This window comes from Pontibacter virosus (assembly GCF_003096355.1).
In the GTDB taxonomy this organism is placed as follows: Bacteria; Bacteroidota; Bacteroidia; order Cytophagales; family Hymenobacteraceae; genus Pontibacter; species Pontibacter virosus.
This window is the reverse complement of sequence record NZ_QEKI01000005.1, coordinates 282,919-340,589: the sequence shown is the minus strand read 5'-3', so window position 1 is coordinate 340,589 and position 57,671 is coordinate 282,919. Positions and strand designations below refer to the sequence as shown.

The window sequence follows — 57,671 nt, the reverse complement described above, 5'->3', positions numbered from 1 at the left end:
AACGCTGATCCGCACAGCGGTGCTTAATAACATCCCGATTGCTCTAAATAAAGCTTCGGCTAATCTGATCGTGCTGGAGCGGGAGGATTAGGGAAAGAACCCTTTTGATATAGTGCCAATAACCGTATGTTCACGCTTGTGAGGTAGTTGACATAAATAAACATAATAAATATTGAAAAAGCTTCTGATTGTATTTCTCAGCTTTATTGGGAGCTTAGTGTTTTTCATCCTGTTTGGTTTTATAGTTGGTTTCCCGACATTTCAAGATAATTATGTTGAAGCGGAATCAAACAAATCAGATATAACAATCCTCAAGTCTCAGACATTGGATGGTAAAGTATCCTTGATTCCAGAAGTTCTTAATCGGTTGATTTTAGAAATTAAGTTTCAACAAAGTAGTAGTGAAAACTACATTGTAAAGGATTTGGATGTTGAATGTGACTGCACCTCGAACAAAAGCAACATTGACAGAATCTTCTATATAAGGGTGTCTAAGTATGACCCTGAAGTAGATGAATTCTTTTCAGATGAAACAAGAATTGAAGAAAGCTATACTGAGCTCCCATTAAACTCAAAGTATAGGGATTTAAGCTATACCATTTCACCTCAGTTCGCGCTGAACGGCTGTGATGAATTTGACTTAACCATTAAAGCGTCACTAGTAGATACTCTAAGCAATGAAGCTCTTCAGATTGATAAAACATCTTTAGTTAAGAAAAATAGCGACTTTAAATGGGAGCGCTTCAGAGCCCATTAATAAAGAGCGAGAAAAATTACAAATGTCAACCAAATCTATAAGGTAGCTTCGCCATCTTATAGCAAAGCCGTTAAGAATCATTTTAAAGCTACCAGAAGTGAACATAGAAGAACTGAAACGAAGACTTAATGCAAGCGGGCTTGGAAAGTATTTTGATAGCTTGCAACCAGCGTTGAGAAACACTATCAGACTTTATCAAACAGAAGCTGACGATAGTGATATAGGGATAGGACAAACTAAAATTGGTGGTAAACCTGACTTGCCAAAGGGAATTACCTGGGTAACAGAAACTAACACGATTGAGACAACAGAAAAAAAGTTTTTGATTTTCAGCAGCAAAAAGCAAGAGACAATCACAAAACCACTTTCCTTTATCGCTCAAATAAATCTTACAGAGGTTTCGAAGTTTGATAAAGACGGTTTATTGCCAAAGTCAGGAATGCTGTACTTCTTCTATTCAGCAGAACAAGAAGCCTGGGGTTTTGACTATAAAGACAAAAATAAATTCAAGGTAATTTACTGGAATGGCGATTTGTTTGAATTACGGAGAAATGATTTCCCTAGCGATTTGCCAGCATACTCCTGTTTTAAACCTTGCTCAGTAGAAATCAAATCTGAAATCAGTTTGCCTTCTTACGGCCACGAAGTATATGGTGATTTTGAGGAGGAAGAGGACGACAAATTTTGGGAAGAAGTGTATGATGACGGAAACTTAAATAAACTTTTAGGCTACTCTGACAACATTCAAAATGATATGGAATTAGAGTGCGAACTTGTAACAAACGGGCTTTATTGTGGTGACCCTTCCGGTTACAACGATCCAAGAGCAAAGGAACTGGAACCGAACGCAAAAAACTGGCGACTTCTTTTACAAATTGATAGCAACGAAGAAAATGGAATGATGTGGGGAGATGTAGGAAGGCTTTACTTTTGGATAAAGAAGGACGACTTACTGAATCAGAACTTCGATAAGTCTTGGTTTAGCTTACAATGCTGTTAGACTGAAAACAAGCTCCAAACAAGTATTTACTAACCCTCCCTGTGAACATCTCCTACCGATCAGACCTGACCCCAGACACACAGCTAATAATCGACCTGTACAACAGTTCAGGTATAAACCGCCCGACTGCAGACCGCGAGCGCATTGCCAGGATGTATGCCAATTCTAATTTGATCGTGTCAGCTTGGGATGGAGAGCAGTTGGTAGGTATAGCCCGCTCACTCACCGACTTCTGTTATGCCTGCTACCTGTCAGACCTTGCCGTTCGGAAGGAATATCAGAAAGATGGAATCGGGAGGAAACTGATCGCGCTGACAAAAGAGACAATAGGCGACCAGACCATGCTACTATTGCTCTCGGCTCCGGCAGCCATGGACTATTACCCGAAAGTTGGATTTGATAAAGTGGAAAATGGCTTTATGATCAAACGAAGCAGGTAGCAGCCTTCCTATTTCCCGCTCTCCCGTAACCGCAACAGCACAATCCAGTAAAAGAGGGCGTATACCTGAACTGCAGGAACTCGCGCCTTATGGAAAACATCTTCTTTGATAGTTGGGAAAGCATCATCAGAACTTTCTCCGTCACGATCATGGGGTATATTGCCATGATCTTTTTGTTGAGAGCCTCTGGCAAACGGACGCTCTCCAAAATGAATGCCTTTGACTTTATCGTAACAATAGCCTTAGGCTCTGTGTTGGCTTCGCTTTCGCTCAATAAAAGCGTGGCGCTGGCCGACGGTGTCACCTCATTTTTCGTACTGATCTTCCTGCAGTACCTCATCACCTGGCTTTCGGTGCGCATCAAGCAAGTCAAGCAGATTATAACCAGTCAGCCTACGCTACTGCTCTACAAGGGTGAACTCCTGAAAGATGCGCTTAAAAGGGAACGTGTTACGATCGAGGAAATCAATTCTGCCGCACGCAACGGAGGCCAGGAAGACCTGTCGGGAATTGATGCGATGATTCTGGAATCGACTGGTGAGATAACGGTTATACCTTCGCTAAGATCCAACACCCCTAACACACTGAAAGATGCCGGCAATTTCCCGGGGTAAGGCCGACACCTGACAACACTTCCATATCCTGCTGAGCCCAGGTATAAGTAACCTGTGCTTTTTATCAAGCCGAGCCCAAAATTCACTATGTTTTCCTAACTTGCCTTTTCAACAGGTTCTTATTCACCCTTGCTTAACCCTACGCATACTCGATGAACATTATCCGTAACCTGAAGATCAGGGATAAACTCCTCCTCCTGCTGGCACTGCTCCTTTTTCCGCTTGTTTATTTTGTGGCTACCACCGTGCAGCGCGAGCTCGAAGACCACGAGAAGCTGCAAAATGAGGTGGTGCAGTTAAACGAGTCCGAAAAGATATCCGATCTGGTTCATTCCTTCCAGCGGGAAAGGGCCCGTATCCTGGCAGCCTCTGCCGGCGACTCTGCTTTTATGCTCGATGCGCGTGCCCAACGTGGACTGACGGATGCAGCCGGTTTGGAGTTAACTAATTTCCTGAGCGAGAACAACCGCAACTTCCCTGCCATTAGCATGCTGCAGGACCTAAAAAAATACCGTAGCGACCTCGATAAGGGCAAACTTGACCCGGAGGACTTCCGACGCTATTCTTCAGATTTTATTTTCAGCATGCTCAACCGCATGGACGCCAGCGCCATTGGCATCAACAATGCCGAAATAAGCAAGCAGCTGATCAGCTTCAAGAGTTTATCGGAGGCAAAAATACACCTGGCCCGTATGCGCAGCCTGCTTATGAAATCCTTGCAGGAAGGGATCTTTTCGTACCAGGACTATGCGCAGCTGATGGCACAGTATGCCGCACATACCGCCGCTCTGGGGGATTTTTACCGCTATGGCGAAAAAGATGCCGTGAACGTGGTGCAGCAGATCGTGGTGTCGGACGAGTACAAACGCGGCGACGCCATATTGAAGACGTTTCAGGAGAATGCCGAGACTGACTTGAACAGATTTCAGCCTCTCAAGGTCTATACCCTTTTCACTAACAACATTGAGGCCCTGCGTACGGCCGAGGTGGCCCTGATAGACCAGATCAGAGTAGGAGTAGAAGCCGAGAGCAAGAGCAAAGAACGCTACCTGCAGATACTGTTTGCCAGCCTGGCGGCAATCCTGCTGTTGGTTGGCTTCCTGTCGTACTACATCATCAGCCTGATCTCCAGCTCACTTGCCAAACTCAAAAACGCTGCCGACCGCATTCGGCTGGGTGCTACCGACGTGCTGATCGACATTGACAGCACCGACGAAATTGGCAGTGTGGCGGCCTCGTTTAGAGGTGTGGTCAAGAAAACGGTGATGCTCTCGGAAGTGACCAAAGCCATAGGCGAGGGCCGCTACGACATGGATGTGGAGCCACAAAGCGAAGCAGATACGCTCAGCCTGTCCATTCGCACCATGAAGGACAACCTGCATACCTACACCACCGAGAATGCCAACCGCAACTGGGTGCTCACGGGCGTGGCCGAACTCAGCAACTTAATCGGGGGCGAGTCCACACTCGACAACGTATCCAAACACGCCCTCTCCTACCTCTGCAATTACACCGACTCTGAGGCGGGTGTGCTATACCTGCACAACAGCAAGGGAAAACTGGAGCCTGCGGCCAGCTATGGTTTGCAAAAGAACAAAGCGCAACTGCCTGTGTTTGAAGTCGGAACCGGCACCGTGGGCCAGACCGTGCAGGAACGCAAGGTAAAGGTGCTGGAAGGCGTACAGGAAGAATACCTGCGCATCCGCACCGGCCTTTCCGATATCGAACCCGCCACGGTCATCATCATGCCGCTCTACTTTGGCAACACCATCGTTGGGGCGCTGGAACTGGCTTCCCGCACGCCTTATACCGAGGTACAGCGTCGCCTGCTCGACTCCGCCTCCGAGCGTATTTCGGTGCTCATCCATACCCTGAAGGCGCACCTGCAAACCCAGGAGCTGCTTTACGAAACTCAAAACCAGGCTGAGGAACTTGAAACCCAGCAGGAGGAACTGCGCCAGCTCAATGCCGAGCTGAAAGCCTCGGAAGAAGAACTGCGCGTGAACCAGGAAGAGTTGCAGGAAAAGAACGCCGAGCTCGAAGAAAAAGCACAACTGCTGGAAGAGCAGTACGAGGCACTGGGCGCCAAGAACAAGGCCCTGGAGGATGCCCGCGAAGCGATTGAACTGAAGATACAGCAGGTCGAAACCGTGAGCAAGTATAAGAGCGACTTCCTGGCCAACATGAGCCACGAGCTGCGCACCCCGCTCAACAGTATCCTGATCCTGTCGCGCCTGCTGGCCGACAACGCAGAGAACACGCTGTCTACCAAGCAGATCGACCACGCCCACATCATCCACAAGTCTGGCAATGACCTGCTCCGGCTAATAAACGAGATACTGGACCTGTCCAAGATCGAGTCAGGTATGGTGAAGTTGGAAACAGAGGAGCTGAAGCTGTCCGACATTTCGATGAGGCCGATGTTCAGGGAACTGGCTGCCAAAAAGCAGATAAACTTCAAAGAGCGCCACCTGCCAGGCGCCTTCGACAGTATCGTGACCGACCGCTTCCGCCTGGAGCAGATCCTGAAGAACTTTATCGGCAATGCCATCAAGTTTACCGACGAGGGCGGTGAAGTAGAGTTCAAGGTATACCCGGTTACCGAGCGCCCTGCCTTCAAATCAGAACTGCTGCGCGAGTCACAGGATGTGGTGGCCTTTGCCGTGCGCGACACAGGTATAGGTATAGCTCAGGACAAGCAGGAAGTAGTGTTCGAAGCCTTCCAGCAAGCCGACACCTCCACCACCCGCAAATACGGCGGCACGGGTTTGGGTCTGACGATCAGCAAGGAACTTGCTAGCCTGCTGGGCGGCGAACTGATGCTGGAAAGTGAGCCGGGCAAGGGCAGTACCTTCACGTTATACCTGCCGCGCGTGCCGTTCGGTAAAGCAAATGGTGCCGCTATACCTGAGAAGCGTCAGGCATCTGCCTATACCCCATCTATTGCCCAGCCTGCTGCAATGGCTGGTCCATCGTCGGCGCAACAAAAGAGCCAGAGCATGGGGCAGGTTTTCCTGAACATGGAGCGCGAAGACAAAAAGGACATTTGTGTACTCATCGTGGAAGACGACAAAGGCTTCAGCGACATCCTGGCTGACTTCGCCAAGGCCAAAAACTTCCGGGTGCACCAGGCCTTCACGGGTCGCGACGGCCTGCGCATGGCCATGGAGCACAAGCCCGATGCCATGCTGCTCGACATCCAACTGCCAGACATGACGGGTTGGGATGTGCTCAAAAAAGTGCGTGAAGACAAAAACCTGCGCAACATCAACGTGCATGTGATGTCGGCCTATGACAAGGAGGTAATTGGAGAGCACGCTGAAAACGAAGAATACCTGCCGAAACCAGTAACGCTTGAAATGCTGAACAAAGCCTTTGGGTCTATCGTGAACAAGTCAGGAGTCAGCATTGAGAACATCCTGATCGTGGAGGACAACGAGATCGAGAACAAGGCTGTGGCCGAGCTGCTGCTGGCCCATGGGCTCAAGTCAACCTCTGCCTACTCCGCCGAAGAAGCCGAGAAGGTGCTGGCGAAACAAAAGGTAGACTGCATCATCCTCGACCTGAACCTGCCGGGCATGAAAGGCTACGACTGGATGAAGCGAATCAAGTCGCAGACCAAACTCGGTGACATCCCGATCATCATTTACTCTGGCAAAGACCTGAGTGAGGACGAAGAGACCAAACTGAAAGAGTTTGCCAACACGATCATCATCAAAAACGAGTACTCATACCTGCGCCTGCTCGACGAGGTGCAGCTCTTCCTGCACAAAGTCAACCAGAAGCTGCCGCCGGGCAATGAGTTGAAGATGAAGCTGCACGTGCCGGAGGAAGTGCTGCGCGGCAAGAAGATACTGGTGGTGGACGACGACGTGCGCAACATCTACTCGCTGAGCAGTCTGCTGGAGCTCCACGGCATGCAGGTAGTCGCAGCCTATGACGGCAAAGAGGCCCTGGAAAAACTTGACACGGAGACAGGTATAGATATGGTGCTGATGGACGTAATGATGCCGGAAATGGACGGTATAGAAGCGACAAAACGAATCCGGGCGGATTTACGTTTTAAGCAACTGCCGATTATTTCACTCACCGCCAAGGCTATGAAAGAAGACAGAGAAAAATGCATAGAAGCCGGTGCTTCTGACTATATACCTAAACCAGTAGATACCGATAAATTACTGACCCTGATGCGGGTTTGGTTGTATGAAGCCTGAGCAGAATGAATTGTTTGAGCTGGAGGTAGAGGCGCTCATCAGGGAAATTCACACAGCTTACGGTTACGATTTCAGTGGCTACGCCCGGGCCTCGGTGTACCGCCGCATCAAGCGGTTTCTGGGCCAAAAGCACCTGCAGAGCATCGAAGACCTGCGCAAGTTCCTGTTCACGGACAGTTTCTTCTTCGAGAATTTTCTGCAGGAGATCACCGTGAATGTGACGGAGATGTTCCGTGACCCGACTTTTTACAAGTCGCTGCGCGAGAATGTGCTGCCGATCCTGTCCACCTACCCTTTCATCAAGGTATGGGACGCGGGCTGCTCTACCGGCGAGGAGCTCATTTCGCTGGCGATTTTGCTGGAGGAAGAAGGGTTGCTGGGCCGTACCAAGATCTACGCCACCGACATCAACCAGAAGGTATTGCGGCAGGCGAAAGACGGCATCTTCTCTGCTACGCACATGACGGCCTATACCGCGGCGTACTATGCAGCAGGCGGCAAGCGCGATTTTGCAGAATACTATACCAGCAACTACGGCAGTGTGAAGTTCAACGCATCGCTTGTCAGGAACGTGGTGTTTTACCCGCATAACCTGGCTACCGACAGCTCTTTCAACGAGTTTCACCTGATCGTGTGCCGCAACGTGCTTATATACTTTAACCGCACGCTGCAGGAGCGGGTATACCAACTGTTCGACGAGAGCCTGGTGGACCTTGGCTACCTGGCGCTTGGCAAAAAAGAGACACTGGCCATGTCAGGTATCAGCAGCAAGTATAGCTTTGTAGACAAAAACAACCGCATATACCGCAAAAACTCCTGATGGACGACACATCCCGACTGATCGTTATAGGTGGCTCCTGGGGCGGCATACAGGCGTCGATGAAAATACTGCAAGGCCTTCCTGCCGACTACAGTATTCCCATCGTGCTGGTGCTGCACCGTTTGCGCAACCAGGAGGGCAGTCTGCAGGAACTCTTCGACAAAAAACTGGTGCTGAAGGCGGAGGAAGTGGATGATAAAGCGCCGCTGGAGTCTGGCCATGTGTACATTGCGCCGGCCAACTACCACGTGCTGCTCGAAAAAGACCATACCTTCTCACTCGATGACTCTGAGCTGGAGAACTACTCCCGCCCTTCCATCGATGTGACTTTTTCCAGCGCAGCCGATGTTTTCGGGAAAAATACGGTGGGTATATTACTTAGTGGCGCCAGCAAGGATGGAAGTTCGGGATTAAAGTATATATTTGACAAACGGGGTACCGCCATTGTGCAGCACCCCGGCGAAGCGGAAATTTCTACCATGCCGCTGGCAGCCATCCAGAGCACACCCGGCTGTAGTATCCTAAATGTTGAGCGCATACAAGCTTATTTGCTAACCTTACATGGACACTGACCACGATATCTTACCAATTACGACCTTGCCTACACCTACCCACCCGGTAAAGATTTTGCTCGTGGACGACAGGGAAGAAAACCTTGTCAGCCTGGCGAGCCTGCTATCGGAAGATGGCGACAACACCGAGTACCTGTTTGCTAATTCAGGCGAGGAAGCCCTGAAAATAGCTCTGCAGGATGAGATTGCCCTGATTTTGCTGGATGTGCAGATGCCCGGCATGAATGGTTATGAGGTAGCCCGCTACCTGCGCGACATTTCCAAAACACGGGATATTCCGATCATTTTCGTAACAGCCATTCACCAGCAGGATGTGCATGTGATGGAGGGATTTGAGGCCGGTGCCGTGGACTTTCTCTTCAAACCCCTGCACCCTGCCATCACCAAAGCCAAAGTGGCAGCCTTTGTGCGTTTTTACCTGCAAAAGAAAGAAATAGAACGTGCCCACAAACGCACGCAGGAGATCAACCGCGAGCTGGAAGAACGGGTGAATGCCCGCACCGCCGAACTCACCCGTGTGAACAAAGACCTGGACAATTTTGTCTATACCGCCTCCCACGATCTGAAAGCCCCTATCAACAACATTGAGGGACTGGCAGTTGCGCTAAGAGAGGTGCTCAATACCCCTGAGCCGGATCACGGTGAACTCAACATCATCATGAACATGATACAGGATGCCATCAGCCGGTTCAAACACACACTGATGGACCTGACGGAAGTTGCCAAGCTACAGCACCAGGATGAAACGCCTATCGAAAGCGTACGCTTTGCGGAGTTGATCGATGATGTGACACTCAACATTCAGGACCTGATTCTCAAATACGACGCTACGATCGACACAGACTTTTCTGAGGTGCCGGCAATGGTTTTCTCACGTAAAAACCTGCGCAGCATCGTTTACAACCTTGTGTCGAATGCCATCAAGTATAGCTCGCCTGAGCGTCAGCCGCTGATTGAGGTGAGCACTTACCGCGAAGGTGCCTATACCGTGTTCCGGGTAAAAGACAACGGGCTTGGCCTGAAATCAGAAGACCGGGAAAAAGTATTTGCCATGTTCAAGCGCCTGCATGCGCACGTAGAGGGCACTGGCGTGGGCCTGGCCATCGTGAAGCGGATCGTGGAGAACAGCGATGGTAGAATCGAATGCGACAGCGAACAAGGCAAAGGCTCAGAATTCAGGGTTTACCTTAGGAGTTGAGGAGTTTGGGAGTTAGAGAGTTTAGGAGTTAGAAGATTTTAAAATCAAACAAAAAGGGCGCAGAAGATGCGCCCTTTTTGTTTGGGGTGGCAAAACCCGAAATGAGTGCTGTCGTTAAAGAACAGAAATTTATACCTGTCGCCTGTAGGCATAGTCCGACAAGTGCAGGTATAGCAAATCAAACCTGCATGGCAAAAGAAGTGACCAACTGGTCGGGCAGCCTGTGTTTCACCCCAAAGCAGTTGCTCCACCCTAAAAGCGATAAGGAAATAGCCAAAGTCGTAGCGAAATCGGCCAAAGAAGGACGCAACGTGCGCGTAACTGGTGCCCAGCACTCCTCCTCTCCCCTGATTGAAACAGAGGACACGCTCATCTCACTAGACAAAATGCAGGGATTGGTGTCGCACGATAAGGAAGCCAATGAAGCCACCATCTATGCCGGCATGAAGGTGCACAAAGCCGGGCAGGAACTTTACAAAGTAGGGCTGGCCATGCACAACACCGGTGATGTGGATGTGCAGAACGTATCGGGTGCTATTGGTACGGGCACTCACGGCACTGGCAAAAAACTGCAGAACCTTTCTACTATGCTCATAGGGGCACGGTTAATTACCGCCTCCGGAGATATCATCGACAAGCACATCGAAGATGACCCGGAGTTCATCCGGGCACTGCGCACTTCGATGGGCATGCTGGGGATCTTTTCCCAGATCAGACTTAAATTGCAGCCAGCTTTTAAACTGCATCGCCGTGAATGGTGTACGCACATAGAGCAGTGCATGGAACATCTGGACGAACTGATAGAAAACAACCGCAATTTTGACTTTTACTGGTACCCCCGCTCCGATCTGGCCAAGCTCCGCACCCTGAATGAACCTGACCAGGACATCGACGACATACCCTATGCCACCTGCGTTGAAGATGAACAAGGATGGAGCCATGAGGTGCTGCCCCGTGAGCGGACACTCAAGTTTGACGAAATGGAATATGCCCTGCCCGCCGAAAACGGACCAGCCTGTTTTGAGGCCGTGCGAAAGCGTGTGAAGGAGAAACACCGCAAAGAAGTGGCTTGGCGTGTACTCTATCGCACCATCGCTCCAGACGACGCCTACCTGAGTCCCTATCACGAAGGTGACTCCGTTACGATCTCGCTGCACCACAACGCAGGCCTTCCCTTTTGGGATTACTTTAAAGACATTGAGCCCATTTTCAGAGAGTATGGTGGCCGTCCGCACTGGGGGAAAAAACACACGCTCACAGCCAAAGAACTGCAGCCGCTATACCCTGACTGGGATAAATTTCAGAAAATTCGGAAAGAGATGGACCCCTATGGCGTATTCCTGACACCCTACATGCGTCGCCTCATGGGCATTGAATAAGCTAAGAGAACTTAATAACATGAAACCACAAAAAATAGGCAGCAAGCTATGGGTGATACCCGGTGGCCACATCCCTTTTGGCACCAATGGCAAAGAGCCTGAGTTTACCAGCCACGACCGCCTAAGCATCCTAAACACATCCGGCAAGGAAGCTGACATCGAACTAACCATTTATTACCAGGACCGCCCCCCACATGGCCCCTACCCGATCTGTGTGGAAGCGCAGCGCATGAAAGAGGTTCGCTTCAATGACCTGATCGACCCGCTGGCTATACCTTTGGACACACCTTACTCTTGTGTGCTGCAATCTAACGTGCCGGTGGTCGTGCAGTTTAGTCGACAGGATACCCGCCAAACTGCTAATGCCGTTACCACCATGATGGCGTGGCCTGTCGCTTAATCAAATTAATAACTTATGGACAACCTCTCCGCAGCACTCACGATCCTTTCGGCCATGATCACCCCGGCCATTCTGATCATGGCGAGTGGCTCCCTTATTCTGACTACCTCCCAGCGCTTGAGCCGTAGCATGGAACGAGTGCGCAAACTGGCAGACCAGTACAGCGCCCTCACAAACAAAGAAACGATTTCTGAATCAGACTCAGCTGAGAAAAGCTTTCTGCTGGAGTTACTGATGCGGGCCACCCGCCGCTGCCGCCTGCTGCAACGCGCCATGACGAGCCTTTACCTGACCCTCGGCGTCTTCGTCGCCACCAGCATCGCTATCGCCCTGTTCGACGTGCTTAACTTACCCTACGCCTGGGCCATTACACTGCTTAGCCTGCTAGGAGCCGGCCTATTGTTCTATGCCAGTCTGCTTCTGATAGTGGAGTCAAGGATCGCCCTGCAGGCAGTAGATCGGGAAATGGATTGGGTGATGCGGGTGAGCAAATAGGCATAAAAAAAGTCCCTCCCAGATTTTACCTGAAAGGGACTTTAAAAAATATACTTGAATTTAGGTTACGCCTTCGTAGGTATACGCTTCAGGGTATCCAGCAGAAAATCCCAGTACTTCTGCACCGAGCTTATCTGCACTTTTTCGTCGGGTGAGTGAGCGCCGCGGATGTTTGGTCCGAACGAGATCATTTCCATCTCCGGATAGTTTGCCCCGATGATGCCGCACTCCAAACCCGCATGGCAGGCGTTCACGTGGGCTTCCCCGTTATATTTCTCTTTATACAGGTCGCTCATCAACTGCACGATACCCGCACCCGGACGAGGCATCCAGCCCGGATACATGCCGCTCAGTGATACGGAAGCGCCAGCCAGCTCAAGTGCGCATTTAATTCCAGCAGCCAGATCCATTTTCTCGCTGTCCACAGAGCTACGAGTGAGGCACTGTACCGTTAACTTACCGTCCTGCACCAGGACACGGGCTACGTTGTTCGAGGTCTGTACCAGATGTTCGATATCCGGGCTCATGCGGTATACCCCGTTGTGGCAGGCATAAAGCGCCCGCAACAGTTTCGACTGGTAGTCTGCTGGCAACACTTGCGCCGGAGCCTCTACCTGCTCTACCGTTACCGCCAGGTTAGGATCTGTGGTAGCATGCTCAGTTTTGAGGATTGCCGTCAGTTCCTCCACAAACTTATCGAAAGCAGCTGCCTCCCCTGCAGGTATAGCGACCACCGCCACCGACTCACGTGGAATGGCATTGCGGAGGCTACCGCCGTCGATGGAGCCGATGCGCAGGCCAACTTTTTCAGAAGCTTGATGCAGCAAACGGTTCATCAGTTTGTTGGCATTGCCGCGACCCAGGTAGATGTCCATACCGGAGTGGCCACCGGTCAGGCCTTTGATACTGACCTTGTAGCCTTTCATGTCGCCGTTTATACTTTCCGGCTGGTAGGTTCCGCTTGCGTTAATATCCACACCGCCTGCGCAACCGATGGTCAATTCAGTGTCGTCTTCGGTGTCGAGATTGAGCATGATGTCAGCTTCCAGTACCCCTCCTTTCAGGCCGAGCGCGCCAGTCATACCTGTTTCTTCGTCTACTGTGAAGAGCGCCTCAATGGCTGGGTGCTCGATGTCGTTAGCGGCCAGCAAGGTCATGATGGAAGCAACTCCAAGGCCGTTATCGGCTCCCAAAGTCGTGCCGCGGGCTTTCACCCAGTCGCCGTCCACATACATGTCGATGCCCTGTTTGTCGAAATCAAAATCAGTATCCGCGTTTTTCTGGTGCACCATGTCCACGTGGCTCTGGATGAGTACCGTCTTGCGGTCTTCCATACCCGGGGTGGCGGGTTTCTTGATGATGACGTTGCCAATTTCATCCTGAATGGTTTCAAGGCCAAGCTTCTGACCGAATTCCATCATAAAGGCGATCACGCGCTCTTCTTTTTTGGATGGACGCGGCACGGCGTTCAGGTCTGCAAAATTATTCCAAAGGGCTTTCGGTTCGAGTGCTCTTACTTCAGTGCTCATGTATGGTTTATTATGTCTGGTGTTTATTATGTCTGGTGTTTAGTTACTTATTATCAGCTGCCAGCGGCAATGTGACGCTAAGGTAATAAGATTATAGGAAAGGGTTTTAGTATAGTTTGGGCTTTTGCGAGTATCAGGAACCAAAACTTTAGCACTTATACATGTGAGATGGTAATGCCAGAAAATCCCCTATCGGAATGGGCAGAGGCTCTCTATTTTAACCAAAATCCTTTCAGGATGACAAAGAAAACAGTAGCCATAAGTCGCCCCTTCAAAGTCTAAGATCCCGAACTTGACTCGGGAAGGGGAGGTATAATCATTCATAAAGTTCTGCCTTCCCATCTCCCAAAATCCCTGATCCAAAAAATTTCCAAACCTTTGCGTCTTTTCATTTCCTTCCCCGTCATCCTGATGAATTTGAAATTTAAACATCTAAACAATTCATCTTATGGAACCGATTTATCAATTCGCAACCCCACAGTCAGTTGAAAACCAGAAAGCGAAGCAAGACAGCCAAACCTCACAAGAACAGCAGGCTGCTACGCAGCAGACCTGCACAAAAGATGCATGCAAGCAACATAAGAAAACCCCTGCCCTACGCGCCTTAGCCCTGACCTTACTCTGCAGCCTGGCTTTGCAAACAGCGGCACTTGCCCAAACGGCTATGGTTTTTAAGGGCGGCAAAGAAGCAGCAAAGGAAAATAAGTCAGTCGTGGCCATCCGTTCTTTGGACGACATTACCTTCCCCGAGGCTGACTTCAAGCGAGGTGCCTACCTGAAGCTGCGCACGGTATACGTGGATGTGCCGGTAAGCAAATTCAAGTTGAAGCCTTTCCCGGCCAACAGCTCCGCCGAAACCCGCTCCGAACTCGACTTTTTGCTGCACCTGCAAAAGACCCGCAACGCCGAAGCCGTTAACCGTACCGAAACCATGGCGAACGTATACTTCGACCCGTTCACCACAAACCCCGCTGATGCAGACTATACCCGAAACCTTAGCAGCCTCTTCTACATTGGGCGTGATCTAGGTCCGTGGTTCAACCCAGAGAAGCTGCCTATCACTTCACGGGTGCTCCAGAACGTGATCCAGGACGCTACGTATTACATTTTCTCCCTTAAAGCCGATTTTAACCGCCCGCGTCCATACCAGCTGGATAGCCGCCTGGATAACCTCGAAGCACCGGGCCACGCCTCCTACCCAAGCGGAGACGCTTCCACTTCTTATGTGCATGCTTTTATCCTGAGCTACATTTTTCCGGAGTACAAAGACCACTTTGCGGGTATTGCCAGCGACATGGCCTTTTCCAGGGAGACACGCGGCGTGCACTATCCCAGCGACTCAGAAGCCGGAAAAGAGTTTGCCCGCCAGTTTATGGACGAGTTGATGGAGAGCCGAAAATTCCGCACGGACCTGGAGGCCATGAAAGCGGAAATCATACAGGTAAGAGCCGCTAACCAGCTCTCAAAGAAGTAAAAAGGAGCAGGCTGGCAGGCGCATAAAAAATTAATGCCGGCGGTAGCGGGAAAGTATAAAACCTATCGTACTATTGCAGCCTGAAATTTTTAGGATAATGGAATCTTGGTTAGGATACGCACTTGTTGCCATGCTCACAGGGGGCGTGGCAATGGTGTTTGCGAAGATGGGTATGAATAACAATGCCAACGAACACCTGGCCTTGGTTATACGAACGGGGGTGCTGTTTATGATGGTACTCGGGCACGCGCTTTACGCAGGCGGTCTCAAAACGGCCCGCCACATCGACAACAAAACGCTGACCTGGTTCATACTGGCCGGCGCCTGCACCGCCGTTTACTGGATACTCTATTTTAAGGCCATTAAAACAGCCGATGTATCAGTGGTGGCCACCATTGACCGGGCAGGCATTCTGGTAACGGTGGGCCTCTCCTACTTTCTGTTGAACGAACCGCTCACACCCCGCCTGCTGCTCGGTATGGGCGTAATTTTATGTGGCACCCTGATTCTGATCTGGAAATAAGCAATGATACAGCTTGTACCGATGCAACCGGAGCATGCCCACGAGGTGCTCCGCATCTACGGCGAAGGCCTGAAGACAGGCTACTCCACCTTCAACACCGAAGTGCCCACCTGGGAGGAATGGGATCGCAACCACTTGCCGCATACCCGAATAGTTGCCATCGAAAAGGATGAAGTGCTGGGATGGGTGGCGCTATTACCTGTCTCCTCTCGAGCTTGTTACCGCGGTGTGGCTGAATTTAGTATTTACATCGCCACCCGCCACAGGGGTAGAGGTATAGCCGACCAACTGATGCAGGCTATGATTGTCGAGAGCGAGGCCAATGGCATCTGGACCCTGCAATCCTCCACCTTTTCCGAAAATAGTACCAGCCTACGCATGCAAGAACGGCACGGATTCCGGCAAATCGGTTACCGCGATCGCATTGCCCAGTTGCACGGGGTATGGCGCAATACCATACTGCTGGAGCGACGCAGCGATAAGTTCTGAAACAACAAAGGCCCTGTATGTACAGGGCCTTTGTTGTGATGCGGCCAGGTATAGCCTTTCAGCGAAGTATTATACCTACAGGAACGATAACCTAAAATACAGGCTAAATCGTGCGCATGGTGAGGGCTTTGTAGTCCCATACGGTGATGTCGTGGCCGTATTGGGTTTGATCAATGTAGGGCCCGCGGCAGATCTTTTCTTTGGGCGTTTCCACGTCGTATTGCTCTTTGGCCCGCAGCAGCAGTTCGTCCATTAGCCAACGGGGTATGATGTCGCGGTCGGAAGGGTATACGAAATGGAAACTCATGAACTGGGCCAGCACAAGTTGCCAGTGCTGTTCGGTATAGGACCACAGGCGGTTCCAATCGAGCTTTGGGCCGCAGCGAAGGATGAGGTGGTTAATGTCTGAACCGTCGTAACGTTCCCGGTTCTGCACATACAGTTTGCACCAGATGAGCTCTTCGGGCGGCATAAACTTCACTTTCACCCCATACAGTTCGCCTTCGGTAGCATACTCAAACCAACGGTCATCCACCGGGCACAGGCTGGCCGGGTTATTATAGATCAGGTCCATGAGGTGGTCCTGCTTTTTGGCTTTGGCCAGCCAGCGGGCATCGGTCATCTCGGTATCGTAACCGCTGTCGGCAAAGGTCTTGAGGATGCGGGGACACTCTCCCACTTTGCAAAAGATATCCAGGTCTTTGGTCGCTCTGTTGATACCGGTGTACATATCCAGGGCCAGTCCGCCGCCAACCAGAAACTTTGCTTCGCTTTTCACCAGCAGGCTCAGCGCCTCTTTGTAAAAGTCTTCCGCCTCCAGCTTTTTAGGGTTTTTCTGCTCATTTTTGGCCACCGTCCGAATCGCTTTTTCGGCAGGTTTCGCCTTTGCTATTTTTGTATTATTAAGTTGCTTGCTCATGTGTTCAATTCAGGCTCTAGAATCTTTGAAATGTTCAGTTGGAGACAGCATGGCCTGAAGACTGCCTCTATCGGAAACAGTCTAAATTGTACTACTCCTAAATCTAAAACTGAGGTAAGTGGTGTACTGATGAAGGGACAAATTGGTTGTAGCACTCACTAAATAAACATTCGGACAAGAAGAGAGGAAGCAATAAGTCTAAGAATTAGCAAAATAGTCTAATGAAGCACGGAGCCTGTTAATAAAAATCCAATGCTGAACTGAACTTGTTACCGGCCTTCACATAGAATGGGAAGTTAGCAGTGGCGACGTTCCCCTGGCCGTCATACACATAGGCGTACAGCCGGTAAGCGCCATCGCGCTGGGGAGCTTTTAGGGTAACGCTGTTACCATCAGCCTGCTGGATCGCGCCAGGTATAATATCTGGCTTTTGCTCTTTGATGGCGTTGCCGTCCTCGCTCACGGTTTCGGGCAGCAGTTCCCATTTCACCTGCAGGCTGTCGCCATCCGGATCGGAGGCGAACACAGCTGCTGTGGATAGTTCACCGGGCTGCAGGTATACCTGGTCAGATGGGAAGATATCTTTGAGGGACAGGTAGGCAATGTGCGGCGCCCGGTTAAAGTCGCGCTTCCCACTCCAGATCTCCCGCATCACCTGCGCCATTTCGGTTTCTTCGCCAGTCTCGGTCATGATACTGAACCAGGTCGGGGTCGTCTCGTACTTGTAGCCCCAGATAAAAGCGTAGGCGCCCAGGCAGCGGTCAGGGTCGGCCAGCACGGTGTTTTCGTACCTTTCACGGGCAAAGGCGGCTTTCTCTGAACTGGTCTGCTCAATGGGCGCGTACCACCAGGTGGTGTAGGTTTCCCAATAACCCCGGCCCCCGAACTCGGCTATAACATAAGGTCCATCCCAGTTCGTATCGCGTAATTCGGCAGGCAAGTCGTGCAGAGCTCCAAATGAGTTGATGGACAGGATGTCGATGGCCGGGCAGCGGCGGTTGATCAGGTTCACGACCTGCTTCGGCACGTTCATCACCGTCGTCGTGGTCGGGTGATTGGGATCGATTTCATGAATCATTTCGGCCACGCCGTTCACGGCATCCCATACCTTCACATTGGACCCTTCCGCATACAACTCGTTGCCCACCACCCACATTAGCAGGGCCGGATGGTCTTTGTACTTGAGCACTTCCGCACGCAGGCGCTCTTTCTGAGCGGCCACGTCGTCTTTGTCGTAATAGTTGAAGCCCTCCCGCTCACGCTCCATCCAGAGCCCCAGCATCACGGTCAGGCCTTGTTTATGCGCTTCGTCGAGTATGCGCGGGGTATCCTCATCTGTGTGCCATATCCGGATGGAGTTGCCGCCATAGGCCGCCACCTTGTCGAAATGCTCATAGCCTGCGGCTCCCCTTATGAAGTATGGTTCGCCGTTGCGGTACAAAGTATATTTGTCGCCTTCTTTAACTACCTCTACTGTGCGGCCCATTTTTGTATAGCGCTGAGGATCAGACGCTCTATTAGAACATGAGCTAATCAGAAGTAAGCAAAACAATAAAATTGTACTCTTACTGATAAAATAGAACATATGGTGGGTAAACATATAATCAGGTATAGCGGGTATGCGTGATCAAATTGCGGGTGAAGCAACAGAACTTTTGAGGCTAATACGAGTATAAACTTCAGATGTTATTGTACCAGATTACCCTAAATCATACAAAACAGCGCTTTGATGGCAATTAGACCATCCTACATACAATACACGTTCCTAATCTCTGATGTATAACATTCCTGCCAGTAATCCGAAAGTTCAGCATGCTTCTATTCCCGGCGTAACTCCCAGGCAGAAGGATGTCCTGACTATTCGATTGATGATCGTGATGGGCCTCATCACGATGGTGCTGTTCCTCTACTGGTTCATCGACAAAGACCATATCGGCTACCTGCCGCTCTACATCATGCTCACGACAGCACTGGGCTTCAAACTCCTCCGCACCCTGCATGAGTGGTACCACTACTTCGATGTGAGCGTTCCCGTTAAGCCCAAGCTGCGCACCAAATTTAAAGTAGATGTGCTCACTACCTTCTGTCCCGGTGAGCCTTACGACATGATCATCAACACGCTGGAGGCCATTCAGCGCATCCGCTACCCGCATACCACTTACCTTTGCGACGAAGCTGATGATCCATTTCTGCGGAAGGAATGCGCCCGTCTGGGTGTTATTCACGTTACCCGTACCCAGAAGATCAATGCCAAAGCCGGCAACATCAACAACGCCCTGAAGCAGGCCACCGGCGACATCTGCCTGGTGCTGGACCCTGATCATGTGCCTGTACCGGAATTTCTGGATGAGGTGCTACCATATTTTGAAGATCCGGAGATAGGCTATGTACAGTGCGTGCAGGCCTATTACAACCAAAAGGAAAGCCTGGTAGCCTATGGCGCCGCTGAGCAGACCTACAACTTCTATGGACCGATGATGATGGGCATGAATGCCCACGGCACGGCCCAGGCCATCGGCGCCAACTGTACCTTCCGCCGCAGCGCCCTCGACAGCATTGGTGGCCATGCCGCTGGACTGGCTGAAGACATGCACACTGCCATGCAACTGCACGCCAAGGGATGGAAATCGGTCTACGTTCCCAAAATCCTGAACCGTGGCCTGGTACCGGGTACACTTTCGGCTTACTACAAACAGCAGGTAAAGTGGAGCCGCGGCACCTTTGAGCTGCTCTTTTCGGTATATCCAAGGTTGTTCAAGCACTTCACCTGGCGGCAGCGCATCCACTACGGTACGCTTCCGCTTTACTACCTCTTCGGGGTGTTCAACCTGATCGATTTTCTGATTCCCTCGCTGGCGCTCATCATGGCCGAGTTTCCGTGGTATGTGTCGCTGGGTGAGTTTTTGATCATGTTCACGCCTTTCTTCCTGATCTCCATCGCCATCCGGCAGTATGCGCAGCGCTGGTACCACGAGAAAAACGAAAAAGGCTTCCACCTGTTTGGGGGCATTCTGCGCACCGGCACCTGGTGGATTTTCCTGCTGGGACTCATCTACTCAATTTTCCGCGTGAAGGTACCCTACATACCAACGCCCAAGGACGACAAACCGAAAAACAATTGGCTCCTGAGCCTGCCCAACATCCTGATGATTGGGCTGATGCTTGGCGCCATTGCCTACAGCCAGCACCTGTACGGGCACCTCTACACCAACCCCTATGTGCAGATGATGGCCATGTTCTCGCTTGTGAACATCGGTATACTGGGTGCGGTGGTGGTAATCGGGCAGGAGAAATTCATCCAGTGGGTGCGCCACAATGTGTTGCATGCCAACGCCCTGCAGCCTGTGTTGCAACCGCTCCGGCTGGCCATCTGGCGCACGCGCCACAGCTTCTACGACGGCATCCGGTACGTAGCGATTGTCATCACGATGGTGTCGGTGGCTGTATCGACCAGTTTCCTGCTGTTTGGCTACAAACCTTATAACACCTCTCAGCGGCAGGATAAGCCACTGGTGCAAAAGCCGGTTAAATCAGGCGCTCGCACCCATACGATCCTTCCTGCCAACCTGATGACCACTCCTCAGTAAGTCCGACCACAAATTGCCCAACAGTTGACGTTCGCTCCCGTTTATAAGTAAAGTGTACCGATGTAAAACGCTAAAACTTATAACTATGAACAGACACGAATCAGACCGAGATTACGACCGCCGCGAAGGAGGCTTCCATACCCACCGCTCGGAGCGCTACCGCCATCCGGAGCAGGATAGCGACTATCGTTTCGACGATTACGGCTCCGCCGCGCACGGCGGCTATGGCAACGAGAGCTACCAGGGTACCTGGGGCAACCAGGGCAATGAGCGGGGCGGATCGCGCAACTACTCTAATACCAACATCACTGACAGCAACACCTATAGCACTTCCCGCAACTACGGCAATATGGGCAGCTACGGAGGTGCCCAGGGCTTTGGTGACATCCGTGGTGGCCATCACGATTCTAGCCACCCATTTGATAGCGGCATGGGCTCCCAAGGCAGCTACGGCAGTGAAGGCAGAGGATCGATAGGCAATCGCGGCTACCGCGAGGAAGGCCGGGACTATAGCCGCCACAACCGGTATGGCTCCGACCGTGAGGACTTGTACGGCAACGAGGTTTCGCGCCGCTTTGAGGGACGTGGCGGACAGGAACGCTACGATTTTGAGCGCGACGACTACTACAGCTCTAACTACGGCGACGACCAGGGCAATTACATGGGCGGCGGCTACAACCGCGAATCCCGCAGCAAGTATGGCGAAGGTGACTATGGCTCGAGCGGCTACCTGCAGTCAGGCAGCCAAGGCAGCAGAAACTCCGGTAGCCAGGGACGTCCACGGGAATTTAACACAGCACGAAACCGTTGGGCGACCGACTGGTAAACAGGTATAGTCTGTTAGAAACAGCAAAGGCGCAGCTTATCGTTGCGCCTTTGCTGTTTTTGCAGGCTCAGTAGGCTGTATACACAGTTTCAGGATGTCTTTCCTGGTGCCGTAAAAGATGTTGCAATCCACAGGTCCTTTTATACCATCGATCACACCGCGGTCGGTGTGCTGCCAGAATGAAAGCAAGGCCCGATCGGTACGCTGCATTTTCAGCTCCTTCACGTTGTAATGCGCAATCCAGAGGGTATACTCGTCAAAGAAGCCCTCCAGGTATTCCTTGTAAAAGCTGTACCCGGTATAGATGATCGGCTTGACGCCATAGGCACGCTCCACATGCACGAGCCACTCCTTGATATCGCCCCGAAAATGGTTGAGCGGTTGCTTGCCTCGTACCTCCACATCCAGCACAGGGGGTAAATCGCCCGGCTGCAGCACCACCGTCTGGATGAAGTTACGAGCTTGCTCCTCCGGCGACACATTGGGCCGATAAAAATGGTAGGCCCCCCGGATGATGCCCACTTCCTGCGTTCCCTCCCAGTTGCGCACATAGTGACTATCTTTCAGCTTTACGCCCTCCGTGGCTTTGATAAAGGCAAAGGACACGTCGTTGTCGCGCACCTTTTCCCAGTTGATTTTGCGCTGGTATTTGGACACGTCTATACCCAGTATGGTATTGCCGAGCGGACTATGCCCCTCGGGCCAGATGGGCTGCTCCTTTTCCCTGAAGAACTCTACGTAAAGCACCAGCAAACCGATGGCCGCCACCACACCCACGCCGATCCAGAAAGGCAGTTTGGACTGCTTCTTCTTCCCTTTTTTCCGCTTAGGCGCAGCACGGGGCACCCGGGGGGCCGGCGCGGCCTTTTTGGGCGTCTTGATGGGCTTTAGCGGTGCGGGTGTTTTAACTGTACTCATGGTTTGCTGTGGGGAAAGCAAAGATATGCCTTTCGGGCAAATGGAAGGTATAGGTCTTTTAAAAAAGATTAGCGGCAAAGGAGGCTATACCTGAGAGCGCCATCAGGGGTTATCTGGACCACTATCCTGCCTGCTAGTAGCAAAACAGATCCAGCCAATACCGTAAAATGTAATCTACAAGAGCGTAAGGGTATGAAAAACAGCAAAGAGAGACTTTACCGGGATGTGGAACGGCTGACAGGTATAGCGCCGGCACGAAACTACCAGAGTATGGAGGCACTGGAAGAGGCGATCCGGTATATAAAAGGCGAATTGGAGAAGCTGAATTGTGAAGTGCAGGAGCAGCCTTTCAAAGTCGACAACCGGACTTACAAAAATGTGGTAGCCCTATTTAAAGGCCAAAACAGTGCCGAGCGGCTGGTGGTGGGAGCGCACAATGATGTATGCGGAGATCAGCCCGGCGCCGATGACAACGCCAGCGGTGTGGCCGGCCTGCTCGAGACTGCCCGCCTCCTGCACGAGCACAAGCCACTGCTACAACATGATGTCGAACTGGTCGCCTATTGTCTGGAGGAGCCGCCCTACTTTGCCAGTGAGGACATGGGCAGTGCCGTGCACGCCCGAAAACTGCACGAACAGAAAGTAAAGGTGCGGGCCATGATCTGCTACGAAATGATCGGTTATTTTTCGGATGAGCCCCACTCACAGAAGTTTCCGGATCCGGAACTGGCCAGGCACTACCCGCATACGGGCAATTTTATTGTCGTGGTCGGGAAAACTGGCCAGGAAGCCTATACCCAGCATGTGCGTGATCTCATGCGCCAACATACGGCTATTGATGTGCAGTCGGTAAACCTGCCGGCTGGCTTCGGACTGGTGGGCCTCTCCGACCACCGCAACTATTGGAAATACGACATCAACGCCATCATGATCAACGACTCTTCTTTCCTGCGTAACCCGCACTACCACCAGACCAGCGACACCATCGACACACTAGACTTTGAGAAAATGGCGGCTGTGGTGCATGGGGTATACTGTGCGCTCATCAGACTATAAAAAAGCCGGTGCTTCGCAGGGGGCCAACCAACTGCGAAGCAACGGCTTTTAACTAAGTTTATACCTAAGGCTACTTAGAGTTGCCCCATACCTGACAAATGCTCCAGTCGCTTGCCATCCAAAGTAGTGTAGCTCCCCATCACATCGGCCGTCAGGCAGGAGTGGACAGGCAGAACCCCCATCAGATCGCCGATTTTATACCTGTCGAAGAGCGCTTTGCTGGCGCGTATGGTTCCGTGCTCCTGCGACAGTGATACCACTTCTATACCTTCCAGCGGCTCAGACCAGCCATTTTCACTGAGTTCCACCACCCGTCCGAAGATCAGCGATCCGTTGGCTCCCATCAGACTGTCTTTGGAGAAATGTACACTGCCCCCGTGTACAATGATCTCGTTGCGTTCCGGATGCTTCGCAATGATCGGGCAGGCCATGCAAACTGCTATCTGATTGAAATTGCAGGAGCCGATGTGCTGCTGTGTGAGGTCATAAAACACATAATTGCCCGGCCTGATCTCGTCGACGCCAGTGATGGTTTGTAAAATGCTGCACGACGGAGTATCGCCAATCGATACTTTGAGCTCTGGAAAACGGCCCTTATACCTGTCGCGCACCAGGTTCAGTAGAAAGACCGTGGTGTGGTGAATCGTGCGAATGGCCTCCGCATCGGTTTGTTTGTAGGTATGGCCGTCGTGGGCGAGCACGCCTGTGAACTGCAGCATATCATTCTGCTCGACCAGTGCCACGATGGCGTCGAGTTCCTCATGACTGTGCGGCAGGATGCCTGTGCGGTGGTAGCCGGTGTCTATCTTGAGCCAAATATTAACAGGACGCTGCAAAGCTTCTGCCAGCGCCTGTACCGTCTCGATGTTCACCGCTACCAGGTGCAACTGCACTTTAGCCGCCAACTCATTCACCAATTCCATTTCCCGGATGTTCACAGGTATAGCCACCAGGATATCGGTCCAGCCGTTGGCGGCAAAGTAGCGGGCCATCTTAAGCGACGACACGGTGATGCCCGTCGCGCCCTGCTCCCGGAACCACTCCCCCACCTGTACCGACTGGTGCGTTTTGAAATGCGGACGCAGCCGTATGTGGTTACGGGCCGCCTTATCAGCCATCATGGCAATATTCTGGCGGCACTTTTCTTCATCTAATAGCAGTGTGGTTTGTGTGATATGATCGAGCATAATGGTATAGCTTAAGAGGTATAGCGGGCAAGGATGGAACAGGTATAGCTCCTGGATTCTTCATCGCGAAATTTGTTTTTCATGACAAATATCACCCTTTTCCCTGTCCTAAATTTCAGAAAAAACACGCTGACTGACAAATATCATTTCCTGGGACATCAGGTTGCCCGACCTTTGTAAACGTAATGGAGCAGATGTCTGCTTCGGTATAGAATCTAGAAGAGTTAATATGAATACTGCTGTCACTCCTGCCACCCCTGCTGAACTACTGGCCAAGTACGACGTACCATCGCCACGCTATACCAGCTACCCTACCGTGCCGTTCTGGGATGAAAAACCCCTGACTGAGGAGCGTTGGATGAGCCATGTGCAGCAGGCTTTCCGCAAGACAAATAGCAAGGAGGGCATCAGTCTATACCTGCACCTGCCTTTCTGTGAGAAACTGTGCACCTACTGCGGCTGTAACAAGCGCATCACCAAAAACCACGCAGTAGAGTCGCCCTACCTGGAGGCGTTGCTAAAAGAGTGGGACCAGTACCTGGCGCTCTTCGACGAGAAGCCACGCATTACGGAGCTGCACCTGGGCGGCGGTACTCCGACTTTCTTCAGCGCAGCTAACCTCAAAAACCTGTTGGAGCGCCTGCTCGAGAAGACCGAAACAACCCCGGATGCGGCTTTCAGCATCGAGGTGCACCCTAACGCCACGAACCGCGAACAGCTGCAGGTACTTTATGACCTGGGTTTCCGCAGACTGAGCGTCGGCATACAGGACTTCGACCCTTACGTGCAACTGATCATCAACCGCATTCAGACGTTTGAGAAGACAAAAGAGATTTTTGACATAGCCCGCGAGATCGGCTATACCTCCATCAACGGTGACATCATTTACGGGTTGCCGCACCAGACCGCGAAGAGCGTGCGCCATACCATCGAGAAAGTGAAAGAACTGCGTCCGGAGCGAATCGCCTTCTACAGCTACGCCCACGTGCCCTGGAAGAGCAAAGGCCAGCGCCGCTACTCTGAGGCCGACTTGCCAGCACCGGAAGTAAAACGCGGTCTGTACGAACTCGGCAGAGCCATGCTGGAAGAAGCAGGCTACATCGAGACAGGTATGGACCACTTCGCCCTACCGGAAGACGAGCTATGCATCGCGGCTGCCAATGGTACCCTGCACCGCAATTTCATGGGTTACACCCCGCGCCATACGGAGTTGCTGATCGGCCTGGGCTGCTCCAGCATCTCTGACACCGGCACGGCCTTTATGCAGAACATCAAAGAAGTGGAAGCCTATGAAGAAGCGGTACACACCGGTCACTTACCTATCTTCAAAGGCCATGAACTGACAGGCGAGGACATGCTGCTGCGCACGCACATCCAAAACCTGATGTGCCGCGACTACACCAGTTGGGCTACGGAGGAACTGCCTTACTTTGTGGATGCGCTGATGCGCCTGCAACCCCTGGCTGACGACGGCCTGGTGGAGTACAGCAACCACGACATACAAGTGCTGCCTGCCGGCAAGCCTTTCCTACGCAACATTGCCATGTGCCTGGATGCCCGCCTGTGGGCTACTAAGATGACCGTACCGATTTTCAGTAAGTCTGTTTAAAGTGAGAGGATTGATTTTATAACTATTCAGACTGAAGAGCAAAGTCCGGGTGCCGCAAGGTATGCCGGACTTTTGTTTTTACGTACCTTTGCCGAAACAGCAACCTGACGGTCTATGTCATTCTTATACATCAAAGCCTTGCACATCATCTTTGTGGTTACCTGGTTTGCGGGTCTGTTCTATATTGTGCGCCTGTTCATCTATTTTGCGGAAGCGGCGGAAAAACCGGAGCCAGAGCGTAGTATTCTGCAGAACCAGTTCCGAATCATGCAGAAGCGCCTGTGGTACGGCATCACCTGGCCTTCTGCTATTCTAACCCTGATCTTCGGCACCAGCATCGTGGTAACCCTTGGACTTTATGATCCGTTTCCTGGCTGGCTTATCTGGAAGCTGGCTTTTGTGGTTTGCCTGTACGTGTATCATTTCCTGTGCCACAGCATTTTCAAACAGCAGCAAAACGGCATTATCCGGTATACCTCTACCCAGCTGCGCATCTGGAACGAGGTGGCCACCGTTTTCCTGATTGCCATCGTGTTCCTGGTCGTGCTCAAAAGCGCTTTGAGCATGGTATGGGGCATTGTGGGACTGTTGCTGTTTTCAGCCCTCCTGATGCTAGCCATCCGCATTTACAAACGCAGTCGCGAAGCAAAGCAGCTGCGCTAATCAACCCAATAATTCGTGCTTTGCCACGGATTTCGTAACTTTGTACAAATATAAGCCCATGAAACAAGCCGCCCTGAAGCCCAACGAGAGAGAACTGATCAAACTGATACGCTTTTTTAGCAAGCGTGCTGCCAAGCTGATGGAGGAAGGTGAGCTTAGCGCGGAACATTCCCAGTTGACTGCTGCCTGCCAGAATCTGGAATCCCAACTGCTCACGCATGCTTCCAACCGCAGCGCCATCATGGACAAGCGGGAGCGCCTGCTCAATATCATCGAAGACAATGCGCAGTGTCCCAAGTGCAGCAAAGCCGATATGCTGAAGCGCACCGGTTCGACCACCAACGAGTACGGCTGGAAATGCAACACCTACAAGTGCCGCCGCTGCAACACAGGCTTTACCTGGAACCGTCCCAATAACCCCTGGGACATGGTCGAGTTTCTGGAAATGTACATCGGGCAGCTGCAACTGGCCATGGCCGCCGAGCAAAACCAGGAGGTAATTAACCATACCGAAGATGCCGTGGTGCAGATGAAAGACAGCCTGAGCCGACTCCGCCCGGTACTGCAAACCTCAGACGAAGAAATAGACGCCCTGCAGCAGAAAGAAAAAGAAATGGACAAGCTGATTCACCAGTTCAAGACCTACCTGCAGATCGAAAAGATCAAACTGAACGCTTATCCGGAAGAGGAAGAAACTGAAGAGGAGGAAGATAATCAGTAAGTGCCTCTTTGTGTCGTTTCTGAAGTCAAAAGTTGGTCCCTGAAGGAACTAGAATTAGCTTCAAAATCCGACGACAGATAGCCATCATGACATAAAATGCAAAGAGCCGGTGCAACAGGTATAGGTATAACAACCTTCCTGCTGCACCGGCTTTCTTAAATTACAGCTTATAAAGCTAGCGTCTCTTTCGTCCGCCGCCTTTAGCTGCGGGGGCATTCCGGCTGGCTCCTCTGGCACCTGCACTGCTCTTTCCTCCTGATTTTTTGACGCCGGGCCCTTTGGAAGCACCGCGCTGGCCTCTGCCGCCTTTCGCATCGTTGGCTCCGAAACCGCTTTTCTTGCCTGTACCACCCTCTTTCCGGGGTGGTCGGTTGTTGGACGGTGATTTTTTGCGGGCCGGTTGAGAAGATGATGTTTGGCTGGTCGATGTCTTTTTCTTGCTCACTGACCCTTCTTCGGTTTTCGCAGAGTCAGCCACCTGACTTTGGAGCGTGGCAATCTCTTCGTCGGTGAGTTCGCGCCACTGGCCGAGCGGTAGCTTAGCCAGCGTGATGTTCATGATGCGGATGCGCTGCAAAGTCTGCACTTCAAAGCCCAGCGTTTCGGTCATGCGGCGGATCTGGCGGTTCATACCCTGTGTGAGGATGATGCGGAACTTGTTTGCTCCCAGTTGCTCGACAAAGCACTTTTTGGTGTTCACGCCAAGTATTGACACGCCACTGCTCATCTTCTGCACAAAATCTTCGTTGATTGACCTGTCTACCGTCACAATGTACTCTTTCTCGTGCTTGTTGCCCGCCCGTAGAATTTTGTTCACAATGTCGCCGTCGTTGGTCAGGAAGATCAGCCCCTCGGAGTCTTTGTCGAGGCGGCCGATCGGGAAGATGCGTTCCGGGTAATTGACGAACCGGATGATGTTGTCGCGCTGCGAAAGGTCGGTGGTGGTTTCGATACCGGCCGGTTTGTTGAGCGCCAGGTATACGGGTGCCACCTGGTTCCACTGCAGCGTCTTGCCATCTACCTGTATTTTGTCTTTGCCCTTAATCCTGGCCCCGACCTCAGGCAATTTGCCATTCACCAGTACCCTTCCCTGCTCTATCAGTTTGTCGGCTTCGCGGCGCGAGCAAATGCCTGCGTCGCTGATGAATTTATTAAGGCGAATGCCCTCAGCTGTGTGTTGTGTCATAATATTGATGGGTCCAGGTATAGCCCGGACCAGTGTGTATACCTTGTAAAATAACGAGAAATCTTCAGGAATAGCTAACCTCCTCTGTCTACAGCCCCTGCACCAGCAGGTACCAGACCGCCAGCGTGATAAAAGAGAGCGGTATACCGAAACCTACCATCATCGAAGCCAGCCGGGGTTTGAGTCCGTAGGAAATGGCCACGATAGAAGCCGTGATCATGGGCGCCATACCTGCCTCAAGGATGCTCACCTGCACTACCGGACCACGCATACCCAGCACCAGCACATAGAGCACATAGATCAGCAGCGGCGCCAGAATCAGTTGGAAGGCAAGACCCAGGAACAGAAAACGCCAGTGCTTGCTCTTGCGTTCGATGCGCAGCTGCATGCCCACGCTCACCAGCGCCAGCGGCGTCACGGTACTGCCCAGTCGGTTGAAGACATCCTTCAGATCGTCTGAAAAGTGCAGATTGGCCACGTTCATGCCAAAGGCGATCACAAACACGATGAAAGGGGGGAATGTGAGGATCTTGAGGCCAATGGCTTTGAAGTCCGGTTGTCCTTTGGAAAAGTAGGCGGCCAACGCTATACCTAGCGTAGACACGACTACGAAAGTACCGGGCAGGTCGACGAGGATGGCCGTCTGCAGCCCTTCCTTACCGTATAGGGCCTCGATGATCGGGAAGCCGACGAAAGACGTGTTGCCCAGCCCGGCCGTAAGGATCAGGCAGCCGATCAGCTTTTTGGACCACCCATAGATGCGGCCCAGGGTGTAAAAGAAGGCGGCAGAAGCTGCAAAGCAGATCCAGGCCACGCCCACCGGCAGCAGTACCGTGCTGTCGAGCTCCACTTCAGGTATAGCATACAGCGCCAAAGCCGGCAGTGAAATATAGATGATGAACTGGTTGAGCACCACCGGTGAAGTGCTCGGGAAAGCCGGCACACGGCGCAGCAGCACCCCCACGATCAGGCAAAGAAATACTAAGATGATACTGCTCATGCAGGCTCCGCTCTAAATGAAACCGCAAAGCTAGGTATACGGTGTCAGGTATAAGGTATGGTGCCTCGGAAAAATTATCGCTTCCTGAACAGCTCCGCGATCATACACCGAATGCTGCCGCCTCCTGCTTTCTCGATCATGTGGATGGGCAGGTATAGGATGTGCTCATTATGTGCCTGCATGCGCTCCAATTGCTGCTGCGTCAGGCTTTCGTAAGCGGCTTTGGACATCACCAAAATTCGCTTGCCCTGTTTGTTTTCAACCTGTAACATGTTGCCGGCAAAGTGCTGGTAGGTTTGCTCTTTACTGATCTCGATGATCTCTTTACCGTTTTCAGTTAGGCTGGTTTGAAGCTTCTCACGGTCCTGCTCAGCTACCGTATCCAAGGCCACCACGGCATAGGTATCGCCCACGCACATCATCACGTTGGTGTGATAGATCAGCTCTCCGGCCGAACCATAAGCCTTGAATGTAACTGCTTCATAGCCTAGCCTGTCACAAAATTGCTGTAGTGCCTTTAGGCTCGTGCGCGGCGACACAGCAGCGTAGGCTATTTTGTTGACGCGGTCGAGCACCATACTGCCTGTCCCTTCCAGGTATACCGGCGTTTCCTCTTCTTCAAAAAATTCCAACGCCACATGCTCCCCACACCCGCAGGCATGTTTTATTTGTTCGATCACTTCCTTGCGGCGTTCGTTTCTCCGGCTCGGGGAGGCCATCGGGTACGTCACCAGCTGTCCCCCGGAATGGGTAGAAAACCAGTTGTTCGGAAACACAGAGTCGGGTGTGCCTGCATTTTCGGGATCACGCAGGGTGATCACCTCCACACCCAAATTGCGCAATTCCGCCACTGCATTTTTAAACTCTAGCAGGGCAATATCCTGCACCTGACCGGGTGTGAAATCCTGCAGCTCTTGCTGAAAGGAATTGGTAGCGGCCGCTTCCGGGTTATACCCAAAGCCTGTCGGCTCTATCATTAATATGGTGCTGGTGGTCTGTTTCATGGTGGTTTAGGTGTTTTACAAATATACCAGAGAAAATGGAGGAATGGGATAATCGTAAAAAAACCGGCTATACCTTGCACAGGTATAGCCGGCTCAACAATTAACAAAAAGCAATCAAGAGTTAAATCGCCTTCGCCTTTTCCTTCAGCCAGTTCAACTCGTCTTCGTTCAGGTATGGACCGAGCTTATCTACTACCAGCTGGTTGTAGTCGTTCAGCCACTTGATCTGGCGCTCGTCCAGCAGCTCTTTTTTCACCGGAGTGGTATCGATCAATGCCAAAGTAAGGTGCTCGAAGGTATAGAATTCGCCGAAATCGTTGGTTTCATCAGGTATAGTCAGCACGAGGTTTTCGATGCGGATGCCGTATTGTTTCGGGCGGTACAGGCCAGGCTCTACGGAGGTGATCATGCCCAGCTCGATATCCACGGGTGTAGGCGATGGGTTGAACACATGCGGCCCTTCGTGCACGTTCAGGGCAAAGCCGACCCCATGGCCGGTGCCATGTCCGTAGTTGCGGGCGTGGTCCCAGAGCGGTTTGCGGGTGATGGCGTCGATCTGGTAACCGCGGGTGCCTTTCGGGAAGCGAGCTGTGGCACCATCGATCATACCTTTCAACACTAGGGTATAGTCAATTTTTTCTTCTTCCGTCAGGTTGCCTAGCGAAACTACGCGGGTAATGTCGGTGGTGCCGGTGGTGTACTGGCCGCCGGAGTCAAGTAGGAACAGACCGTCGGCTTTCAGCTCCACGTCGCTTTCTAGGGTAGCCTTGTAATGTGGCAGGGCGCCGTGTGCTTTGTAACCGGCAATGGTATCGAAACTCTCACCAATGAAGCCCTCCTGTTCTGCTCTGAACGCAAGCACTTTATCGGCCACCGAAATCTCTGAGATGGTTTCTTTGCCCAGGTTTTCCTCCAGCCATTTAAAGAAGCGAGTCAAAGCTACACCGTCTTTTACCATGGTTTGACGGGTGTTCTCTACCTCTACTTCATTTTTGACAGCCTTAAAGAAAGTGGTCGGGTTGGTGGTTTGGATCACGCGCATACCTGCAGGCAACTGCTTATACAGCGCATAGCAGTTGCGTTTTGGGTCGATCAGAATAGACGAGCCGGCAGGCAGTTCGGCCAGCAGACGTTCCACCATCTCGTAGGGCTGCAACTCCACGCCGTCGGCCATGAGTTTCTTCTTGTCCGTTTCGCTTAGTTTGACCTGGTCAATGAAGAGAACGGTATTTTCCTGACTGATCAGGGCAAAGCTCAGCACCACAGGGTTGCACTTCACATCAGAGCCGCGCATGTTGAAGAGCCAGGCCATGTCGTCGAGCGAGGAGATCAGGTGGTAGTCGGCTCTTTGCTTTTTGAGGGACGTACGCAGGGCTTCCATTTTTGAGGTGGTGGATTGGCCGCTTGTCTCCTCCCCTATCAGGTAGGCAGGCGCAGTTGGCAGCTCCGGACGGCCTTCCCAAATCGGGTCCAGCAAATCGCGATCCGTGTCCAGCTTTATACCTAGCGGCGCCAGTTCCTGCTCGAGCAGTTCTGCCAAACCTACCGAGATCAGCTTCGCGTCATAGGCTACTACTTCGCCTTGATCCAGACGTTCGGCCAGCCAGCCAATGTACTCCGGCGCATGCTGCGCCTGTAGTTTCACCAGTTCAAAACCACTATTGGCCAGTTGGTCCACGGCCTGCACAAAGTAGCGGGCATCGGTCCAGAGACCGGCAAAGTCCTGTGTAATTACCAGCGTACCCGCTGAGCCGGTAAAGCCAGAGGCGAAGTAGATGCACTTGTAGCGGTCAGGCAGGTATTCGCTGATGTGCGGATCGGCAGAAGGAATGATGTAGGCGCTCAGTCCCTGTTCTTTCATTTGCTGGCGTATGGCGGCCAGTCTCTCTTTATAACTCATAGTTCGTGTCGCTTTGTGAAAGAGGCAAATTAAGGAAAGATGGGGAGAAATGCGCAGTCTCTGGCCCAGATTGGTGACTTGTCGAGAGGTTAATTTTTGCTTTAACGGGAAGTTTCTGATTGAAAACGTGCCGCTATACCTGATTATAAAGTTGGTGCATTCACTTTCGAAAAATATCAATCTCCACCCGCCTGTTCAGGGCTCTGTTTTCTTCGGAAAGATTGTCAGTCTTCGGCGAAGATTCCCCTAAGCCATTGGCCGAAATGCGGTGGGCAGCTATACCTTTCTTTTCCAGGTATGCTTTCACAGCAGTTGCCCTCCTCTGTGAAAGTGAAAGGTTATCTGCTTCGTCCCCCACATCGTCGGTGTGCCCCACAATACGGACGCCTGTCTGTTGGTGCAAAGCCATAAAATTAGCCAGTGAATCGAGCAGCGGAAAAGCTACCGGCCGAATGGTATGGTCTCCGGAATCAAAATTTATATCACTCAGCGTGATGGTTTTGCCAATGGCCATGGGCGCCGCAGCTTTAGATGCTACCGCAGGAGTGGCATCCGATAAAGTAGCCTCTTCCTTGTCTACCTCTGACTTCGGCACGACGCTGAAGTTGTCGTAGCAGTAATATGTGCCTTTGGTCTTACTGCCTTTAGGTTCCTCGTCATTTTCAATGGTGTCCGGGTTCATCACCTCCAACGCGCTGGCATTTGCCCCCAGAAAATTACCGATCAGCAGGTAGCGCTCACCCCCTTTTGCTTTGTAGGTGCCGCTTACCTTCGTCCAGTTCGCTCTGGAATCCAGAGGCGATCCGGCGGCATCTTTGAGGGAGGTATAGGGTATAGCAAGGTTTGTGAGGGGATGGTCTTTGAGCCCGTATACCTGCCTGATGGCTGGCAGGGGTCTGCTTCTGAAGTGCACTGTCACCTCAGTGATGGGCGGCTCTATCGTTGATGCCTTGATGGTGTAAAGCGACACCACATATTCCTGGTTCTTCCGGAGGGGTCTCGTTAATTCTACCTGGGTCAGCTCACTCGCCTCGAAACTGAACCACTGACACAAACAAACCTCCCCGAATTCAATGTTGGAAACCTGCCTGGATGGCGTTTCCGATCGATACGCATTGAAGTAAGGCGGGTATTGCAGCACCTTATGCTGTACGGAGGCAATGTCGGGTGTGCCGCTTATAGGTTTAAACCCGATGACACCCCCTTTCAGCTGCTCTAGACTGGGGTTTTTGACAAGATTTTGTGCTATGGCCTGGCTTAGGTATAAGCTGAAAAAAAGGTATAGCAGTAGCGCTTTCATTTCAGTTTTTACGGGGGAGTTGCTGGAGGGTAAATATTACATTATTGCATATAGAGGATAAGCCCTTATCGTCCCTAAATTTTAATATTACCCTATGTTTGTAGAGTTATAATTTAACTATCTGTTGTTCAGAATTACTTCTCTATAAATCGCTATTGGACTTAATGCTATTTTTGGATAAGAAGGGGTAAAGAAAATTTTCTCAAATTCCTCAAATGAGGTAAATACTCCTCTAAAAGCCCTATCAAAGATTTGAACACCAGATAATTCATTATCATCATAAATGAGGTATTCATCTTTTGAATCTACTCTTATATCGTTCTCTCTTGGGGCGGAAGTTATTATCCCTAATACAGTTAGTTTAACATTTGGCCTAGTGCCGTATGTATATATTATACTGTCTAGATTACCATCAACAATGTATTCACTCTTAAGATTGGAAAGAATTTGAAAGCTATTGAAATCCTCTAGAGGAAGAAGTCTAAAGTTTAGTCTTTTAGGAGAGAAGGTATCCAGAAAGATCTTGATTCTTGTGATATAATCATCATCAAGGAGATATGCACTCGTTTCTGAATCAAGTATAGTGTCGAGCTTCTTCTCAATTGCCACTACCTTACTTAATTCCTTAGCTTTAGTATTTCTATTTTCATTACTTAATACTGCCTTCTTAGCTTCTTTCAATTGAAGCTTTAAGGCTATCACATCAGGGTTATTATCTATTTGCGACCCAAATATTAACCGCTGTACTTCATTATAATTACTAAATATCTTTTTAAGTCTTTCAAAATCCTCAAACATACCCCATCCAGTTGCTTTTATGTAATTCATATTGGGGATTACTTCCATAAATTCATTAAAAGAACCATTCCAAATATCAAAGCAATGGTTAATGTTAGAAAGTGATTGATTATTGATAAGCTGCTTCTCAACTTCATTTAACAACTCGTGGTACAAATCAATTTTCTCTGTTTTAAGAATTTTTTCTTTATTCTTTCCTCCAACATTACCTTTTACAACTTTAACATCGAATCCAATACCAGATGATACTTCATTTTCATCTTCAAAAGCTCTTGATATCTCACTAATTAAGCCTCCATTAAGTTGACTAATAATAGATCTTGCCTTGTCAACGTCGAAGTAAATCAGGTCTTTTATGGAATTCATATTTTCTAAATAAGTTCTTAAGTAAAAAGTAACACATAAATATACTTAATATTCATTATATATTTTTAATGTATCATTAGTTAATACAAACAATAAAGTACCCCTCCCAAAACCGCACAAACTGTTCATTTCCGGACAGGTATAGAAAACTAATAAATCATATTTCAATAATTAAATGGCTGTAAATCAATAATATACAAAACTGGCATTTAAATTGGCTATACCCTCACGAGCAAAACCCTACGCAAGACAATGGACCGTGAATTATCAGCCAGCACCAGACAAGCCCAGAAGCGGAAACGCTTTTGGCAACTAGGTATAGCCGCTGCCTTGGTTGCAGTAGCCATCTTCGGGTTCAGAAGCCTGATAACGCCCAGCATTGCCCAGTCAGATATCCGAACAGCGGTGGTCGAAGAAGGTCCGGTGGTAGCTACCATCACAGCCTCCGGCACGGTGGTACCGGAGCACGAGCAGGTAATCACCAGCCCTATTCAGGCCCGCATTGAACAGGTGGTGCACACCACAGGCGAGCAGGTGCAGCCCGGCGAACAAATTCTGCTACTCGACAGAGGCTATACCCAACTGGCCTACGACAAGCTCAAAGACGAGCAGGAACAAAGCCGCCACAAAAGCGTGCAGCTTAACCTCAACCTCGAAAAGAAACTGAACGCCCTGGCCTCGCAGCTGGAGATAAAGCGCATGCGGGTGAAGAGTTTGCAAGCCCAGCTCGAGGACGAAAAGTACCTACTCAAGATTGGCGGTGGCACGCAAGAGAGCGTGAAGCAGGCCGAACTCAATCTCCGCATCGCGCAGCAGGAACTAGAGCAGATAGAGCGCGAGATCGTAACAGAGCGCCAGCTTCTGAAAGCTGACGAGCAGGAATTGCGCTATACCCTGGCCATGCAGAGTCGCTCGATTGAGGAACTGCAGCGCAAAATGGAGCAGGCAGAGGTGCGCGCTACACAGCCGGGCGTCATTACCTGGGTAAAAAACGAAATTGGCAGCAACGTGAACGCCGGCGACATCATTGCCCGACTCGCAGACCTGAGCAGCTACCGCGTGCAGGCCACCATTTCAGATGCCTTTGCCAGCCAGATCAGCGTCGGAAGCGGCGTGATGGTGCGCATCAACGACACCAATTTACAGGGTAGCGTGGCCTCCATTAAACCAACCGTCGAAAATGGCATTGTGACCTTTTTTGTCGCTCTCGAAGAGAAAGCCCACGAGTTGCTGCGCCCGAGTCTGCGCGTGGATGTGTACGTGCAGACAGCCGCCAAACAGAACACACTACGTGTGCAGAACGGCCCTTATTTCCGGACAGCCACCAAACCCCAGGTATACGTGCTACGCGACGGTGAACTGATTCGAAGGGAAGCCAAACTCGGTGTAAGCAATGTCGATTATGTGGAGCTGGAAAACGGCGTGCAAGCTGGCGAACAAGTGGTGATCTCAGACCTGGCCGATTACCAGCACCTCGATAAAGTGAAAGTGAAGTGAGTAGTTTGGGAGTTTGAGAGTTGAGGAGTTTAGGAATAAGAGAGATTGGAAGATAAAAGTTGTTCTACTCGATTCATGAGTCGTGACACGAAATAAAAATATGAAAAAGCTTTACTGTTTGCTGTTTGTGATGCTGCTGCCCTGTCTGCCAGGTATAGCACAGCCTGCGACGCGCACCTTGCGTCTGCAGGAGGTAATTGCCCTGGCACAGGAGCAGTCGGCAGCGGCACGGCAGGCCGAAACCAGCCGCGAAAACAGCTACTGGCAGTGGCGCAGCTTCAAGTCCGACTACAAGCCGCAGCTCAGCCTCACCGGTACCCTCCCCGACTTCAGCCGAACCATTATGCCCGTAACACAGCCCGACGGCACCACCGATTTCAAGCCTGTGTCGATCAACAACTCCGAGCTTGGGCTGAGTCTGAGCCAGGTAGTGAGTCCAACCGGGGGCCGGGTGTTTGTCACATCGCTGATGCAGCGTTTCGACGATTTTGACCGTGAACAGACCCGCTACAACGGTAACCCGGCCATTGTAGGTATAGAGCAGCCGCTGTTTGCCTACAACCAGCTGTCCTGGGCCAAAAAGATTGAGCCGCTCCGCTACCAGGAATCACAGAAGGTATACCTGGAGGAACGCGAAAGTATTGCCGTAAATGCCACCCGGCTGTTCTTCGACCTGCTGCTTGCCCAGACGAACCAGCGCATCGCCAGTCAGAACCAGAGCAGCAACGACACACTGTACCAGATCGCGCAGGAGAAGTATAAGCTTGGTCGCCTCTCCAAAAACGACTTGCTGCAGCTGCGACTGGCCGTGCTAAACGCCGAACTGGCGATGGCACAAGCTACTCTGGATGAACAGACGGCAGCACTTGCCCTCAAAACCTACATCGGCATGAAAGAGACAGACCAGTTGGAACTGACGCCGCCGGAAGGTATACCAGCTACGACTGTACTGGCCGAGGTGGCTTTGGCCGAAGCCCGCAAGAACCGGAAGGAAAGCATCAACTTCAGTAGAAGACTACTAGAGGCAGAAGCACTGATGGCCAAAGCCCATGGCGACAATGGCTTCAATGCCAGTCTGTTTGCCACCTTTGGCCTCACCAACCGTGGCGCCTCCTTCACCGACATCTATACCCGCCCCGAAAACCAGCAGCGGGCCCGCATCGGTTTTAGTATGCCAATCATGGATTGGGGTCGACAACGCTCTATCTATAAGGTAGCGGAGCTGAACAAGCAGCTGGTGCAATATACCGTCGACCAGGAGGATGCCAACTTCGAACAGGCGGTGCGCACGCAGGTGAACAAGTACAACACCCTGAAAGCCCGCATTGCCACCACTGCCGAAGCCGATGCCATTGCAGAAGAGCGTTATGAAATCGCCCGCAATACCTTCCTGATCGGCCGCATCAGCATCACCGACCTGAACATCGCCCTGGCAGAAAAAGACCGGGCCCGCCGCGCCCACATTGCCTCCCTCAGCGAGTTTTGGATGGCCCACTATACCCTGCGCCAGCTCACGCTATATGATTTTGAACAGGGGCAGGTAATTGAAATGAGTGAGTGAAAGAAATCAACAATTTAACCATCAACAACTCAACAATTGGCAATTAACAATCAACAAATTCATCGATATTAGAACTAGGGTATAAAACTATGATTACGTTAAAAAACATCGAAAAAGTCTACCAGACCAAGACCATTGAGACGGTAGCGCTGCACAACGTCAACCTGCACATCCCGAAGGGGGAATTCGTGTCGGTAATGGGCCCATCGGGTTGCGGCAAATCCACGCTGCTCAACATCATGGGCCTGCTCGACGAGCCAACCAATGGCATTGTGGAGATAGACGGAAAGCCCATCAGCAGGTATAGAGACAAAGAACTGGCGCACATCCGCAACCAGAAAATCGGGTTTGTATTCCAGAGCTACCACCTGATCAACGACCTTAGCGTACTCGACAATGTGGAGCTTCCGCTGCTATACCGAAGCGGCACCTCTGCTTCCGAAACCCGCCACCTGGCCCTCACCGCCTTGGAGAAAGTGGGTCTGAGCGCCCGCACCAAGCATTACCCTACACAGCTTTCCGGCGGACAGCGCCAGCGGGTGGCCATTGCCCGTGCGCTCATTGGTCAGCCCGAGCTTATACTGGCCGACGAACCGACCGGTAACCTGGATTCGGTGATGGGCGAAGAGATCATGAACATCCTACTCACGCTCAACCGCCAGGACGGCACCACCATCGTGATGGTGACGCACGACGAGAACATGGCCCAAAAGACCGAACGCCTCATTCGCTTTTTCGATGGGCAGCAGGTGTCCGATGCCAAAACCACTGCTTACGACTTTCAACAGGTATAGACATGCTGAAAAATTACCTCAAAATAGCCTGGAAGGTGCTCTTGCGTCGCAAGTTCTTTACCTTCATCAGTCTCTTTGGCATTAGCTTCACACTGATGGTGCTGATGGTGGCCACTGCCCTCTTCGACCATACCTTTGGCCCTCAGATGCCGGAGAGCGATATGGATAAACTACTGTTTGTTAATGTCATGCGTGAAGAACATTCCGAGGGCTACATGAGCAGTGGCCCACCGAGCTATCACTTCCTGGACCGCAACGTACGCACACTCCAGACGCCCGAACAGGTGTCCATTAACTCCATGTTCTTTCAGGTGAACAGCTACATCGACAACCGCAAGCTTGCTCTGGACATCAAATACACTGACCGTGAATTCTGGGACATTCTGGAGTTCGAGTTCCTGGAAGGAGGCGCTTTCGGACAGCAGGAAGTAGCGGGCGCCAGTCGTGTGGCCGTTATCAACGAGAGCACCCGAAACCAGTACTTTGGTACAGGTGAGGCCGTGGGAAAAATAATCGAAGTAGATCAAGTCAAGTATAAAGTAGTGGGCGTGGTGAAAGATGTGCCCGTGCTGCGCCTTAACTCCTATGCTGATATTTGGGTGCCTATCACACTCAAAAGCCAGGACTTCAACAAACCTGGACTGAGAGGCTCGTATTTTGCTACCATCAAAGCACAAAATTCCGCAGATATACCTAAGATAAAAGCCGAATATGCTGCTATGATGCAGCAATTGGAGGACCAGCATCCGGTGAAAGGCACTAAACTCTCCTCCTTCCCTGACACGGTGCTGGAGGCCTTTGCCCGTACCTTCCTGGGGAGAGGAAGAGAGCCTGGCCTGGCTATACTCTACAGTATACTGGCTGGTTTGACGTTCCTCTTCATGCTGCTTCCCGCCATTAACCTGGTCAGCATCAACATCAGCCGCATTATGGAGCGCTCTTCTGAGATCGGGGTCCGCAAAGCCTTTGGAGCCACCTCCTCTACCATCATCGGACAGTTCATCGTCGAGAATGTTTTCCTGACACTGCTGGGCGGTATACTGGGTTTTGTGCTGTCGGCGGCAGTGCTAAGGCTCATCAACGGCAGCGGCATAATTGTGTATGCTGACCTGGGGCTGAACCTGCGGGTGTTTGCTTGGGGATTGCTGCTCAGCCTGATTTTCGGATTGATATCCGGTGTGTACCCTGCCTATAAAATGTCACGCTTAAAAGCCGTTGAGGCACTGAAAGGAGGCTCTAAATGATACGCCATCTGTTTAAACTGATCTGGAACAGGAAGAGAAGCAACTTCCTGCTCATAACTGAGATATTCTTTTGCTTTCTAGTACTGTTCGCAGTGCTGAGCCTGATTGTGTACAACGTACGCAATTATAACAAGCCGCTGGGCTTCGAGCACGAAAACGTCTGGCTGCTGACCATGCGCCCCGACACCGACTCGACTGCTCTTAATCGGCAGACCCTTGAGCAAATAATACAGCGCGCCAAGGGCTTTCAAGAAATTGAGCATGTGGCGCTGACCAATAGCAACGCTCCATTCGCTTTTAGCCAGATGAACAATGATCTTTCTTATGGGCAGAAAAAGATCATGGCCGACGAGTATCTAGTTCAGGACGATTTTGATAAAGTGATGCGGATGCAGGTGAGCCACGGCCGCTGGTTTGGGGAACAGGACAACGCCTCCCACCACTACCCTATCGTTATCAACAAGGTGTTGCAGCAACAACTGTTTGAAGGAGAAGACCCAATAGGTAAGCTGTTGCCCCGGAATGATTCATCTAGCTACCAGGTGGTAGGTGTGGTAGACCATTACAGGCCAAGTAGTGAGTATACGGCCGAAGAGCCGGGTTTCTTTAACCGTATCCATCTGCCTGGCAATAAAAACGACTTTTACGGAGAGCTCCTGATACGGGTGAAACCGGGTACAGGCGTAGAATTCGAGGAGAAAATGGTGAAAGAGTTTTCAGGTATAGGCAAGGGCTGGACCATGGAGGTAGCCACACTGGAGAAGATGCGTCAGAATAAGGCCAAAATGGCCAAAGTCCCGATGATAGCCCTGGCCATCATTTGCGGCTTCCTGATCCTCAACGTGGCGCTGGGCCTCTTCGGAGTACTCTGGTATAACATCAGCCGTCGAAATGGCGAGATCGGGCTTCGCAGGGCGCTGGGCGCCTCCGCCAACCAGGTATACCGGCAGTTCATAGGTGAGGTGCTCGTGCTGGCCACTTTCGGACTGGTGCTGGGTGTAGCCTTTGCCGTCCAGTTTCCCATGCTTCAAGTGTTTGAGGTCGAGTCGGCAGTTTACTTTATCGCCCTAGGTATAGCAGTGGGGCTCATTTACCTGCTCGCGATCGGTTGCGCTTTCTACCCAAGCCGACAGGCTGCTGCTATTCATCCGGCCATGGCTTTGCACGAAGAATAATAGCAAATAATTAACAAAAAAATTAAATTAGAGCAGAAAACCAGCACATTGAGCATGATCCTGATAATAGACGATGATGTAGCCGTCCGCGCCTCGCTGAGCATTTTGCTCAAGCAACACGGCTTCAAGACCAAAGAAGCAGCTTCCCCAACGGAGTCGCTCGAAGTGGCGCAGGCGCATCCTTTACAGCTCGTGATCATGGACATGAACTTCTCCATCGAAACAACCGGCCACGACGGGTTGCAACTGCTCGAAGCTTTTAAACAGCGGATGCCGCAGGTACCTGTTATCCTGATCACGGGCTGGGGCTCAATCAGCCTGGCTGTGGAGGGCATGCGGCTTGGGGCAGCGGACTTTATCACCAAGCCCTGGAGCAACGATTACTTGCTGCAGGCGGTCCGCACTGCCCTGAGTCTATCGCAGCATTCACCCACCAAGGACGAAACCCTTACTCGTAAGAAACTCGACCAGCAATATGATTTCACCAACATCGTGGGGCAGGACCCGCAGCTGCTGCAAATTCTGAAGCGCATCGGGCAGATTGCGCCAACCGATGCATCGGTGCTGATCGAGGGCGAAAGCGGCACCGGCAAGGAGCTGATCGCGGAGGTGGTGCACCGCAACAGTCTCCGCAAATCCCAGCCTTTTGTGAAGGTAAACCTAGGAGGCATTTCGTCGAGCCTGTTCGAAAGCGAGATGTTCGGCCACAAGCGGGGTGCCTTCACCGACGCCAAAGCCGACCGGGTGGGCCGCTTCGAAATGGCCAACAAGGGCACCATCTTCCTCGACGAGATCGGGGAACTAGACATGAACAGCCAGGTGAAACTGCTGCGCGTGCTCCAGGACCGCACCTACGAAGTGCTCGGCGACAGCCGCTCCCGCAAACTCGACATCCGGGTGGTGTGCGCCACCAACCGCAACCTGGAGCAGATGGTGGAAGAAGGCAAGTTTCGCGAGGACCTCTTTTACCGCATCAACCTGATCAAGGTGCGTATACCTCCGCTGCGGGAACGCCCTGACGACATTCCGCTGCTGGTGCAGTTCTTTGTGGAGAATATGAAGAAGACCTACCACCGACCCGAGCTGGAGCTGAGTCCCAAAGCGTTGCAGTGGTTGAAAGAGCTTCCCTTCCCGGGCAACATACGGGAGTTGAAAAACCTGGTGGAACGTACCGTGCTGGTAGCCGAAGATGAAGTGCTGAGTGCTGAGGATTTCCAGGCACAGGCGCAGCAGGGTCCTGTAAAGACAGGTGACAAGGCCCTGCCTGCTGTTGGTGCCATGACGCTCGACGAGATGGAAGCTTCGATGATCCGCAAGTCCATGGCTTATTACCACAACAACATCAGCAAGGTAGCCCGTGCGTTGGGCCTGAGCAGGGCCGCCCTCTACCGTCGTCTCGAAAAGTTCGGCATTCCCTATGAAGCTCAGGACTAAGTTTATCATTTACGCTGTTTTCGTGCATGGTCTCCTCGCTGCCATGGCTTATTTCCTGCTGCAGGAGAATAAGCTGCTGTTTATAGGGATGGAGGTGCTGGTGCTACTTTCCGTTGTGCTGACCGTGAATCTGTATAATGCCTTTTTCAAGCCGCTCAATTTAATCCGGGCAGGTATAGAATCCATCCGTGACAAAGACTTTTCAACCAAGTTTGTGCAGGTGGGGCAGCCGGAACTGGATGAGCTGGTGGATGTGTACAACCGCATGATTGAGCAGTTGCGGCAGGAGCGGGTGGCGCAGGCTGAAAAGCATTTCCTGCTCGAAAAGATCATCCATGCCTCTCCTGCCGGCATCATCCTGCTCGACTTTGACAACCGCATCGAGAGCATAAACCCCGCTGCAGAACGTTTCCTATACCTATCCGGGCAGTCGTTGCAGGGCAGTGAGCTGGCAACGCTGCCCAACACCTGGGCACGGGAGCTGAAGCAGGTACAGACCGGCCAACCCTATACCTTCCGCCTGAACGGCATCCGAACCTTCCGGGCACACCGGGCACACTTTATTGACCGGGGTTTTCAGCGCGCCTTCATTATGCTGGAGGAACTCACCGAGGCCATTATCAAAAACGAGCGGCAAGCTTATGAAAAAGTCATCCGGATGATGTCGCACGAAGTGAACAACTCGACGGGCGCCATCAACTCGATTCTGGACTCTGTGCAGTACTATACCCCACAGATCGACGAGGCGCACCGCGAGGACTTCACGTACGCCCTGCAGGTAGCAATTGACCGGAACGCCAACCTGAGCAAGTTCATGGCCAATTTTGCTGATGTGGTGCGCCTCCCCGCTCCTTCCAAAAAGCCGGTGCAGGTGCAGGCCCTTCTCAAGCGGCTCGAGCGACTGATGCAGCCACAGCTGGAGCAACGGCAAATTAACCTCAGCATGAAACTGCCTACTACCCCACTCTTCGTCCCCATGGATGAGCAGCAGCTCGAGCAGGCGCTGCTCAATATCCTGAAAAATGCCATGGAAGCCGTGAAATCGGATGGCGACGTTTGGGTGGAGCTGCAGGAACAGCCGCCCTGCCTAACTATTACCGACAATGGTGAAGGTATACCGGAGCACGTGCGCCCGATGCTATTTACCCCTTTCTTTAGCACGAAAGAAACAGGCCAGGGCATTGGCCTGACCATGATACGGGAGATTTTACTAAGCCATGGCTTCCAGTTTTCGCTTGAATCGAACCAAGATGGACTAACTTCTTTCAGAATACGTCTCGCAGCCGAACAAACCAAATAGCACTAATTCATCAAAAAGCCACTTAAGTCGCTGCTTTCATTGAATCATTTTAACATTCAGCTAAATTTTATTTTGAATGTAACTCTATTCACTAAATTTCGTAGCCTAGCGCATACAACCTATGTTACAATCCGCTATATTGGTTCTATCGTTCGTTCATTTACTCTTTAAGATGGAATACAATATTATAGTAGCCCCTAATCTCGAGACATTGGCAACAGAGGTTGCCGTATTATTTCCGCAAGGCTGGAAGCTGAAAGGTGGAATTATTGAGCACGCTGACGGATTCTCTCAGCAACTGATCCGCAAGGCGTCTGACAAATTGAAACAGAGCCAGGTGCAGGCACCTCAGTCGAAACAGCGCCGTACCAAATGGATTGAATAAATAGTATACTATATACCCTTTATATAAGTAGGAGAACCACCTTCTTCGTGCTGCAAGGCATGGGGAAGGTGGTTCTTTTTCTGCCCTTTGCCCTCACTTATAACAGCAGCCGTTGAACTAAGCACGCCCTGTTGCTGTCCTTCCTACCTCCTCGATAATTATATAATTATTCCCATAAACGTTTTATACACGATCACATCTGCCGTGCAATTGCAATGTTACCTTGTGTTAATATTTGCCGGTAGATATAAAATATAACTTTCTGATTAGAAATATCTTATAATTCATAAGCGACCCTCATTACATTAAATTCACATAATATTTTCGAAAATAAGCATCTTTTTGTGGCTCCTATAGTATATATGGCTGATACAATTTTTTGGGTACCACATGCTGATGCACGACAGGCATGCGCTCCCGCTATCATAAAATCAAAATAAACATTCGAGAATCATCAACATTCACAACACCCTTAAGCCAAACACATGAGAAGAGTCGTATACCTCCTGCTCCTAATGATAAGCGCTACATCGTGCCTCAGCAAAAAAGAGCTTGTATACATGCAAAATGACAACCTGAAGGAGACAGTGGCCACACCAATGCAGACCACCTACAAGCCATACCAGCTACAGCCTGCCGATGTGCTCTCCATCAAGGTACAAAGCCTGGAACCTGAAATATCTAATATCTACAACATCGTACCACCCTCCAGCGCCTTCGGCTTTGCCGACCCGGGTACCATGTTCCTAAGCGGCTACTCCGTAGACGATGAAGGCAACGTGAACCTTCCGAACGTGGGTAAAGTGAAAGTGTCAGGCCTAACGCTTCAGCAGACCCAGGAACTGATTCAGCGCAACGTAGACCGCTATATCACCAATGCAACTGTAGTAGTAAAGCTCATCAACTTCAGAGTGAGCGTGCTGGGCGAAGTAAACCGCCCGGGCCAGTATTTTGTGTACAACGAGCGGGCTACTCTTTTCGACGCACTGGGTATGGCAGGCGACCTGACCCGCAGTGCTGCGCGCGAGAACATAAAATTGGTACGTCAGACGCCTGGTGGATCTGAAGTAGTACTTATCGACCTTAAAGACCCAAATATCGTACAATCTAGATACTACTTCATGCAGCCCAACGATGTGCTGTATGTAGAGCCGTCCGTTGCGCAGGTTAAACGCGACAACCTGGTGTCGCTTAACGTGATCACCATTGCTCTGGGGGTTATCTCTACGGCGGCAGTTATCCTGAATTATTTTAAGTAAGAATTCTCCATGAAACGAAAAAATACAGCGCACGAAATAGACCTGAGAAGCTGGCTTTTCAAGTTCCGAACCAGATGGTATCTGTTTCTGGCTTTTGTGATGATCGCAATGGCAGGGGCCTATGTTTATGTCAAAAGCTCCACCCGCGTTTATGCTTTCAAATCAACCCTCCTGTTAGGAGACCAGCATACCGGTTCAAAAAAGGCGCAGGAGCTGCTCAACCTGCTCGATGTGCAGAATAAGGGCATTAAAGTGGAGGACGAAATCGGTATCCTGACCTCAGCCGATATGATCCGAAGCACTTTAAAGCAGCTTGACTTCTCAGTGTCGTACTACAAAGTTCCCGACCACTGGCTGAACACCGGGCTGGACCTTATTAAAGAGGAGCAGTACGACAACGCTCCCTTCGTAGTACGTCTTGACACCAGTTCGCTTCAAATCGTGGATATTCCGCTGGAAGTGCGCGTGCTGAACGACAAGGAGTACGAGCTGACGGTAAAAGCCGACACCCCTCCTCTGTATGACTATACCACGCATACCGTAAAGCAAATCGTGCCGGAAGTGAACATTACCAAAGTACTGGAGTTCGGTAAGCCGTACAAGGACAAGAATTTCAGCTTTACGATTGAGCGCGCCAATCCTGACGACAAGATCGACGCCAAAAAGCACTACTTCGTGCTCAACAGCATGGAAAGCCTGGTGGCACAGTACGCCAGTAGCCTGAACATTAAGCCAATTGAGCGCGAGGCGCGTGTGCTGGAACTGAGCACCAAAGGTACTATACCTGAAAAGGAGATGCTGTTCCTGAACACGCTGATGAACACCTATGTGGCCCGTGACCTGGACGAGAAAAACATGAACGGCCAAAAAACACTCGAGTTTATCGACGGCCAGATCGCCAGCCTGACGGACTCGCTCCGTCAGAGCAAGCAGGCGCTTTCGTCTTTCCGTTCGGCTAACCGCATTGCCAACATCGACGTGCAGTCCAACATCAGCTACGAAAAACTGGCGCAGCTGGAAATGGAGAAGTCGAAGCTAAGCACCGAAAAGCAGTACTACGTGACGGTGCTCGACCAGATTGAGGACGACGAGAGCTTCACCCAGGCGGTGTCGCCGGCGGTAGCGGGCGTGCAAAACCCGAACCTGGCCAACCTGTTCACCGAGTTGTCGCGCCTGAATCAGCAGCGCGCCTCTTACAGTGTGAGCGCCACAGCGGACAACCCGAGAATAAAGGTAATTGACAGTGAAATCAAAAGCACGCGCAATGCCATTATAGCGAACATCAAGAACCTGATTCGCTCTACCGACATTTCCATTGCCAATGCCGACAAGCGCATTAACCAGCTGGAGACAGGCATCGCAAAAGTGCCGGAGCATGAGCGTCGTTTGATGGATCTGCAGAACCAGGCCGATTTCGTGAACAAGAAGTATGACTTCCTGCTCGAGAAGCGCGCTGAGGCTGCGATTGCCCTGGCTACCAACACCACCGATAAAAAGATAGTGGACAAAGCTGCCATGTGGGGTTCCGGCCCTGTGAACGTGAAGCCGAAAATGATCTTTATGCTAGCCCTTATTTTGGGCCTGATCATACCTGCTGTACTCATTGTGCTGCTCGATAACGTGGACAATACCATACAGGGTAAAAATGACCTGAACAATGTGACGAACATCCCGTTCCTGGGTGTAATTGCGCACGGCACCAAGGCCGACAAGCTGGCGGTAAAAAACAATCCGCGCTCAGCCATTGCCGAGTCTTTCCGGTCTATCCGTATTAACCTGCAGTACCTGACAGCTGAAACTAATTTTAAAGTACTTGGAGTGACTTCATCGGTTTCAGGGGAGGGCAAGACTTTTACTTCCGTCAACCTGAGCAGTGAGATGGCCATGGCCGGAAAACGCACCATCCTCATCGAGTCGGATATGCGCAAGCCTACGTTTGGCAAGTATTTTAACACACACAATGCGTCCGGTTTGTCTTCCTATCTGAGCCAGGGGCTGCCGCTGGAAGAAGTGATTCAGAAAACCGATATCGAGAACCTGGACATCATTTCATGCGGCCCTATACCTGACAATGCCATCAAGCTGTTGGAGCACAAACGCATGGCCGAGCTGATCGACAAGTTAAAGGAGCAGTACGAGTATGTGGTGATCGACACACCGCCGATCGGATTTGTAGCCGAATACTTCATCCTGATGAAGCATATGGACGTGAACCTGTATGTGGTGAAACACAAGTACACCAGCAAGGATATGCTCACCCAGGTGAATGATCTGTACGCGGCCCGCAAGTTGAAGAACATCTACATGGTGATCAACGACCTGGACTACAACAACACCTACGAGTACGGATACAAGAAAAAAGGCAGCTACTACTACGTATAGCGCCTGAGCGAGACATACATGCGCGCTTGAACTAAGAAGGTGCTGTAGGATGCAGATTCCTGCAGCACCTTTTTTTAAGAGACGCGCGATTACCTGAACCTATACATGAGTAAAAATTTAGCTACGAAGGCAGTTAGCGGGTTGAAGTGGAGCTCGGCGGGCACCATTGCCAACGCCGTGATGCAGATTGGCTATACCTCCGCCATGGCCCGCCTGCTTGCTCCCGAGGCCTTTGGTCTGGTAGCCCTTTCGGCCGTTATCCTGCGCTTCGGGTATTATTTTGCCAATCTGGGCCTGAACCAGGCCATCATCCAGAAAGAAGAACTTACTTCCGAAAATATCCGGGCGGCCTTCACCTCCTCCGCCCTACTCGGTGCTGTGTTCACAGTTCTGGCCTGGGTGCTGGCACCGTATGCCACCCTGATCTTCGATATGCCTGAAGTGGTACCAATTGTGCGCGTCATGTCGCTGGCCTTTGTGGTTGGTGGCATTTCTGCCACGGCTACCAGCCTGCTGCAGCGCAACATGCGCTTCAAAGAACTGAGCATTGTCGAGACAGCCTCTTACGTCATATCATACCTGGGCGTAGGTATACTGCTGGCCTGGCTGGATTTTGGCGTGTGGAGTTTGGTGTATGCCTCGCTGGTGCAGCAGGCGCTGGTGGCGATAGGCGCCCATGCCATGGCTCGTCATAATATACTGCCGGTTGTGCGCTGGGAAGCTTATAGGGCGCTGCTCGCCTATGGCAGCAAAATGTCTGTCATAAGCTTTTTTGAGTTCATCTATACCGAGCTGGCCACGCTGCTGATTGGCCGGGTGTTCGGAGCTTACAAACTGGGTATCTACAACCGGGCCTTTATGTTGGTGAATTTGCCCATGTATAACCTGACACGCACGGTGTCGCGGGTGGTCTTTCCTTCGTTCAGCAAACTACAATCTGAAACAGAGAAACTAGCCAAGGTATACCTTTCCAGCACCACCCTGCTGGCTACCCTGATCATACCTGTCTGCCTGGGCATTATGGTGGCAGCGCCCGAGATTGTGCGTGTGGTGCTGGGCGACCAGTGGCTCGAGGCTATACCTGTGCTGCAGGTGCTCAGCCTGGCCATACCGCTGAGTTTTGTCACCATGTTTGCCGGCATCGTGTGCGACGCAAAGGCTGTTCTCAATTGGAAAATCGTCATTACCATCACCCTGATTGTCGTGATCAGTGGCCTGTTTTTCCTGCTGCGTGACTATGGTCTGGTAGGCTTTGGCTTTGCACTCCTCATTAGCGAACTGGTCCGCATTGGCATGTACCAGACCCTGATGAAAAAAATTCTGGACCTCTCTTACTGGAAGCAACTGCGCGTATACCTGCCCGGCATCATGAATGGGGCCGTGGTGGCCATCGTCGTATACCTGGCGAGCACGCTGTTCCGTAACATAGAACTGCCGCATCTGGTAGTGTTAGTTTTACAAATGGTGACGGGTGGCTTTGTGTTCCTGGCGATGATACTTCTCTTCCCGCACAGCGCACTTAAGGAACAATTACACATGGTGTTTTCCAAACTGGGTGTGCAGGACAATCCAGGCTCATACTTTGGCAGAATGCTGATGCGGTATAGAAAAAGCCTGATAAAAGAAACAGAGCACGTATAAACAGGGTATAAACAGTACAATGACAACAGTTAGCCAGCCTTGTCTGATGTAATGCATACCATTAACCTTAGAAACAACCAAATGACTATAGGAGTAGCTGGGCCCGTTGATTTGCGAATACTTGACTGGGACCTGAAAGATACGAACGTACCCCCGACCAATGCGTTTCCCCTTACCTCGCACTTCATCAACGCTTTGCTTAAAAGAGGTTTTAAGGTGATCGCCTATACCAATTCAACCGAGATTGCCGAACCGATGGTGTTGGAGAGCGGCAACCTCAAGGTTTGCATCAGCCGCCAGAAGCCGCAGCCTGGCCGCCGTTTTTTTCTTTACGAGGTGGAAGATCTTCGTAAGATGATGGTAGCCCATCCTGCTGATTTTATGAGCGCTTTCTGGAGCTATGAATTTGCCTGGGCGGCCTTGAAAACCGGAAAACCGACGGTAGTGAGCCTGCACGATGTGGCTTTCGAAATCCTGCGCAAAATACCGGACATGTTCCGTTTGGTGCGCTGGATGATCAACTACATTGTCGTGAGCAAGGCGAATTTCCTGCTGGCTAACTCAGCTTATACCTACAATCAGCTCGACAGTAAGACCAAATCCAAGACCAGGGTCATCGACAATTTTTACCCGAGCACCCTGAAGCACCGCTTGGCAGCTACTCCCCAAAAGGGAAATTATATCATTACGGTAGCCCAGGGCTTTACACACCGTAAAAACATTGAGACAGGACTCCAGGCTTTTGCCCTGCTGCGCAGGCAGTTTCCGGACCTGGAGTACTACTTGGTGGGGGTTGACTCTGAAGAAGGAGGCCTGGCACAACAATATGCGCAGAAACAAAACTTAACAGATGGCGTACGGTTTATGGGCCCGACGCCTTACGACGAGGTGTTCAGGCTGATCCAGAATGCCCAGGTGCTACTGCATCCCTCCAGGGAGGAGTCGTTTGGCATGGTGCTACTTGAAGCGATGATAGCCCGCACACCGGTTGTAGGAGGCAAAGACAGTGGTTATATTCCCCATTTGCTTAACTATGGCAAAGCAGGCCTGCTGAGCGATGTGGAATCACCTGACTCTATGGCGACCGAAGTGAGTCGCATTTTATCAGACAAAGAGTTATACCAGACGCTCGTACACGAAGGCTATACCTATGCCGAAGAGAATTTCTCTGAAAACGTAATCGTGGACCAGCACCTGAATTACTATGGTGAGATCCTTGGTAAGCCCCTTGAGCCTGTGGCACAGCCGAACAAGCCGAAGCAGGTCGCCTGAAAAGGTTAATGCTAGCTGCTGACCAGGAAGGATGGCTTTAGAATGAAATAACCATATGAAATTTAACTACAGCTTTATATTCATTATCCCGCTTACCATGATCCTCATCATGGACAACGCTTTCACAGAGCTGGCGTTCCCGCACAACCTGGAAGCGCAGGGAAACATGCTGAACCTGCTGCTGAAAGGCATGGCGGCTGTTTCGTTTGGCTATAGTACTTTTTATTTTAAGCGCATGTCGCCCGTCATGCGGGTAGCCTACGTACTCACAACACTGTATGTATTCGCCATGGTGTTCGAGTCGTACTACTTCTATGGCACTCCCATGGTATACCCACACGTATTTCAGAAGCTGTTTCTGTTTTACTTCATTTTCTTTGTCTATACCTTTTACAAAGGCAATTTCCACCTGAAGTTCTCGCATGTAGTCTGGTTTATACTGGGGGGCTTCTGGCTCAGCGTAATAGTGGTGCACCCAGATAAACTCAGCCTGGGCGCTTTTACTTCGCATGAGCGGGGGGTATACGCCTCCTCCGTCTACATGCTCGTGATACCGTTTATTTATTTTCTGAGCAAGTATATCTTCGAAAACAAGCTCACCAGCCTGTTTATGGCTTTTTTTATCCTAGTGTCGATCGTATTCTTCCAGCACCGCACCGTTTGGATTTCCACTGCCATCGCATTGGTCATCTATTACCTGCTGATCAGGTTTAAATCTGGCCTGCCGATTAACCTAGTAAGTAAATTCCTGCCTATTGGCATCGTACTGCTGATTGCAGGTATAGCCAGTAGTGCTTTCCTGTTCTCGACGAACCCGGAGATCATTACCAAGATTCAGGACAGTTTCTCCGACATAGAGAACTTCGACTCGCAGGGTACGGGCGGTTGGCGCTACATCCAGTGGATGTCGTACATGCCCTTCATACAGGAAAACTGGCTGGCAGGTATGCGCTTCGAAGGTTTTGAGCTGCCTATTCAGTTCTGGCGCGACGATACCAACGAACCCGTGTTCGACGACGGCCAGGGGCACCACTTCCACAGCTTCTATGTAGACATTCTTTTCTATACCGGTTTTATCGGACTTGCCATTTACTGCATCATGCCTATTTACGCTATTGCTAAAGGCCTGCGCTCTAAGGCCATGACCGTAAACCAGATCATTTTGATCGCCTTTATCAGCACTGGCTTCGCCTACGGGTTCTCCTATGTATTGCCTGTGTTTTATTATGCCATACTGGGCTGGACAATCGTTTACATGGAAGAAGATGGCGTGGAGCGAACCAGTTACCTGCGCGATTTCGGTTCCCGCTGGAAGGCCAAAGCAATCGGTCAGTATCGAAAGTTAACAGCCGCCTGATATTAGAAACTTCTGACGGCAATTTCAGTATACAAAACAGACATATCGTTATACCTTAATATTATGAGTAATTCTATTCCTACCACACCTTTGCACACACCCGTGCTACTAATCATATTTAATAGAGCTCATACCACACAACAAGTATTCGACCGTATCCGCCAGGTAAAGCCAGCGCGACTCTATGTAGCCGCCGATGGTCCGCGACCTGGTGTAGAGACAGATATAGAAAAGTGCGCTGAGACACGGCGCATTGTAGAACAAGTGGACTGGGACTGTGAAGTGAAGACGCTTTTCCAGGAGAAAAACCTGAAGTGTGGTGTCGCCCCCGCTACAGCAATCAGCTGGTTTTTTGAGCATGAAGAGTCCGGCATTATACTCGAAGACGACTGCGTGCCTTCCAAAAGCTTTTTCTGGTTCTGCCAGGAGCTGCTGGAAAAGTACAAGCACGATACGCGCATCATGCACATCAGCGGCAATAACTACCTGAATGGCTGGCGCAGAGACAATGACTACTCGTACTACTTCTCCAACAAAGTGAACGCATGGGGCTGGGCTACCTGGCGCAGGGCCTGGCAGCTTTTCGACTTTAACCTGAACGCCTACCCGGAGCTCAAGGAAAAAGGGTACCTGAAAGGCCTGTTCCTGAATAAGTTTGAAGAAACCTATCGCCTGAGCAAGTTAGAGGAAGCGTTTGCCAGCATTCCGAACGGCGATATCTGGGATTACCAGTGGGAGTTCACCGTATACAGCAACTCCGGGCTCTGCATTGTACCGGAAGTGAATTTGGTACGCAATATTGGCTTTGGAGAGGATGCTACGCACACGTTTAACACCCACGATAACAAGGCACAGATCAAGGAAAATGAAATCACTTTCCCGCTGCGCCACCCTCGGTTTGTGGTTCGAGACATTGAGTCCGACTCACGTAACTTCAATCACTTGATCAAGGGCAAGGTAAGTTCAAAGCTAAAGAGCATCCTGAGCTTTAATCTGTAAAAACAATTTTAAAACAAGCCCTTTAATTTTCGTAGATATTGCTGTCGACAATGCAATGCTGCAACGCCGACAACATTACCTGCACACAATAACAGCATTACATTTGAACCATATGATAAGCATCGTCATACCTGTATTTAACAGAAAAGAGTATACACGAGAATGCCTCCAGTCTTTAGGCAAACAGACAGACCAGCGTTTTAAAGTAATTATTGTAGACGATGGCTCTACAGACGGCACCGAAGACATGCTCCGGGAAGAGTTTCCGGAAGTAGAAGTACTCAAAGGCAGTGGCAGCCTGTTCTGGACAGCCGGCGTAAACATGGGCATCCGGCATGCCCTCAAGCAAGGCACAGAACTCATCATGACCATGAACAACGACGTGATCACGGATGAACGCCTGATCGAGAAGATGTATTACTGGCATGAGCAAAAGCCTGAGGCTCTGTTGGGAGCGCTCGAACTGGATGCCAATACGCAACAGCCTATTTTCGGAGGGGAGCGACTGAACTGGCTGCTAAACACCATCGAAGAAGTGCTGCCTACCCTATCGAAAGACGAGCAAAAAGGACTGCATGCTGTCACCCACCTGCCAGGCAGAGGCTTGCTTATACCTCGTGCGGTGATCGAAAAAATTGGACTCTTCGACCAGGACCGCTTCCCGCATTACATTGCCGACTACGACTATACCCACACGGCCAGAAGGGCTGGCTTTGAACTGTACGTAAACTACGACGCCAAACTTCTCACTTACCCGGAAGAAAGCGGAGAGCGCCAGATACGAAGCCAAAAGAGTTTTAAAAACTATTACAAACACCTGTTCGATTTAAAGGGGGGCGGTAACCTCCGGGACTTTACGAGGTTCACGCTGAAGAACTGCCCTACGCCTTACATTCCGTTTCACCTGGCAAACGGCTATACGCGCAGGTTGGTGGGGTATTTTTTAAGATAACATCAGCTGTTGTACCAGGCAATTGATTTGAAGAAAGCTTTTCCATACCTCAAGACATTAAGCATTGCTATTCCCCTGGTGGTTGTAGCAATGCTTTTTGCTTATTACTATACCCAAGGACACCTGCCCGGTGCAAAAAAGAGTGCTGAAGCCACAACGGCTGGCTATGATAACCCGATCGTTATCACCAAGGGGGGCACTTACACCGGTAACTGGGAGTCAAAAGACTCTGAGGTGGCTGCCGTGGAAATCAAGACATCGGAGCCTGTCGTTATCGAGAATTCCAGCATCCGGGGGGCCGGCTACCTGATCAAAAGCTGGGGACACGATGCTAACATTACCGTTAGAAACACCAGTGGCTACGGCCTTCCCCCCACCCCCTGGATTCTGTATGAGAAGCCGCGGCGATTTCTGATCGTAAACGATTTCAAACATGTGGTGGTAGAGAACTGCTACATGGAGAACACGGCTGGCATTTACGTTGGAGACGCCTACAAAGGCGACGGTAGTCCGGACAATACCATTAAGATCCGCTACAATAAGGCCAGAAACATAGACGGACGCATTCATAACAGTTGGTACCGATCACAGTTTGTGCAGTTCAATTTCCGCAATCCGATCCAGTATGCCGAGATCGCCTGGAACGAAGTGATCAACGAGCCTAACAAGTCGCTCGTGGAAGACAACATCAACCTGTCTAACTCCCGGGGCACGCCTGCCTCTCCCATCCGTATCCACAACAACTACATACAAGGGGCCTATCCATACCCCGCCGATAGCAAGGAGTTTTCAGGCGGTGGCATCATTGCCGACTCCTGGTACGAAGAGGGCATGGGCGACCCTAAAGAAGTAGCCACAGCCTATGTGAAGGTATACGATAACCAGACCGTTAACCTCGGCAACTACAACTACGCTATTGCAGGCGGCAATAACATAGAGGTTTTTAACAACCGTGCCGTTAACGCAGCCCGCTTTGAGAATGGAGAAAAATTCCAGATGTGGACCCAGGGACTATATGGTTACGACTTCTATAAAAAGAATGCGACCTTCAACAACACCTTCCACAACAATGTGATCGGCATTATGGGACAGGATGCCAGAAATGACAACCATTACTTTCCGGATGGCACGGTGAAAGAACACAGCAACACGTTCATCAAAGGCGAGATAACAAAACAAAGCGAGAGAGTTGAGTACGAAACCTGGAAGTCGAAGCTGGAGGACAATCACATTCAACTTGGCCCTCTCCCGGCGCTAACTACCAGGTCAAACGCTCCGGTTACTGTTCAGTAGCTGATAAGCCTACAAACACGGCTTTCACTTAGCTAAAGCCATATACCCCATCCCCTTTTTTCTATATTATTATTCCGTTCCAGAAACCTGTGCCGACCTACACCTGTGGTGATTCCACCCTATCGATTCAGTGTTGTGACACCTTTAAAAAGACCAATCATTAAATCCCTTATTATTAAATATATTATATTTTATATATTTATCAATTTCACTGATCTCACCCTAAGATCTTACCTCAGTATTTTATATTCCAAATTACTTATTATTTGATTTGCCATATCATTTATAGCTTATTTTATAATTTTTAATTTGTGTTATTTTTATTTTTGTAACCTTTTTTAATAAATACCAACATTTAAAAACCCATCACAGGCTTCCTAAATGCATTTTTGACAACTATTGAGAATTGAAATATTTGAAGTACTTATGATTTAATGAAGAATAAATCAAAAAAGACTGGTTTTTCTAAAAAATTCCGACTTATATTTGCAACAACTTATATATGAAGATAAACGCACCGGTTCGCCAAGCTTAATATTTTCATAAAAACCATCAGGCAGCAAATCTACTCCTATACCTGGAAACGGTAAATGCCTGGTGACTTATAAGGAGTACATTTTTTAATTTTTCAACTTTTAGCCAAAAAGATGAATACAATTTCCACTCAGGGGACTAAGTGGACGGGGACAACTCTGTCTGCTTTGATTCTCACACTCGTAGCCTTTCTATTCTCGACAGGTTTCGTTAACGCCCAGACTTACAGCGGGCCATTAGTAATCACAAAAGGAGGTACTTATACAGGCAACTGGGAATCCAAGGATTCTGAGGTGGCGGCTGTAGATGTACGTACTTCCGAACCGGTAACCATCGTTAATTCCAACATTCGTGGTGCAGGTTATCTGATCAAAAGCTGGGGTTACGCAGTTAACATCACAGTAAGAAACACGAAGGGCTACGGTCTTACTCCTACACCTTTCAAGGATTACAAGAAACCACGTCGTTTCCTTACAGTTAACAACTTTAAGAACGTTGTTGTAGAGAACTGCTACCTGGAAGGAACAGCAGGTATCTATGTGGGCACGCGCTACGAAGGTAACGGCTCTACAAGCGAAACTGTAAAGATTCGTTACAACAAGGCCAGAAACATTGACGGCCGCGTATACGGTGGTCAGCGTGAGCACTCTCAGTTCGCTCAGTTCAACTACCGTGGTAGCCTTCCGCACGCTGAGATCGCCTGGAACGAAGTAATCAACGAGCCAAACAAGTCGCTCGTGGAAGATAACATCAACCTGTCTAACTCACGCGGTACTTCCGGTTCTCCGATCCGCGTTCACAACAACTACATCCAGGGAGCTTACCCTTATCCTGCCACAGAAACTAAATTCTCAGGTGGCGGTATTATCGCTGACTCATGGTACCAGGATGGTATGGGCGATGCAGCTTCCGTAGCTACTGCTTACGTGAAGGTGTACGACAACCAGACCGTTAACATCGGTAACTACAACTATGCTATCGCAGGCGGTAACAACATCGAGGTATACAACAACCGTGGTGTAAACTCTGGTTTGTTTGACGATGGCACCCGCGTGAACACACACAACGTAGGCCTGTACGGCTACGACTACTATAAGAAAGGCGCTACTTTCAATGCAGTAATGCGCAACAACGTTACGGGAGTTATGAGCCAGGGCAGCCTGTTCGACAAAAACTACTTCCCTGACGGTTTGGTGAAGAACGAAAACAACCCATACGTTGGTGGCAACATCACGAAGCAGCACGAAAAGAACGAATACACGGCCTGGTTGAACAAGCTTAGCAGCAACGGTATCGTGCTAGGTCCTAACGGATCTGCTCCGTCCACTTCGCCAACACAAGATCCTGTAGCTACTGCGCCTGCTGAGCAGACACCAACTGTAGAATCTGGCTCAACTTCAACTGGTACTACAACAGGTACTGCCGGTACAGGTAAGATCACACGTGACTTCTGGAGCAACGTACACGGTACAACTGTAAGCGTGATTCCAGTAAGCACTAACCCAACTTCTACAAGCGCACTGAGCTCATTTGAGGCGCCAGGCGGCCAGGGCAACAACTACGGCCAGCGCATCCGCGGCTACGTGACCGCCCCTGCCTCAGGCCAGTACACCTTCTGGATCGCGGCCGACGACGTGGCCGAGCTGTA

At 50.8% G+C, this 57,671-nt stretch carries 49 protein-coding genes (1 of these 49 running past the window's edge); 38 read left to right on the top strand and 11 right to left on the bottom strand.

Annotated elements, in window-relative coordinates; genetic code table 11:
• The 12 genes from C8E01_RS10470 to C8E01_RS10415 form a co-directional block, all read left to right on the top strand.
• Window positions 1–91, top strand: the 3' end of a protein-coding gene (locus C8E01_RS10470; RefSeq protein ID WP_116543296.1) for a methylglyoxal synthase. It extends 278 nt beyond the left edge of the window; the window shows 91 of its 369 coding nt (coding positions 279–369); its start codon lies beyond the left edge, outside the window; the stop codon is at window positions 89–91.
• 81 nt (window positions 92–172) lie between these two features.
• A complete protein-coding gene (locus C8E01_RS10465) occupies window positions 173–757 on the top strand; it encodes a hypothetical protein (protein WP_116543295.1) in 585 nt (194 codons plus the stop codon).
• 97 nt (window positions 758–854) lie between these two features.
• Complete coding sequence (locus C8E01_RS10460) at window positions 855–1,757, top strand: YwqG family protein (protein ID WP_165820615.1); 903 nt, start codon at window positions 855–857, stop codon at window positions 1,755–1,757.
• Window positions 1,758–1,798: 41 nt separating this feature from the next.
• Window positions 1,799–2,197: a GNAT family N-acetyltransferase gene (locus C8E01_RS10455; protein WP_116543293.1), complete on the top strand. Its 399-nt coding sequence runs from the start codon at window positions 1,799–1,801 to the stop codon at window positions 2,195–2,197.
• A gap of 89 nt (window positions 2,198–2,286) precedes the next feature.
• Window positions 2,287–2,811, top strand: coding sequence for a DUF421 domain-containing protein (locus C8E01_RS10450; protein WP_116543292.1), 525 nt, complete (start codon window positions 2,287–2,289; stop codon window positions 2,809–2,811).
• A gap of 152 nt (window positions 2,812–2,963) precedes the next feature.
• Complete coding sequence (locus C8E01_RS10445; protein WP_116543291.1) at window positions 2,964–7,025, top strand: response regulator; 4,062 nt, start codon at window positions 2,964–2,966, stop codon at window positions 7,023–7,025.
• Window positions 7,015–7,845 carry a CheR family methyltransferase gene (locus tag C8E01_RS10440; RefSeq protein WP_116543290.1) on the top strand — a complete coding sequence of 277 codons (831 nt, stop codon included), beginning with the start codon at window positions 7,015–7,017 and terminating at the stop codon, window positions 7,843–7,845. Before C8E01_RS10445 ends, C8E01_RS10440 begins: the two co-directional genes overlap by 11 nt.
• Window positions 7,845–8,417, top strand: coding sequence for a chemotaxis protein CheB (locus tag C8E01_RS10435; RefSeq protein ID WP_116543289.1), 573 nt, complete (start codon window positions 7,845–7,847; stop codon window positions 8,415–8,417). Before C8E01_RS10440 ends, C8E01_RS10435 begins: the two co-directional genes overlap by 1 nt.
• Entirely contained in the window at window positions 8,407–9,615 is a 1,209-nt protein-coding gene (locus tag C8E01_RS10430) for a sensor histidine kinase (protein WP_116543288.1), read from the top strand. Before C8E01_RS10435 ends, C8E01_RS10430 begins: the two co-directional genes overlap by 11 nt.
• A 188-nt stretch (window positions 9,616–9,803) precedes the next feature.
• Window positions 9,804–10,994, top strand: a complete 1,191-nt coding sequence (locus C8E01_RS10425; protein ID WP_116543287.1) for a D-arabinono-1,4-lactone oxidase — start codon at window positions 9,804–9,806, stop codon at window positions 10,992–10,994.
• Between the two features lie 19 nt (window positions 10,995–11,013).
• Entirely contained in the window at window positions 11,014–11,394 is a 381-nt protein-coding gene (locus C8E01_RS10420) for a sensory rhodopsin transducer (RefSeq protein WP_116543286.1), read from the top strand.
• Window positions 11,395–11,409: 15 nt separating this feature from the next.
• Window positions 11,410–11,889 (top strand): DUF2721 domain-containing protein, encoded by a 480-nt coding sequence (locus C8E01_RS10415; protein WP_116543285.1) that lies wholly within the window; start codon window positions 11,410–11,412, stop codon window positions 11,887–11,889.
• 65 nt (window positions 11,890–11,954) lie between these two features.
• Here the strand turns inward: C8E01_RS10415 and C8E01_RS10410 are convergent, their stop codons facing one another.
• On the bottom strand, window positions 11,955–13,418 hold the full coding sequence (locus C8E01_RS10410; RefSeq protein ID WP_116543284.1) for an aminoacyl-histidine dipeptidase: 1,464 nt from the start codon (window positions 13,416–13,418) through the stop codon (window positions 11,955–11,957).
• A gap of 448 nt (window positions 13,419–13,866) precedes the next feature.
• Here C8E01_RS10410 and C8E01_RS10400 point away from each other — a divergent pair, with 448 nt between their 5' ends.
• The 3 genes from C8E01_RS10400 (at window position 13,867) to C8E01_RS10390 (ending at window position 15,904) form a co-directional block, all read left to right on the top strand.
• Entirely contained in the window at window positions 13,867–14,892 is a 1,026-nt protein-coding gene (locus tag C8E01_RS10400) for a phosphatase PAP2 family protein (RefSeq protein WP_116543282.1), read from the top strand.
• Window positions 14,893–14,989: 97 nt separating this feature from the next.
• Complete coding sequence (locus C8E01_RS10395) at window positions 14,990–15,415, top strand: EamA family transporter (protein WP_116543281.1); 426 nt, start codon at window positions 14,990–14,992, stop codon at window positions 15,413–15,415.
• Between the two features lie 3 nt (window positions 15,416–15,418).
• Window positions 15,419–15,904 (top strand): GNAT family N-acetyltransferase, encoded by a 486-nt coding sequence (locus C8E01_RS10390; RefSeq protein ID WP_165820614.1) that lies wholly within the window; start codon window positions 15,419–15,421, stop codon window positions 15,902–15,904.
• Between the two features lie 103 nt (window positions 15,905–16,007).
• Here C8E01_RS10390 and C8E01_RS10385 read toward each other — a convergent pair whose 3' ends face one another.
• Both C8E01_RS10385 and C8E01_RS10380 read right to left on the bottom strand, forming a co-directional pair.
• A complete protein-coding gene (locus C8E01_RS10385; RefSeq protein ID WP_116543280.1) occupies window positions 16,008–16,823 on the bottom strand; it encodes a nucleotidyltransferase in 816 nt (271 codons plus the stop codon).
• A 238-nt stretch (window positions 16,824–17,061) separates the two neighbouring features.
• Window positions 17,062–18,309: a glycoside hydrolase family 2 TIM barrel-domain containing protein gene (locus tag C8E01_RS10380; RefSeq protein ID WP_116543279.1), complete on the bottom strand. Its 1,248-nt coding sequence runs from the start codon at window positions 18,307–18,309 to the stop codon at window positions 17,062–17,064.
• 289 nt (window positions 18,310–18,598) lie between these two features.
• Between C8E01_RS10380 and C8E01_RS10375 the strand changes: the two genes are divergently transcribed.
• The gene (locus C8E01_RS10375) at window positions 18,599–20,410 is read left to right on the top strand and encodes a glycosyltransferase family 2 protein (protein ID WP_116543278.1); all 1,812 of its coding nucleotides are present in this window, start codon (window positions 18,599–18,601) and stop codon (window positions 20,408–20,410) included.
• A gap of 85 nt (window positions 20,411–20,495) precedes the next feature.
• The gene (locus tag C8E01_RS10370; RefSeq protein ID WP_116543277.1) at window positions 20,496–21,236 is read left to right on the top strand and encodes a hypothetical protein; all 741 of its coding nucleotides are present in this window, start codon (window positions 20,496–20,498) and stop codon (window positions 21,234–21,236) included.
• Window positions 21,237–21,272: 36 nt separating this feature from the next.
• On the opposite strand, the gene C8E01_RS10365 is transcribed toward C8E01_RS10370, so the two are convergent.
• Window positions 21,273–22,154: a glycoside hydrolase family 25 protein gene (locus tag C8E01_RS10365; RefSeq protein WP_116543276.1), complete on the bottom strand. Its 882-nt coding sequence runs from the start codon at window positions 22,152–22,154 to the stop codon at window positions 21,273–21,275.
• Window positions 22,155–22,346: 192 nt separating this feature from the next.
• Between C8E01_RS10365 and C8E01_RS10360 the strand changes: the two genes are divergently transcribed.
• Window positions 22,347–23,210: a M28 family peptidase gene (locus C8E01_RS10360; protein ID WP_116543275.1), complete on the top strand. Its 864-nt coding sequence runs from the start codon at window positions 22,347–22,349 to the stop codon at window positions 23,208–23,210.
• A gap of 74 nt (window positions 23,211–23,284) precedes the next feature.
• On the opposite strand, the gene C8E01_RS10355 is transcribed toward C8E01_RS10360, so the two are convergent.
• A complete protein-coding gene (locus C8E01_RS10355) occupies window positions 23,285–24,397 on the bottom strand; it encodes an alanine racemase (RefSeq protein ID WP_116543274.1) in 1,113 nt (370 codons plus the stop codon).
• A gap of 229 nt (window positions 24,398–24,626) precedes the next feature.
• Between C8E01_RS10355 and hemN the strand changes: the two genes are divergently transcribed.
• The 3 genes from hemN to C8E01_RS10340 all read left to right on the top strand — a co-directional run bounded on the left by hemN (window position 24,627) and on the right by C8E01_RS10340 (window position 27,390).
• On the top strand, window positions 24,627–26,006 hold the full coding sequence (hemN, locus tag C8E01_RS10350; protein ID WP_116543273.1) for an oxygen-independent coproporphyrinogen III oxidase: 1,380 nt from the start codon (window positions 24,627–24,629) through the stop codon (window positions 26,004–26,006).
• Window positions 26,007–26,120: 114 nt separating this feature from the next.
• A complete protein-coding gene (locus C8E01_RS10345) occupies window positions 26,121–26,669 on the top strand; it encodes a CopD family protein (RefSeq protein WP_116543272.1) in 549 nt (182 codons plus the stop codon).
• 58 nt (window positions 26,670–26,727) lie between these two features.
• Window positions 26,728–27,390, top strand: coding sequence for a hypothetical protein (locus C8E01_RS10340; protein ID WP_116543271.1), 663 nt, complete (start codon window positions 26,728–26,730; stop codon window positions 27,388–27,390).
• Window positions 27,391–27,565: 175 nt separating this feature from the next.
• Here the strand turns inward: C8E01_RS10340 and rluF are convergent, their stop codons facing one another.
• The 6 genes from rluF to C8E01_RS10310 all read right to left on the bottom strand — a co-directional run bounded on the left by rluF (window position 27,566) and on the right by C8E01_RS10310 (window position 34,944).
• Complete coding sequence (gene rluF / locus C8E01_RS10335) at window positions 27,566–28,576, bottom strand: 23S rRNA pseudouridine(2604) synthase RluF (RefSeq protein WP_116543270.1); 1,011 nt, start codon at window positions 28,574–28,576, stop codon at window positions 27,566–27,568.
• Between the two features lie 88 nt (window positions 28,577–28,664).
• Window positions 28,665–29,576 (bottom strand): AEC family transporter, encoded by a 912-nt coding sequence (locus C8E01_RS10330; RefSeq protein WP_116543269.1) that lies wholly within the window; start codon window positions 29,574–29,576, stop codon window positions 28,665–28,667.
• Between the two features lie 74 nt (window positions 29,577–29,650).
• On the bottom strand, window positions 29,651–30,580 hold the full coding sequence (gene ctlX / locus C8E01_RS10325; RefSeq protein ID WP_116543268.1) for a citrulline utilization hydrolase CtlX: 930 nt from the start codon (window positions 30,578–30,580) through the stop codon (window positions 29,651–29,653).
• A 121-nt stretch (window positions 30,581–30,701) separates the two neighbouring features.
• Window positions 30,702–32,480 (bottom strand): aminopeptidase P family protein, encoded by a 1,779-nt coding sequence (locus tag C8E01_RS10320; RefSeq protein ID WP_116543267.1) that lies wholly within the window; start codon window positions 32,478–32,480, stop codon window positions 30,702–30,704.
• A gap of 160 nt (window positions 32,481–32,640) precedes the next feature.
• Window positions 32,641–33,780, bottom strand: a complete 1,140-nt coding sequence (locus C8E01_RS10315; protein ID WP_116543266.1) for an OmpA family protein — start codon at window positions 33,778–33,780, stop codon at window positions 32,641–32,643.
• Window positions 33,781–33,897: 117 nt separating this feature from the next.
• On the bottom strand, window positions 33,898–34,944 hold the full coding sequence (locus C8E01_RS10310) for a DUF6414 family protein (protein ID WP_116543265.1): 1,047 nt from the start codon (window positions 34,942–34,944) through the stop codon (window positions 33,898–33,900).
• A gap of 252 nt (window positions 34,945–35,196) precedes the next feature.
• Between C8E01_RS10310 and C8E01_RS10305 the strand changes: the two genes are divergently transcribed.
• The 17 genes from C8E01_RS10305 to C8E01_RS21635 all read left to right on the top strand — a co-directional run.
• Window positions 35,197–36,441, top strand: coding sequence for an efflux RND transporter periplasmic adaptor subunit (locus tag C8E01_RS10305; RefSeq protein WP_165820613.1), 1,245 nt, complete (start codon window positions 35,197–35,199; stop codon window positions 36,439–36,441).
• Window positions 36,442–36,541: 100 nt separating this feature from the next.
• Window positions 36,542–38,002, top strand: coding sequence for a TolC family protein (locus tag C8E01_RS10300; RefSeq protein ID WP_243409523.1), 1,461 nt, complete (start codon window positions 36,542–36,544; stop codon window positions 38,000–38,002).
• 89 nt (window positions 38,003–38,091) lie between these two features.
• A complete protein-coding gene (locus tag C8E01_RS10295) occupies window positions 38,092–38,796 on the top strand; it encodes an ABC transporter ATP-binding protein (protein WP_116543264.1) in 705 nt (234 codons plus the stop codon).
• 2 nt (window positions 38,797–38,798) lie between these two features.
• Window positions 38,799–40,040 (top strand): ABC transporter permease, encoded by a 1,242-nt coding sequence (locus C8E01_RS10290; RefSeq protein ID WP_116543263.1) that lies wholly within the window; start codon window positions 38,799–38,801, stop codon window positions 40,038–40,040.
• Window positions 40,037–41,215, top strand: coding sequence for an ABC transporter permease (locus C8E01_RS10285; protein WP_116543262.1), 1,179 nt, complete (start codon window positions 40,037–40,039; stop codon window positions 41,213–41,215). The genes C8E01_RS10290 and C8E01_RS10285 overlap by 4 nt, the downstream gene beginning before the upstream one ends.
• Before the next feature lie 54 nt (window positions 41,216–41,269).
• Window positions 41,270–42,649, top strand: coding sequence for a sigma-54-dependent transcriptional regulator (locus tag C8E01_RS10280; protein ID WP_116543261.1), 1,380 nt, complete (start codon window positions 41,270–41,272; stop codon window positions 42,647–42,649).
• A complete protein-coding gene (locus C8E01_RS10275; RefSeq protein ID WP_165820612.1) occupies window positions 42,633–43,949 on the top strand; it encodes a sensor histidine kinase in 1,317 nt (438 codons plus the stop codon). Before C8E01_RS10280 ends, C8E01_RS10275 begins: the two co-directional genes overlap by 17 nt.
• Before the next feature lie 172 nt (window positions 43,950–44,121).
• Window positions 44,122–44,334 carry a hypothetical protein gene (locus C8E01_RS10270; protein ID WP_116543341.1) on the top strand — a complete coding sequence of 71 codons (213 nt, stop codon included), beginning with the start codon at window positions 44,122–44,124 and terminating at the stop codon, window positions 44,332–44,334.
• Window positions 44,335–44,819: 485 nt separating this feature from the next.
• Entirely contained in the window at window positions 44,820–45,593 is a 774-nt protein-coding gene (locus tag C8E01_RS10265; RefSeq protein WP_116543260.1) for a polysaccharide biosynthesis/export family protein, read from the top strand.
• Between the two features lie 9 nt (window positions 45,594–45,602).
• The gene (locus C8E01_RS10260; protein WP_116543259.1) at window positions 45,603–47,975 is read left to right on the top strand and encodes a polysaccharide biosynthesis tyrosine autokinase; all 2,373 of its coding nucleotides are present in this window, start codon (window positions 45,603–45,605) and stop codon (window positions 47,973–47,975) included.
• Between the two features lie 105 nt (window positions 47,976–48,080).
• Window positions 48,081–49,616: a lipopolysaccharide biosynthesis protein gene (locus C8E01_RS10255; RefSeq protein WP_116543258.1), complete on the top strand. Its 1,536-nt coding sequence runs from the start codon at window positions 48,081–48,083 to the stop codon at window positions 49,614–49,616.
• An 81-nt stretch (window positions 49,617–49,697) separates the two neighbouring features.
• Window positions 49,698–50,888 carry a glycosyltransferase family 4 protein gene (locus C8E01_RS10250; RefSeq protein ID WP_116543257.1) on the top strand — a complete coding sequence of 397 codons (1,191 nt, stop codon included), beginning with the start codon at window positions 49,698–49,700 and terminating at the stop codon, window positions 50,886–50,888.
• Between the two features lie 55 nt (window positions 50,889–50,943).
• Entirely contained in the window at window positions 50,944–52,245 is a 1,302-nt protein-coding gene (locus C8E01_RS10245) for an O-antigen ligase family protein (protein WP_116543256.1), read from the top strand.
• Window positions 52,246–52,308: 63 nt separating this feature from the next.
• Entirely contained in the window at window positions 52,309–53,244 is a 936-nt protein-coding gene (locus C8E01_RS10240) for a nucleotide-diphospho-sugar transferase (RefSeq protein ID WP_116543255.1), read from the top strand.
• A gap of 112 nt (window positions 53,245–53,356) precedes the next feature.
• On the top strand, window positions 53,357–54,196 hold the full coding sequence (locus tag C8E01_RS10235; RefSeq protein ID WP_165820611.1) for a glycosyltransferase family 2 protein: 840 nt from the start codon (window positions 53,357–53,359) through the stop codon (window positions 54,194–54,196).
• 27 nt (window positions 54,197–54,223) lie between these two features.
• Window positions 54,224–55,489 carry a glycosyl hydrolase gene (locus tag C8E01_RS10230; RefSeq protein WP_243409522.1) on the top strand — a complete coding sequence of 422 codons (1,266 nt, stop codon included), beginning with the start codon at window positions 54,224–54,226 and terminating at the stop codon, window positions 55,487–55,489.
• Window positions 55,490–56,136: 647 nt separating this feature from the next.
• Window positions 56,137–57,671 (top strand): PA14 domain-containing protein (locus C8E01_RS21635; protein WP_116543254.1); only part of this gene is annotated, 1,535 nt, incomplete at its 3' end.

Bases quoted from the DNA above. Each gene is read 5' to 3' on its own strand.
- C8E01_RS10255 (WP_116543258.1), top strand. From the start codon at position 48,081: ATGAGTAAAAATTTAGCTACGAAGGCAGTTAGCGGGTTGAAGTGGAGC.
- C8E01_RS10275 (WP_165820612.1), top strand. From the start codon at position 42,633: ATGAAGCTCAGGACTAAGTTTATCATTTACGCTGTTTTCGTGCATGGT.
- C8E01_RS10355 (WP_116543274.1), bottom strand. From the start codon at position 24,397: ATGCTCGATCATATCACACAAACCACACTGCTATTAGATGAAGAAAAG.
- C8E01_RS10400 (WP_116543282.1), top strand. From the start codon at position 13,867: ATGGAACCGATTTATCAATTCGCAACCCCACAGTCAGTTGAAAACCAG.
- C8E01_RS10410 (WP_116543284.1), bottom strand. From the start codon at position 13,418: ATGAGCACTGAAGTAAGAGCACTCGAACCGAAAGCCCTTTGGAATAAT.
- C8E01_RS10430 (WP_116543288.1), top strand. From the start codon at position 8,407: ATGGACACTGACCACGATATCTTACCAATTACGACCTTGCCTACACCT.
- C8E01_RS10365 (WP_116543276.1), bottom strand. From the start codon at position 22,154: ATGAGTACAGTTAAAACACCCGCACCGCTAAAGCCCATCAAGACGCCC.
- C8E01_RS10290 (WP_116543263.1), top strand. From the start codon at position 38,799: ATGCTGAAAAATTACCTCAAAATAGCCTGGAAGGTGCTCTTGCGTCGC.
- C8E01_RS10390 (WP_165820614.1), top strand. From the start codon at position 15,419: ATGATACAGCTTGTACCGATGCAACCGGAGCATGCCCACGAGGTGCTC.
- C8E01_RS10265 (WP_116543260.1), top strand. From the start codon at position 44,820: ATGAGAAGAGTCGTATACCTCCTGCTCCTAATGATAAGCGCTACATCG.
- C8E01_RS10340 (WP_116543271.1), top strand. From the start codon at position 26,728: ATGAAACAAGCCGCCCTGAAGCCCAACGAGAGAGAACTGATCAAACTG.
- C8E01_RS10305 (WP_165820613.1), top strand. From the start codon at position 35,197: ATGGACCGTGAATTATCAGCCAGCACCAGACAAGCCCAGAAGCGGAAA.
- C8E01_RS10360 (WP_116543275.1), top strand. From the start codon at position 22,347: ATGAAAAACAGCAAAGAGAGACTTTACCGGGATGTGGAACGGCTGACA.
- C8E01_RS10450 (WP_116543292.1), top strand. From the start codon at position 2,287: ATGGAAAACATCTTCTTTGATAGTTGGGAAAGCATCATCAGAACTTTC.
- C8E01_RS10320 (WP_116543267.1), bottom strand. From the start codon at position 32,480: ATGAGTTATAAAGAGAGACTGGCCGCCATACGCCAGCAAATGAAAGAA.
- ctlX (WP_116543268.1), bottom strand. From the start codon at position 30,580: ATGAAACAGACCACCAGCACCATATTAATGATAGAGCCGACAGGCTTT.
- C8E01_RS10435 (WP_116543289.1), top strand. From the start codon at position 7,845: ATGGACGACACATCCCGACTGATCGTTATAGGTGGCTCCTGGGGCGGC.
- C8E01_RS10300 (WP_243409523.1), top strand. From the start codon at position 36,542: ATGAAAAAGCTTTACTGTTTGCTGTTTGTGATGCTGCTGCCCTGTCTG.
- C8E01_RS10380 (WP_116543279.1), bottom strand. From the start codon at position 18,309: ATGGGCCGCACAGTAGAGGTAGTTAAAGAAGGCGACAAATATACTTTG.
- C8E01_RS10440 (WP_116543290.1), top strand. From the start codon at position 7,015: ATGAAGCCTGAGCAGAATGAATTGTTTGAGCTGGAGGTAGAGGCGCTC.
- C8E01_RS10250 (WP_116543257.1), top strand. From the start codon at position 49,698: ATGACTATAGGAGTAGCTGGGCCCGTTGATTTGCGAATACTTGACTGG.
- C8E01_RS10235 (WP_165820611.1), top strand. From the start codon at position 53,357: ATGATAAGCATCGTCATACCTGTATTTAACAGAAAAGAGTATACACGA.
- C8E01_RS10245 (WP_116543256.1), top strand. From the start codon at position 50,944: ATGAAATTTAACTACAGCTTTATATTCATTATCCCGCTTACCATGATC.
- rluF (WP_116543270.1), bottom strand. From the start codon at position 28,576: ATGACACAACACACAGCTGAGGGCATTCGCCTTAATAAATTCATCAGC.
- C8E01_RS10330 (WP_116543269.1), bottom strand. From the start codon at position 29,576: ATGAGCAGTATCATCTTAGTATTTCTTTGCCTGATCGTGGGGGTGCTG.
- C8E01_RS10375 (WP_116543278.1), top strand. From the start codon at position 18,599: ATGTATAACATTCCTGCCAGTAATCCGAAAGTTCAGCATGCTTCTATT.
- C8E01_RS10420 (WP_116543286.1), top strand. From the start codon at position 11,014: ATGAAACCACAAAAAATAGGCAGCAAGCTATGGGTGATACCCGGTGGC.
- C8E01_RS10395 (WP_116543281.1), top strand. From the start codon at position 14,990: ATGGAATCTTGGTTAGGATACGCACTTGTTGCCATGCTCACAGGGGGC.
- C8E01_RS10385 (WP_116543280.1), bottom strand. From the start codon at position 16,823: ATGAGCAAGCAACTTAATAATACAAAAATAGCAAAGGCGAAACCTGCC.
- C8E01_RS10280 (WP_116543261.1), top strand. From the start codon at position 41,270: ATGATCCTGATAATAGACGATGATGTAGCCGTCCGCGCCTCGCTGAGC.
- C8E01_RS10445 (WP_116543291.1), top strand. From the start codon at position 2,964: ATGAACATTATCCGTAACCTGAAGATCAGGGATAAACTCCTCCTCCTG.
- C8E01_RS10260 (WP_116543259.1), top strand. From the start codon at position 45,603: ATGAAACGAAAAAATACAGCGCACGAAATAGACCTGAGAAGCTGGCTT.
- C8E01_RS10270 (WP_116543341.1), top strand. From the start codon at position 44,122: ATGGAATACAATATTATAGTAGCCCCTAATCTCGAGACATTGGCAACA.
- C8E01_RS10310 (WP_116543265.1), bottom strand. From the start codon at position 34,944: ATGAATTCCATAAAAGACCTGATTTACTTCGACGTTGACAAGGCAAGA.
- C8E01_RS10415 (WP_116543285.1), top strand. From the start codon at position 11,410: ATGGACAACCTCTCCGCAGCACTCACGATCCTTTCGGCCATGATCACC.
- C8E01_RS10345 (WP_116543272.1), top strand. From the start codon at position 26,121: ATGTCATTCTTATACATCAAAGCCTTGCACATCATCTTTGTGGTTACC.
- C8E01_RS10295 (WP_116543264.1), top strand. From the start codon at position 38,092: ATGATTACGTTAAAAAACATCGAAAAAGTCTACCAGACCAAGACCATT.
- hemN (WP_116543273.1), top strand. From the start codon at position 24,627: ATGAATACTGCTGTCACTCCTGCCACCCCTGCTGAACTACTGGCCAAG.
- C8E01_RS10370 (WP_116543277.1), top strand. From the start codon at position 20,496: ATGAACAGACACGAATCAGACCGAGATTACGACCGCCGCGAAGGAGGC.
- C8E01_RS10315 (WP_116543266.1), bottom strand. From the start codon at position 33,780: ATGAAAGCGCTACTGCTATACCTTTTTTTCAGCTTATACCTAAGCCAG.
- C8E01_RS10240 (WP_116543255.1), top strand. From the start codon at position 52,309: ATGAGTAATTCTATTCCTACCACACCTTTGCACACACCCGTGCTACTA.
- C8E01_RS10425 (WP_116543287.1), top strand. From the start codon at position 9,804: ATGGCAAAAGAAGTGACCAACTGGTCGGGCAGCCTGTGTTTCACCCCA.
- C8E01_RS10285 (WP_116543262.1), top strand. From the start codon at position 40,037: ATGATACGCCATCTGTTTAAACTGATCTGGAACAGGAAGAGAAGCAAC.